At 61.0% G+C, this 48,212-nt stretch carries 43 protein-coding genes and 1 tRNA gene; 31 read left to right on the forward strand and 13 right to left on the reverse strand.

Features of this window, described 5'->3' with window-relative positions; translation table 11 throughout:
- Nucleotides 1-36: 36 nt before the first annotated feature.
- From CRO18_RS08980 to CRO18_RS18800, 5 genes are all read right to left on the reverse strand, one after another.
- Complete coding sequence (locus CRO18_RS08980) at nucleotides 37-402, reverse strand: hypothetical protein (RefSeq protein WP_097081869.1); 366 nt, start codon at nucleotides 400-402, stop codon at nucleotides 37-39.
- A gap of 403 nt (nucleotides 403-805) precedes the next feature.
- Nucleotides 806-2,188 carry a PucC family protein gene (locus tag CRO18_RS08990; RefSeq protein WP_076483012.1) on the reverse strand — a complete coding sequence of 461 codons (1,383 nt, stop codon included), beginning with the start codon at nucleotides 2,186-2,188 and terminating at the stop codon, nucleotides 806-808.
- Between the two features lie 91 nt (nucleotides 2,189-2,279).
- Nucleotides 2,280-2,468 carry a light-harvesting protein gene (locus CRO18_RS08995; RefSeq protein ID WP_076483013.1) on the reverse strand — a complete coding sequence of 63 codons (189 nt, stop codon included), beginning with the start codon at nucleotides 2,466-2,468 and terminating at the stop codon, nucleotides 2,280-2,282.
- 20 nt (nucleotides 2,469-2,488) lie between these two features.
- Nucleotides 2,489-2,638, reverse strand: a complete 150-nt coding sequence (locus tag CRO18_RS09000) for a light-harvesting protein (RefSeq protein ID WP_076483014.1) — start codon at nucleotides 2,636-2,638, stop codon at nucleotides 2,489-2,491.
- Nucleotides 2,639-2,877: 239 nt separating this feature from the next.
- A complete protein-coding gene (locus CRO18_RS18800) occupies nucleotides 2,878-3,234 on the reverse strand; it encodes a hypothetical protein (protein WP_170952613.1) in 357 nt (118 codons plus the stop codon).
- 321 nt (nucleotides 3,235-3,555) lie between these two features.
- On the opposite strand from CRO18_RS18800, the gene CRO18_RS09005 reads away from it, so the two are divergent.
- The 13 genes from CRO18_RS09005 to CRO18_RS09065 all read left to right on the forward strand — a co-directional run bounded on the left by CRO18_RS09005 (nucleotide 3,556) and on the right by CRO18_RS09065 (nucleotide 17,765).
- Nucleotides 3,556-4,887 (forward strand): NAD(P)-dependent oxidoreductase, encoded by a 1,332-nt coding sequence (locus CRO18_RS09005; RefSeq protein ID WP_097081871.1) that lies wholly within the window; start codon nucleotides 3,556-3,558, stop codon nucleotides 4,885-4,887.
- A gap of 1 nt (nucleotide 4,888) precedes the next feature.
- On the forward strand, nucleotides 4,889-6,208 hold the full coding sequence (gene preA, locus CRO18_RS09010) for an NAD-dependent dihydropyrimidine dehydrogenase subunit PreA (protein WP_076483016.1): 1,320 nt from the start codon (nucleotides 4,889-4,891) through the stop codon (nucleotides 6,206-6,208).
- 720 nt (nucleotides 6,209-6,928) lie between these two features.
- A complete protein-coding gene (mraZ, locus tag CRO18_RS09015) occupies nucleotides 6,929-7,417 on the forward strand; it encodes a division/cell wall cluster transcriptional repressor MraZ (RefSeq protein ID WP_076483017.1) in 489 nt (162 codons plus the stop codon).
- Nucleotide 7,418: 1 nt separating this feature from the next.
- On the forward strand, nucleotides 7,419-8,435 hold the full coding sequence (gene rsmH / locus CRO18_RS09020) for a 16S rRNA (cytosine(1402)-N(4))-methyltransferase RsmH (protein WP_097081872.1): 1,017 nt from the start codon (nucleotides 7,419-7,421) through the stop codon (nucleotides 8,433-8,435).
- The gene (locus CRO18_RS09025; protein ID WP_097081873.1) at nucleotides 8,432-8,803 is read left to right on the forward strand and encodes a cell division protein FtsL; all 372 of its coding nucleotides are present in this window, start codon (nucleotides 8,432-8,434) and stop codon (nucleotides 8,801-8,803) included. Before rsmH ends, CRO18_RS09025 begins: the two co-directional genes overlap by 4 nt.
- Nucleotides 8,800-10,596 carry a penicillin-binding protein 2 gene (locus tag CRO18_RS09030; protein WP_097081874.1) on the forward strand — a complete coding sequence of 599 codons (1,797 nt, stop codon included), beginning with the start codon at nucleotides 8,800-8,802 and terminating at the stop codon, nucleotides 10,594-10,596. Before CRO18_RS09025 ends, CRO18_RS09030 begins: the two co-directional genes overlap by 4 nt.
- Before the next feature lie 127 nt (nucleotides 10,597-10,723).
- Nucleotides 10,724-12,208: a UDP-N-acetylmuramoyl-L-alanyl-D-glutamate--2,6-diaminopimelate ligase gene (locus tag CRO18_RS09035; RefSeq protein WP_097081875.1), complete on the forward strand. Its 1,485-nt coding sequence runs from the start codon at nucleotides 10,724-10,726 to the stop codon at nucleotides 12,206-12,208.
- Between the two features lies 1 nt (nucleotide 12,209).
- Nucleotides 12,210-13,661, forward strand: a complete 1,452-nt coding sequence (murF, locus tag CRO18_RS09040; RefSeq protein WP_097081876.1) for a UDP-N-acetylmuramoyl-tripeptide--D-alanyl-D-alanine ligase — start codon at nucleotides 12,210-12,212, stop codon at nucleotides 13,659-13,661.
- Nucleotides 13,661-14,743 (forward strand): phospho-N-acetylmuramoyl-pentapeptide-transferase, encoded by a 1,083-nt coding sequence (gene mraY / locus CRO18_RS09045; protein WP_076483023.1) that lies wholly within the window; start codon nucleotides 13,661-13,663, stop codon nucleotides 14,741-14,743. The genes murF and mraY overlap by 1 nt, the downstream gene beginning before the upstream one ends.
- A 27-nt stretch (nucleotides 14,744-14,770) precedes the next feature.
- Entirely contained in the window at nucleotides 14,771-15,127 is a 357-nt protein-coding gene (locus tag CRO18_RS09050; protein ID WP_097081877.1) for a hypothetical protein, read from the forward strand.
- A 177-nt stretch (nucleotides 15,128-15,304) separates the two neighbouring features.
- Nucleotides 15,305-16,705, forward strand: coding sequence for a UDP-N-acetylmuramoyl-L-alanine--D-glutamate ligase (gene murD, locus CRO18_RS09055; protein ID WP_097081878.1), 1,401 nt, complete (start codon nucleotides 15,305-15,307; stop codon nucleotides 16,703-16,705).
- A gap of 19 nt (nucleotides 16,706-16,724) precedes the next feature.
- Nucleotides 16,725-17,183, forward strand: a complete 459-nt coding sequence (locus tag CRO18_RS09060) for a GFA family protein (RefSeq protein ID WP_097081879.1) — start codon at nucleotides 16,725-16,727, stop codon at nucleotides 17,181-17,183.
- Between the two features lie 102 nt (nucleotides 17,184-17,285).
- Complete coding sequence (locus CRO18_RS09065; protein WP_170952614.1) at nucleotides 17,286-17,765, forward strand: hypothetical protein; 480 nt, start codon at nucleotides 17,286-17,288, stop codon at nucleotides 17,763-17,765.
- Between the two features lie 67 nt (nucleotides 17,766-17,832).
- On the opposite strand, the gene chrA is transcribed toward CRO18_RS09065, so the two are convergent.
- Nucleotides 17,833-19,476: a chromate efflux transporter gene (gene chrA, locus CRO18_RS09070; RefSeq protein WP_249276023.1), complete on the reverse strand. Its 1,644-nt coding sequence runs from the start codon at nucleotides 19,474-19,476 to the stop codon at nucleotides 17,833-17,835.
- Entirely contained in the window at nucleotides 19,473-20,402 is a 930-nt protein-coding gene (locus tag CRO18_RS09075; protein ID WP_076483030.1) for an L-lactate dehydrogenase, read from the reverse strand. The genes chrA and CRO18_RS09075 overlap by 4 nt, the downstream gene beginning before the upstream one ends.
- A 238-nt stretch (nucleotides 20,403-20,640) precedes the next feature.
- Here CRO18_RS09075 and CRO18_RS09080 point away from each other — a divergent pair, with 238 nt between their 5' ends.
- The 4 genes from CRO18_RS09080 to CRO18_RS09095 are packed head-to-tail and all read left to right on the forward strand — an operon-like array spanning nucleotide 20,641 to nucleotide 24,593.
- Nucleotides 20,641-21,810, forward strand: coding sequence for a putative peptidoglycan glycosyltransferase FtsW (locus CRO18_RS09080; protein WP_076483031.1), 1,170 nt, complete (start codon nucleotides 20,641-20,643; stop codon nucleotides 21,808-21,810).
- 10 nt (nucleotides 21,811-21,820) lie between these two features.
- Nucleotides 21,821-22,930: a UDP-N-acetylglucosamine--N-acetylmuramyl-(pentapeptide) pyrophosphoryl-undecaprenol N-acetylglucosamine transferase gene (locus CRO18_RS09085; protein ID WP_097081925.1), complete on the forward strand. Its 1,110-nt coding sequence runs from the start codon at nucleotides 21,821-21,823 to the stop codon at nucleotides 22,928-22,930.
- On the forward strand, nucleotides 22,927-24,339 hold the full coding sequence (gene murC / locus CRO18_RS09090; protein WP_076483033.1) for a UDP-N-acetylmuramate--L-alanine ligase: 1,413 nt from the start codon (nucleotides 22,927-22,929) through the stop codon (nucleotides 24,337-24,339). Before CRO18_RS09085 ends, murC begins: the two co-directional genes overlap by 4 nt.
- Before the next feature lie 11 nt (nucleotides 24,340-24,350).
- Nucleotides 24,351-24,593, forward strand: coding sequence for a DUF2484 family protein (locus tag CRO18_RS09095; protein WP_076483034.1), 243 nt, complete (start codon nucleotides 24,351-24,353; stop codon nucleotides 24,591-24,593).
- Between the two features lie 8 nt (nucleotides 24,594-24,601).
- Here CRO18_RS09095 and CRO18_RS09100 read toward each other — a convergent pair whose 3' ends face one another.
- Entirely contained in the window at nucleotides 24,602-24,901 is a 300-nt protein-coding gene (locus CRO18_RS09100; RefSeq protein ID WP_097081882.1) for a hypothetical protein, read from the reverse strand.
- A gap of 240 nt (nucleotides 24,902-25,141) precedes the next feature.
- On the opposite strand from CRO18_RS09100, the gene murB reads away from it, so the two are divergent.
- From murB to recN, 8 genes are all read left to right on the forward strand, one after another.
- On the forward strand, nucleotides 25,142-26,062 hold the full coding sequence (murB, locus tag CRO18_RS09105; protein WP_097081883.1) for a UDP-N-acetylmuramate dehydrogenase: 921 nt from the start codon (nucleotides 25,142-25,144) through the stop codon (nucleotides 26,060-26,062).
- A gap of 149 nt (nucleotides 26,063-26,211) precedes the next feature.
- A complete protein-coding gene (locus CRO18_RS09110) occupies nucleotides 26,212-27,090 on the forward strand; it encodes a D-alanine--D-alanine ligase (protein ID WP_249276024.1) in 879 nt (292 codons plus the stop codon).
- Nucleotides 27,078-28,037, forward strand: a complete 960-nt coding sequence (locus tag CRO18_RS09115) for a cell division protein FtsQ/DivIB (RefSeq protein WP_097081885.1) — start codon at nucleotides 27,078-27,080, stop codon at nucleotides 28,035-28,037. Before CRO18_RS09110 ends, CRO18_RS09115 begins: the two co-directional genes overlap by 13 nt.
- The gene (ftsA, locus tag CRO18_RS09120; RefSeq protein WP_076483038.1) at nucleotides 28,030-29,358 is read left to right on the forward strand and encodes a cell division protein FtsA; all 1,329 of its coding nucleotides are present in this window, start codon (nucleotides 28,030-28,032) and stop codon (nucleotides 29,356-29,358) included. The genes CRO18_RS09115 and ftsA overlap by 8 nt, the downstream gene beginning before the upstream one ends.
- Nucleotides 29,359-29,562: 204 nt before the next feature.
- The gene (ftsZ, locus tag CRO18_RS09125) at nucleotides 29,563-31,275 is read left to right on the forward strand and encodes a cell division protein FtsZ (RefSeq protein WP_097081886.1); all 1,713 of its coding nucleotides are present in this window, start codon (nucleotides 29,563-29,565) and stop codon (nucleotides 31,273-31,275) included.
- 224 nt (nucleotides 31,276-31,499) lie between these two features.
- Nucleotides 31,500-32,420, forward strand: a complete 921-nt coding sequence (gene lpxC / locus CRO18_RS09130) for a UDP-3-O-acyl-N-acetylglucosamine deacetylase (protein WP_076483548.1) — start codon at nucleotides 31,500-31,502, stop codon at nucleotides 32,418-32,420.
- Nucleotides 32,421-32,637: 217 nt separating this feature from the next.
- Nucleotides 32,638-33,483 (forward strand): outer membrane protein assembly factor BamD, encoded by an 846-nt coding sequence (locus CRO18_RS09135; RefSeq protein ID WP_076483040.1) that lies wholly within the window; start codon nucleotides 32,638-32,640, stop codon nucleotides 33,481-33,483.
- 37 nt (nucleotides 33,484-33,520) lie between these two features.
- Entirely contained in the window at nucleotides 33,521-35,170 is a 1,650-nt protein-coding gene (recN, locus tag CRO18_RS09140; RefSeq protein ID WP_097081887.1) for a DNA repair protein RecN, read from the forward strand.
- A gap of 20 nt (nucleotides 35,171-35,190) precedes the next feature.
- Here recN and CRO18_RS09145 read toward each other — a convergent pair whose 3' ends face one another.
- From CRO18_RS09145 to CRO18_RS09160, 4 genes are all read right to left on the reverse strand, one after another.
- A complete protein-coding gene (locus tag CRO18_RS09145) occupies nucleotides 35,191-35,781 on the reverse strand; it encodes a DUF1190 domain-containing protein (RefSeq protein ID WP_097081888.1) in 591 nt (196 codons plus the stop codon).
- 14 nt (nucleotides 35,782-35,795) lie between these two features.
- A complete protein-coding gene (locus tag CRO18_RS09150) occupies nucleotides 35,796-37,022 on the reverse strand; it encodes a glutathionylspermidine synthase family protein (RefSeq protein WP_097081889.1) in 1,227 nt (408 codons plus the stop codon).
- 101 nt (nucleotides 37,023-37,123) lie between these two features.
- On the reverse strand, nucleotides 37,124-37,978 hold the full coding sequence (locus CRO18_RS09155; protein ID WP_076483044.1) for a universal stress protein: 855 nt from the start codon (nucleotides 37,976-37,978) through the stop codon (nucleotides 37,124-37,126).
- 16 nt (nucleotides 37,979-37,994) lie between these two features.
- Nucleotides 37,995-39,485 (reverse strand): SulP family inorganic anion transporter, encoded by a 1,491-nt coding sequence (locus tag CRO18_RS09160; RefSeq protein WP_076483045.1) that lies wholly within the window; start codon nucleotides 39,483-39,485, stop codon nucleotides 37,995-37,997.
- Nucleotides 39,486-39,916: 431 nt separating this feature from the next.
- Here CRO18_RS09160 and CRO18_RS09165 point away from each other — a divergent pair.
- A tRNA-Ser gene (locus tag CRO18_RS09165) sits at nucleotides 39,917-40,006 on the forward strand.
- A 238-nt stretch (nucleotides 40,007-40,244) separates the two neighbouring features.
- Here the strand turns inward: CRO18_RS09165 and CRO18_RS09170 are convergent.
- On the reverse strand, nucleotides 40,245-41,543 hold the full coding sequence (locus tag CRO18_RS09170) for a site-specific integrase (protein ID WP_143128619.1): 1,299 nt from the start codon (nucleotides 41,541-41,543) through the stop codon (nucleotides 40,245-40,247).
- Here CRO18_RS09170 and hsdR point away from each other — a divergent pair.
- The 5 genes from hsdR (at nucleotide 41,486) to CRO18_RS09190 (ending at nucleotide 47,992) form a co-directional block, all read left to right on the forward strand.
- The gene (gene hsdR, locus CRO18_RS18970) at nucleotides 41,486-43,225 is read left to right on the forward strand and encodes a type I restriction-modification system endonuclease (protein WP_249276025.1); all 1,740 of its coding nucleotides are present in this window, start codon (nucleotides 41,486-41,488) and stop codon (nucleotides 43,223-43,225) included. The two genes, CRO18_RS09170 and hsdR, sit on opposite strands and share 58 nt — an antisense overlap.
- A gap of 168 nt (nucleotides 43,226-43,393) precedes the next feature.
- The gene (locus CRO18_RS18975; protein WP_212710094.1) at nucleotides 43,394-44,305 is read left to right on the forward strand and encodes a type I restriction-modification enzyme R subunit C-terminal domain-containing protein; all 912 of its coding nucleotides are present in this window, start codon (nucleotides 43,394-43,396) and stop codon (nucleotides 44,303-44,305) included.
- On the forward strand, nucleotides 44,302-45,777 hold the full coding sequence (locus CRO18_RS09180; protein WP_097081891.1) for an N-6 DNA methylase: 1,476 nt from the start codon (nucleotides 44,302-44,304) through the stop codon (nucleotides 45,775-45,777). The genes CRO18_RS18975 and CRO18_RS09180 overlap by 4 nt, the downstream gene beginning before the upstream one ends.
- A complete protein-coding gene (locus CRO18_RS09185; RefSeq protein WP_097081892.1) occupies nucleotides 45,774-46,700 on the forward strand; it encodes a GIY-YIG nuclease family protein in 927 nt (308 codons plus the stop codon). The genes CRO18_RS09180 and CRO18_RS09185 overlap by 4 nt, the downstream gene beginning before the upstream one ends.
- The gene (locus CRO18_RS09190) at nucleotides 46,697-47,992 is read left to right on the forward strand and encodes a restriction endonuclease subunit S (protein ID WP_097081893.1); all 1,296 of its coding nucleotides are present in this window, start codon (nucleotides 46,697-46,699) and stop codon (nucleotides 47,990-47,992) included. The genes CRO18_RS09185 and CRO18_RS09190 overlap by 4 nt, the downstream gene beginning before the upstream one ends.
- Nucleotides 47,993-48,212 lie beyond the last annotated feature (220 nt).

A 48,212-nucleotide genomic window follows, 5' to 3' on the forward strand; every position in this document is an offset into this window, starting at 1 on the left:
AGGCAGGGGGCGGCCCTTAGGCCGCCCGATGCATGATTATTCGCCCGGACGACGCGAGATCGTGGCGAAGCCGAAGGTGTCCGAGAACGGCAGGAATTTGCCGGGGATCACGTTCGACTGACGCGGGCTGTCTTGCACCAGCGGCATTTTCCAGAACGCAGCCGATTTCGGGGCGGCGTCGCGCGGGCACAGGTTCGGCTTGCGCGGGGTGTCTTGCACCAGCGGGCGCGGCCAGAAGCCTTGCGACATGTATTTGGTGCCTTCGTACACGTTTTTGGTGCGCGGCGTATCTTTCAGCAGCGGCCAGCCGAAGCGGGCCGAGAACTCGCCCGCCGGCTCCGCTTTCACGGGGGCGTTCAGGAAGATGTGCCGATGGTCTTTCATGATGTTGTCGGTGTTCATTTGGTCTTTCCTCGCAGGTGAACTCTTCAGTGACGTATTCAGGCGCAACAGGTCCCGCATGGGCGGGAAGTGCTACGCAGAAGTTTCGCCGCGCCTAGCGGCTTGTGGCTGACTTTCGCGACGAGCGCGGCGGCACCGCCAGCGAGCCGCTCTGCAGAACCGACGACGGCACTTACGTGAACGTCGGCGGCTTTGAGTGCTTCGACAAGGGTAGCGCGCTTAGAACCGTCGGCCATGACGACAGAAATTGCGCCCGATAGTTTACCCTTCCTCGTGAGCTGGCTTGCGAGCCCGCAAGCCGTCGTATCATCGGCATATAGCCGCGTGTTTGCCGTCGTCATGCATCCTCCTCGGGTAAGGACAATCCAAAGTCTAAACCCCGTCGCGCGAAAGCGCTCTGCGGTCACTTGTCACGACTCAGCGCTAACGGCACGGCAAAGACGATAGCGATGAGCAACAAAAAGGCTTCCAGTGCGAACACGGCATTGTAAGGGCCAGCAACCCCGCTGCCGAAGGTGTTCGGCAAGGCAACCAGCCCGTCGCGCACGATCCCGGCCAAGGCGATGCCAAGCCCGGCAGCGGTGGCCTGCACGGCCCCCCAAGCGCCAAGGGCAAGGCCGATCCGGTCGGCGGGGGCGGCGCGCATTGTGGCGGTGAGCGTTGCATGGCCAAAGAGACCGATGCCGAACCCTACCACATAGGTGCCAAGCACGAAAAAGGCGAAAAGCGGCAAAAGCGATGAATAGATGATGGCGGCAAAGCCGGGCACGCCGATGATCGCGCCGATCAGGCCCAGATGCATCGGTTTCATTCCATTGCCGAGCACTTTTGAGGCGAGACCAAAGCCGGTGAGCGTGCCAAAGGCAAAAAGCGCTGAAAGCTTGGTGGTTTGCCCAACCGTCAGCCCCAAAGCTTGCCCACCATAGGGTTCGAGCAGCACATCACACATGCCATAGCCAAAGGTGCCAAGGGCGATCACGATCAAAAGCGGCAGCATCCCTTTACGCGCCATCAGCTCATTAAAGGCTTGGCGGAAGGTCGGATGCACAGCGGCTTCCATCTGTCGGGCTTTTTCGCGGTCAAAGGCTTCTTGGCGCCAGAGCGCAGCCATGTTGAGCGCAACTGAGACCACAGCGGTGCCTTGAATCACCTGAATCAGGCGCCCCGGCGTGTAGTTTGCCAAAAGGAAACCGTAGATCAGCGCTGCGGCAACTGACCCAAACAGCAGCATCACATACATCAGCCCCACGACCTTGGGATGGTCTTCTTCTTCCACAAGGTCGGTCGCGAGTGCGAGGCCCGCCGTTTGCACGATATGGGCGCCCGCCCCAACCAGAAGGAAGGCAAGGGCGGCAGCGGAAATGCCGATCCAGCGCGGCGCATCATAAGATTCGCCAAAGCCCGAGAGCACCAAAAGCGCGAAGGGCATCATCGCAAAGCCGCCGAATTGGTAGATCGTGCCTTTCCAGATCCACGGCACACGCTTGAGCCCGAGCGCGGATTTGTTGGTATCGGATTTAAAGCCGATCAATGTGCGGAATGGCGCGAAAAGCAGGGGCATTGCCAGCATGATCGAGACGATCGAGGCATGCACGCCCATTTCGACAATCATCACCCGGTTGAGCGTGCCGGCCAGCAGCACAAGCGTCATGCCAACGGTGACTTGGAATAGGGATAACCTAAGGAGCCGGGAAAGCGGAACCTCATCTGTCGCTACATCGGCGAATGGAAGATACCTGGGACCGAATCGCGCCAGATTTTTCAGAGCGAAGTCACGGTAGCCCATGGGTGCCACCCAAAGTAGGAAGGGTATTTAAGGGGGCGGGCCCCCGGAGAGAGAATGGGCCCATCGGTTTGCACCGATGGGCCCACGAAGATTATTGAGCCGGAGCGGCCACGACCACGGTCGGGGCGGTCATCGGCTGGCCGTTCCAGTAGGCGCCGAACCAGTCGGTGGTGGCCAGGAGGCCGCCGTGCACGATCAGCGCGGTCACGGCAACGGCGCCGAGCACCAGCGGAACACCGGTCGAGGGGGCGACAACGGTCCAAACTTTAGCGTTGTTCATGGTATATCTCCTCTACCCGATTAGCCGAGCCACGGCGTGGCGATCGCCGAGAGGATGTGCGCAACAAGCGCCATCGCCCCGAACACACGGGTGCCATCGATCAGATAGCTGTGAACTTCTTCAGCTTCTTTCAGCGTCAGGCCGCTCGGCCCAGCTTTGTCGTCAGTCATGTCCCGAATCCTCCAAAAAACTGGGATCTCTCGAAGGCTTTCCCCAAACTTCGCAACTTGCGATGCGAGCCTGAGCTTTTGCCTCCCCGCTACCACACCCGGACTGGCGTGGCATCGTGAGGTCACTATGCGAGGGGGGGGCGGCGCGATCAAGTGTAAATTGCGGCTTACACTGCGGCAAATTCGGCACTTAGGGAGGCAGAGTGCCAGTCGTAAAAAGTGCCTCTGAAAAGTGCCTTTTATCGTTGTTGACGGCTGTAAACGGGCGCCATCAGTGCCCTGTCGAACAGTGCCTGAATCGGGGCTTTTGCCCAATAGAAAAAGGCTTTTCTTGCTGCGGCTGCGAAGGCGATGGCGAGGGGGTGTGGGGGCAAGATTTGGGGTTGCTGCCTCAAGTGTAACGTCAGATATACATTTTTCTGCGTTGAGGTGTCGCAGCTTAGCGGGTTTGCGGGCGGCGCGGCAGCAATTGGGGCGGCGCGAAATTGGGTCGAATTGTCGCGTGAAAAAATCTTCAAAAAAAGTTCAGGGCGAGGGTTGAAAGGCCCGAAAGCGATCCCCAATTCGCATTCATAAGCTGTCGTCAGCTTTAACAAGCAGATTCAGTCACCGAATCCTCCAAAGATGCGCCCAGGTGACAGGATCAAGCGGCTCTCCTCGCCGGACACGGGGAGGGCCGCACCTAGCCCCAAAGATGAATCACCCCCCTCCTTGGGGCCACTTGGCCTCCCGATCTGCGTAATATGATGCACGATAGCTTGTGCGCATGAGGTCGCCGGGGGGATGCAGTCCTTCTGCCTTAAATTTGGGCAGATGCCGGGAATCACCGCTGATCGGGTGGGTTCAGTAATTTTACCCATTGATAAAAATTCTATCCATGGCAGCGTTGGGACAAATAACAAGCCAGGGAGGTCTTCGTGACCACACGCCAGTTCGAGCCCGGGATCGTGCCCGGGCGTCTTCCCGCAGAAGACTATTGTCACGCTTTTGCCGATACCGCGCCGCCGCTGACGGACCATGCCGCGCGCGTGGCCGCGGATCGGTGCTACTTCTGTTATGATGCGCCCTGCACCACGGCCTGTCCGTCCGATATTGATGTGCCGCTGTTCATTCGCCAGATCGCGACGGGCCAGCCCGAGGCGGCTGCGGTGACGATCCTGTCGCAAAACATCTTTGGTGGCATGTGCGCCCGCGTCTGCCCGACCGAGACCCTGTGCGAGGGCGCCTGCGTGCGCGAGGTGGCTGAGGGCAAGCCGGTCGAGATTGGCCTTTTGCAGCGCCATGCGACCGACAAACTGCAAGCGGCGGGCGTGCATCCCTTCACCCGCGCCGAACGGACCGAGTTCTCAGTCGCTGTGGTGGGGGCGGGGCCGGCGGGGCTTTCTTGCGCGCACCGGCTCGCGATGAAGGGCCATGAGGTCACCGTCTATGATGCGCGGCTCAAACCCGGTGGTCTTAATGAATATGGGATCGCCGCTTATAAAGCGCCGGGCGGCTTCGCGCATAAAGAAGTGGCGTGGCTTTTGCAGATCGGTGGCATCACCGTTTTGGAAAACTGGCAACTGGGCCGCAATGGCACGCTGGAAGACTTGCTGGAAGAACATGATGCAGTGTTCTTGGGCATGGGGCTTTCGGGCGTGAATGCGCTCTCTATTCCCGGCGCCGAATACGCCACCCCGGCAACCGATTATATTGCCGCGCTGCGTCAGGCCGAAGACCTGTCCACCTTGCCGGTGGGGCGGCGCGTTGTCGTGATTGGCGGCGGCATGACGGCGGTGGATGCGGCGGTGCAGGCCAAACTGCTTGGCGCGGAAACCTCCTCCATCGTCTATCGTCGCTCGCAGCCGGAAATGCCTGCCTCTTTGCACGAGCAAGATCACGCGCAAACGCATGGGGTGCAGATCGTGCCGAATGCGACGCCGGTGGCTATCTGTAAAGAAGAAGGCGGCTTGGTGGTCGAATTTGCCCGCACCGCGACGCGCGATGGCAAAATGACGGTGCTGGAAGACACGATCCGGATTGAGGCCGATCAGGTTTTCACGGCCATCGGCCAAACGCTGGGGGCGACGCCAGAGGGGCTTACCATTACTGGCGGCAAAATCGCCATTGATGCGCAGGGCCGCACCGGGCTTGCCAAGGTTTGGGCCGGGGGCGATTGCGCCACGGGTGGCGAAGACCTGACCGTGACGGCATCGGCCGAGGGCCGCGATGCCGCCGAAGACATCCACGCTTTTCTGATGGGGGCCTGAGATGGCGAACCTTGCTTCTGAATTCATTGGTATCAAGTCGCCGAACCCGTTTTGGCTGGCCTCGGCGCCGCCCACGGATAAAGAATATAACGTGCGCCGCGCCTATGAGGCGGGCTGGGGCGGTGTGGTTTGGAAAACGCTTGGTATGGATGGCCCGCCCGTCGTCAACGTTTCTGGCCCGCGCTATGGGGTGATCCATGGGCCGGACCGCACGCTTTTGGGGCTCAACAACATCGAACTCATCACCGACCGCCCGTTGGAGGTGAACCTGCGCGAGATCAAAACGGTCAAACGCGATTACCCGGATCGGGCCTTGGTGGTCTCGCTGATGGTGCCCTGCGATGAGGAAAGCTGGAAGTTCATTCTCAAACAGGTGGAAGACACCGGGGCTGATGGGGTGGAGCTTAACTTCGGCTGCCCGCATGGCATGGCGGAGCGTGGCATGGGCTCTGCCGTGGGGCAGGTGCCCGAATATATTGAAATGGTCACGCGCTGGGTGAAGCAGCATTCGCGCATGCCCTGCATTGTTAAGCTGACCCCCAATATCACCGACATTCGCAAACCCGCCGAGGCGGCTTTGCGCGGCGGTGCAGATGCGGTGAGCCTGATCAACACGATCAACTCAATCACCTCGGTCGATCTCGATATCTTCGCGCCTGAGCCGACGATTGACGGGATGGGGACGCATGGCGGCTATTGCGGTCCGGCAGTGAAGCCGATCGCGCTCAATATGGTGGCCGAGATTGCCCGCAACCCGGAAACCCGCAATTTGCCAATTTCCGGTATCGGCGGGGTGACCACTTGGCGCGATGCGGCGGAGTTCATGGCGCTTGGGGCCTCGAACGTGCAGGTCTGCACCGCGGTAATGACCTATGGCTTCCGTATTGTCGAAGAGATGATCGCGGGGCTGAGCGCCTTCATGGATCAAAAGGGCTTCACCTCCACCTCGGAACTGGTGGGGCTTGCTGTGCCCAAGGTGACCGATTGGCAATATCTCAACCTGAACTACACCACCAAAGCGGTGATCGAGCAGGCCGATTGTATCAAATGCGGCCGCTGCCACGTGGTGTGCGAAGATACCTCGCACCAAGCGATTGCGATGGCTGAGGACCGCACCGTGACGGTGAAGGAAGAGGAATGCGTTGCCTGTAACCTCTGCGTCGATGTCTGCCCCACCGCTTGCATCACGATGAAAGAGATTGCCGTGGGCGAGATGGACGCCCGCACCGGGCGCCCGGTTGGCACGCATCTCAACTGGACCGAGCACCCCAACAACCCGACCGGCTCTGGCGCGGCCTGCGCAAAGGCACCGGCCGAGTAAGGGCAGGGGCCACGGGGCCGAGACATCAAACCAACCGAAGGGGCGCGCTGCGCCCCTTTTCTTTTGCGTCATTTGCGCCGGGAGCGGCGCAAAACGGGCGCGCCATGGGAATTCATGGGCATGGGAAATCACGGGACGCGTTTCGGGAAATGGTGGGATCACGCCGAATCACTGCCGCGTGTTTGCCCGTGAACGCTGGGGTTTTCAGGGATTCTGCGGTGATTTTTGCAGGCCCCCTGCATTTTCTTGGGAAATTGCCCCACTTCATGGGCGGCAGATGCTGCATTTGCTCGCTTAACTATATCTTGTGTTTGACCGGCGTCATTTTGGCTTTTACTTCCATATCTTTGTTATTGGTGCCACAAGGTCTTGAGTTTGAACCCCTTCTAAAACAACATGCAGGGGCCAATTTTCCGTCCTGTCCCAAAATTTCCCTTGAAATCCCATGCGTGACCATGGCATGAATTGGGCATCGAGAAGACGGGCAAGGGGCAACAAGACCCCACGGCGCAAAGACCGGGTTTCATACAGGCACCCGCTTCACGAACGAGAGAGATCCGGCGCGCGAGCGAGCAGACATCCCCCAGGTGGCGCGCGCGAACGGACAGCCCAGAGATGGGACGAGGGCGGCGGATTGAGCAGTGGCAGCAGCTCAATCCGCCGTTTTCCATAAAAGGACCACAGCGGGGGAACGGGACAGGAGTTACCGCCTTGGCGGGAATGTTCATCGGCGAATACACCTTCAAGGTGGACAGCAAGGGGCGCGTGTCGATCCCCGCCCTGTTTCGTCGTGAACTCGAAGAAGGCGACCCGGAAGCCGCCATCAGCAAACGTCCCCGCCTTGTCATCGTTTATGGGGCTGATAGCCAAAAGATGTTGCAGGTGCATTCCTACAGCGGCTTTCAACGGCTCGCCCAAGCGATCAACGCGCGCCCTTACAACGACCCGAACCGCGCGCTTTTGCAGCGCTTCGTGTTGAACAAAGCCCACCCGACCGAGATCGACCCCGATGGCCGCTTGGTGCTGCCCGCAAACCTGCGCGAGCGCTTCAAGCTGGTGGGCGATGCCTATTTCGCGGGGATGGGGGAAACCTTTGAGATTTGGAACCCCGAGACCTTCGCCGAGGTGGATGCGGCGCGGCTCGAAAAACTGATGGCCGAGGTGGGCGAGGATTTCGACCCGCTCAGCCTCTTGGCCACCGGGGGATAAGATGGAACCCGAAGCCGCCCCCCATATTCCCGTTTTGCTGCGACCGCTCCTTGAGGCGGTCGCGCCTGTCTTTGGCACTTGGGTCGATGGCACCTTTGGTGCGGGCGGCTACACGCGCGGGCTTTTGGCCGCGGGAGCAGGCCGGGTGATCGGCATCGACCGCGACCCGATGGTGTTTGACATGGCCGCAAGCTGGCGCGGCGACTATGGTGAGCGGCTGACGCTCGTGGAAAGCACCTTTTCCGAGCTTGACAAAGTGGCCCGCGAGGACGCGTCCGAGGGCGTGGATGGCGTTGTGCTCGACCTTGGTGTGTCGTCGATGCAGCTTGACCAAGCCGAACGGGGCTTTTCTTTCTTGCGTGATGGCCCGCTGGATATGCGCATGTCGCAAGATGGGCCGACGGCGGCGGATCTGGTCAACACCGCTGACGAGGGCGAATTGGCCGATATCCTGTATCACTATGGCGAAGAACGTGCCTCGCGCCGGATCGCGCGGGCGATTTGCGAGACGCGCAAAACCGCGCCCTACGAAAGCACCAAACAACTGGTCGCCACGGTCGAGCGCTGCTTGCCGCGCCCCAAACCCGGTCAAAGCCACCCGGCGACCCGCAGCTTTCAGGCGCTCCGCATCGCGGTGAATGATGAATTTGGCCAGTTGATCGAAGGGTTGGAGGCCGCAGAACGCGCGCTGAAACCCGGTGGCAAGCTGGCGGTCGTCACCTTCCACTCGCTCGAAGATCGGGTTGTGAAGCGCTTCTTCCAAGCCCGCTCGGGCCGTGCGGGTACGGGCAACCGCTATGCCCCCGTCACCGAAGCCGAAGCGCCCGCCTTCACGCTGCTGACCCGCAAAGGCGTTGGCCCGGATGATCAAGAATTGGCCGAGAACCCGCGCGCGCGTTCGGCCATTTTGCGCGTCGGTGCGCGCACAGAAACCCCGGCAGGCACCGCTGATCGCGCCGCCCTTGGCCTGCCTGCTCCTGTTTTGATGGATGTGAAACATCGGGATCGCCGCAGATGAAGACCATCTCTTATCTCCTTGCTGCCCTTGTGGTTTTGAGCCTCGCTTTCTGGGCCTATCACGTCAATTACGCGACCAAAGATCGGTTGGCGGAGTTGCGCGGCATCCATAATGAGATTGCCGATCTGCAAGAGGGCTTGAGCGTTTTGAACGCGGAATGGGCCTATCTCAACCGCCCCGAGCGGCTGCGCGAACTGGTCAACCTGAACTTCACCGCGCTGGCGCTTTTGCCGATGGCGCCTGAGCAATTTGGCACCGCTGCGCAAGTCGCCTATCCGCAGCCCGCAGAGGAACTGCCCGCGCTGGCGGATCTTGCTCTGTCGGAAACCTTTGATGTTGCTGCGCGCAGCACGGAGGGCCAGCCATGAGCCCGCGTATCCCGCTGCGCCCGCTGGCGCGTATTCTGGAAGCCCGCGCCAAGGGCGAAAACCCCGACCGGATTGAACGTGAAAACATCCGCCTGCGTGGCGAGGCCGGGCGCGAGGAAGCCCGCGCCAAGGTCGAATGGCGGATGTGGCTGGTGGTCGGCATTTTCGTGATTTGCTTCTCGGCTGTGGCGGTGCGGATGGGCACGATTGCCGCCGCCACGCCCGAGGAACCGCAGCGCGGTGAAAGCGCGCCGGTGATCTTGGCGCAGCGCGCCGATATTACCGACCGGGCAGGGCGGGTGCTGGCGACAAACCTTGTGACGCATGCGCTTTACGCCCAGCCGCCGATGATGGTGGACCCGGAAGGTACGGTCGAAAAGCTGGTGGAAATTTTCCCCGATCTGGATGCGAAACGCTTGCGCGCCGACTTCACTGGCACGCGTAAGTTCGTTTGGATCAAAAAGAAAATCTCGCCTGAACAGATGCAGGCGGTGCATGATATTGGCGAGCCGGGGCTGCTGTTTGGCCCGCGCGAGATGCGGCTTTATCCCAATGGGCGGCTGGCGGCCCATGTGCTTGGCGGCGCGCGTTTCGGCAATGAAGGCGTGGCCTCGGCCGAGATCGTCGGCACCGCAGGCGTTGAAAAAGCCTTTGATGGTTGGTTGCGCGACCCGGAAAACAAAGGCGCGCCGCTGACGCTGTCGCTGGATCTGACCGTACAGCAGGCGCTCGAAGAGATTCTGGCGGGTGGCATGCGGCTGATGAATGCCAAAGGCGCGGCGGCCGTGGTGATGGAAGCGCATACAGGCGAGATTGTTGCGCTTGCCAGCCTGCCCGATTTTGACCCCAATGACCGCCCCGCGCCGCTGGTGAAGGGTGATGCCTCGGACAGCCCGCTTTTTAACCGCGCGGTGCAGGGTGTTTATGAGCTTGGCTCCACCTTCAAAATCTTTGCTGCAGCGCAGGCGCTGGAATTGGGCCTCGTGAACCCCACAACGATGGTGGATTCGAAATCCCCGATGGTTTGGGGCAAGTTCAAAATCCGCGATTTCCACAATTATGGTCCGCAGCTTTCGGTCACCGATGTGATTGTTGAAAGTTCGAACGTCGGCACGGCGCGGATTGTGCAGATGATCGGGCCGGACCGGCAGCAGCAATTCCTTGAAAAGCTCGGCTTCATGCAAGCGACCCCGGTGGAATTGTCGGAAGCGGCGGTGGGCCGCCCGATTTTGCCGCCGAAATGGTCGGAGCTTTCCTCGATGACGGTGGGCTATGGCCACGGCATCGCCGCCTCGCCCATGCATTTGGCGGCGGCTTATGCGACGATTGCGAATGGCGGGCGCCGGGTCACGCCGACACTGGTGCATTCGGACCAGCACGCCCCCGGCGAGCAGGTGATGCGCCCCGAAACCGCGCGCACCGCTGTTGCGATGATGCGTGCCGTTGTGACTCGTGGCACGGCCTCCTTCGGGGATGTCGACGGCTATGAGGTGGCGGGGAAAACCGGCACCGCCGATAAGGTGCGCCCCACGGGCGGCTATTATGATGATAAGGTGATCGCCACCTTTGCCTCGGTCTTCCCGGCCTCGAACCCGAAATATGTGCTGGTGTTGACGCTTGATGAGCCCTCGTCTTTTGCCGCCAATGCCAACCGCCGCACAGCGGGCTGGACCGCAGTGCCGGTTGCCGCCGAGGTAATCCGCCGGATTGCACCGATCTTGGGCTTGCGGCCAAACGACAACATGCCCGAAGTTCTTGAGGGCATCCAGCTTGTGAAAGCCTCGGCCCACTGATCGGGCTCGTCTGCGGGCATTGCGCGCTTTCGTGAACCGGTTTGGGCTGCAGTTACGGGGAGGGGCGCGTTGACGCATGCGCCCGCTTCCCGATAAATGGCACAAACGGGAAAGAAGGACACCAGATATGCCCCTCACAGCGAAGCCATTGAGCGCATTGGGGCTGACGGCCCGCTCGGGCGAGGATGTCTCGGTTTCGGGCGTTTCGGTCGACAGCCGCCTTGTGAAACCCGGTTATCTTTTCGCCGCGCTGCCCGGCACCAAAGCGCATGGCGCCAGCTTTTTGGAAGGGGTGATTGAACGCGGCGCGGTGGCGGTGCTGACCGACCGCGCGGGCGAAGAAATCGCCAAGCCGCTTTTGGCTGGGGCGCCCGTGGCGCTTGTGGTGGTGGAAGATGCGCGGCTCGCGCTTGCTTGTGCGGCGGCGCTGTTTTTTGGCGCGCAACCCGCGACGATGGTGGCGGTCACCGGCACCAATGGCAAAACCTCGGTCGCAAGCTTCACCCGGATGATTTGGCAAGCCTTGGGGCAAGAGGCGGCGAATATCGGCACCACCGGCGTGGAGGGGGCCTTTACCGCGCCCTCAAGCCACACCACGCCTGAACCCGTCACCCTGCATCGGCTCTTGGCCGATATGGCGGCGGCGGGCGTCACCCATGCGGCGATGGAGGCAAGTTCGCATGGGCTCGCGCAGCGCCGCCTAGATGGGGTGATGCTGCGCGCGGCGGCTTTCACAAACTTCACCCAAGACCACCTCGATTATCACGAAACCTTTGAGGAATACTTCGAAGCAAAGGCGGGGTTGTTCAGCCGCGTCTTGCCCGATGATGGCACGGCGGTCGTCAATATTGATGACCCGAAAGGGGCCGAGATCGCGCGCGAGGCAGTAGAGCGTGGGCAAAAGGTGCTGCGGGTGGGCCGCGCCGATGCGTGCGAGATCCAAATTCAAGCGCAGCGCTTTGATGCCTCGGGCCAAGATGTGCGGTTCCTTTATATGGGCGGGCCGCAACTCGTGCGTCTGCCACTGATTGGCGGCTTTCAGGCGATGAATGTGCTTACCGCTGCCGCGCTGGTGATTGCGTGCGGTGCCGAACCGGCAGAGGTGTTCGAAGCCCTGCCGAAGCTTTCGACCGTGCGGGGCCGGATGCAACTGGCGGCTACCCGCGCCAATGGGGCGACGGTCTTTGTCGACTATGCCCATACGCCCGATGCGGTGGAAACCGCGCTCAAGGCGCTGCGTCCACATGTGATTGGCCGCTTGGTGGCGATTGTGGGGGCTGGCGGCGATCGGGATCGCACCAAGCGCCCGCTGATGGGGGCGGCAGCGGCAGCCTATGCCGATATGGTCATTGTGACCGATGACAACCCCCGCACCGAAGATCCGGCCAGCATTCGCGCGGCGGTGATGGAGGGCGCGGGGGCAGAGGCGCTTGAAGTCGGTGACCGGGCCGAGGCGATCTTGCGCGGCGTCGATGCGCTTGGGCCGGGCGACGCGCTTTTGATCATGGGCAAGGGGCATGAGCGGGGGCAGGTGATCGGCACCGATGTCTTCCCCTTTGACGATGCAGAGCAGGCCTCGATTGCCGTGGCTGCGCTCGATGGGGTGATCTGACATGGCAGTTTTATGGACATCGCAGGACGCGGCCACCGCCACCGGAGGTCGCGCGACGCGGGCGTTTATGGCAACGGGGATTTCGATTGATACCCGCTCGATCCGGCCCGGCGATTTGTTTGTGGCGCTTAAAGATGTGCGCGATGGGCATGATTTTGTCGCCGATGCGCTGAAAAAGGGGGCCTGTGCCGCGCTGGTCAGCCGGGTACCCGAGGGCTGCACGGAGGATGATCCGCTGCTCATTGTGCCCGATGTGCTTGGCGCGCTTGAAGACCTCGGGCGGGCTGGCCGTGCGCGGGCGCGGGCACAGGTGATTGCGGTCACTGGTTCGGTTGGCAAAACCTCCACCAAAGAGATGTTGCGCGCGGTGCTTTCGGCCCAAGGCAGCGTTCATGCGGCGGAAGCGAGCTTCAACAATCATTGGGGTGTGCCGATCACGCTGGCCCGGATGCCGCAAGATGCCGATTTCGCGGTGATCGAGATCGGGATGAACCATCCCGGCGAGATTTCGCCACTTGTTGCCATGGCGCGACCCCATGCCGCAATGATCACAACCGTGGCTGCTGCGCATCTTGAAGCCTTCGAAAATCTCGAAGGGATCGCACGCGAAAAGGCCTGTGTGTTTGAGGGGCTGGAGCCCGGCGGCACCGCCGTTCTGCCGACCGGTTTGCCCGTCACGCCGATCTTGCTTGAAGCGGCCAAAGCCCATGCGGCCAAGGTCGTGACCTTTGGGCCAGAGCCCGGATCAGATTACCTTTTGCGCGCCGCCACGATCATGGGCGATGCCACAATCGTGCAGGCCGAAACCGCAGGCGCGCCGCTTTTGTTCAAAGTGATGACGCCCGGAAAGCATTTTGCAAACAATGCTTTGGGGGTCTTGGCTGTGGCGGCGGCGGTGGGGGCGGACCCCGCTGTGGCAGCCCTTGATATTGGCCAGTGGGCTCCGCCTGCCGGGCGCGGCGCGCGCGAGCGGATTTGGCTGGATATCATCGACGAAGCGCAGAGCTTTGATCTCTTCGATGACGCGTTTAACGCCAACCCCGCCTCGATGGCGGCGGGGCTTGAGGTGCTGGCCGGTCAGACCCCGCGTGATGGCGTGGGCCGGGTGCATCGGGGCCGCCGCGTCGCGATTTTGGGAGAGATGCTGGAGCTTGGCCCCGAGGAGGGGCGTCTCCATGCCGCAATTGCCGAACATCCAGCAATGGCAGTAATCGACATAATACATGCGGCTGGGTCAAGAATGCGTGACATGTTCGAGTCTTTGCCGCGTGACCAAAGGGGGGAGTGGTTTGAATCCGCAAAGGATTTGGCCGCACGTGCCCCTCACCTGGTAGATGCGGGAGATGTGGTTCTGGTGAAGGGCTCGAAAGGTTCGAAGGTCAGCCTCGTGGTTGACGCGCTGCGCAAACTCGGTCAACCGGGCGCGGCGGAAGCTTTCAAGGGAAAAGAGTAATGCTTTACTGGCTCGCCAATCTTTCGGATGGGGGGGACTTCTTCAACCTCTTCCGCTACATCACCTTCCGGGCCGGAGGGGCATTCTTCACCGCGCTGGTGTTTGGCTTCCTGTTCGGCCGCCCGCTGATCAATGCGTTGCGCCGTAAGCAGGGCAAGGGTCAGCCAATCCGCGACGATGGGCCAGAGGGCCACTTTGCCAAAGCAGGCACGCCGACGATGGGGGGCCTCCTGATCCTTTCGGCGCTCTTGGTCTCCACGCTTTTGTGGGCGCGGCTGGACGAAGCCTATGTCTGGATCGTGCTCGGCGTCACCTATGGCTATGCCGCGATTGGCTTTGCCGATGATTACGCCAAGGTCACGAAGCAAAACACCAAAGGCGTGAGCGGGCGCACCCGCATGGCCTTGGGGCTGGCGCTTGCCGCTGTGGCCTCGACCCTCGCCGCCCTCGTGCATCCTGATGATTTGGCTTGGCAATTGGCGCTGCCGGTCTTCAAAGACACGCTGATCAATCTTGGCTTCTTCTTCATTCCCTTCGGCATGTTTGTCATCGTGGGCGCCGCGAATGCGGTGAACCTGACCGATGGGTTGGATGGCCTTGCCATCATGCCGGTGATGATCGCGGCAGGCACTTTGGGCGCGATTGCCTATGTCGTGGGCCGCACCGACTTTACCCAATATCTGGGTGTGCATTTTGTGCCGGGCACGGGGGAGCTGTTTGTCTTTACCGCCGCGCTGATTGGCGGGGGCTTGGGCTTTCTTTGGTATAACGCACCGCCTGCGGCGGTGTTCATGGGTGACACTGGCTCGCTCGCGCTTGGCGGCGCTTTGGGCGCGATTGCCGTTTGCACCAAACACGAACTCGTTCTGGGCGTTGTCGGCGGGCTTTTCGTCGTCGAGGCGCTCAGCGTCATCATTCAGGTGGGCTACTTCAAGGCCACCGGAAAACGGGTGTTCCTGATGGCACCCATCCACCACCACTTCGAGAAGAAGGGCTGGGCCGAACCGCAAATCGTGATCCGCTTCTGGATCATCTCCCTCATCCTCGCGCTTATCGGTCTTGCCACGTTGAAGGTCAGGTAACCCTTTGAAAGGAAGGACGGACCCCGCATGATCAAGAACTTCACCGACCCGCTGAAAATCACGGCGCTGATGCTGCCGTTTCTTGTTCTCTTCGCCGATCTGTCGGGGATGAGCAATCTGACGCTGGGCTGGGGCCCGGTCATTGTGCTCACCATCGGCCTTTTGGCGCTTTGCCGTGTGCTTGACGTCATGGTGGGCGCCGATGACCGCAAAATGACGCCCGAGCGTGCGCGCATGGCGATCTGGGTCTTCCTTCTGGCGCTTGACCTTGTGGCGCTGATCTTTGCGATGATGCAGCCCGGCCTGACGCCCCTGGTGATCGGCTTGGCCGTTGTCTTCGGCTTTGTCGGCATCCTTGGCCCGAGCCTGAAAAAACGCGCCTGATCCGGTGCCAACCGACCTTCCGACCCCGCGCCCTGATCCGTCAGGGGCGGGGTTTTTCTTTGCCTGACCCATGTCTGTGCGAGGGCGGATGTATCGAAGGGCTTTCCCTTTTATCTTGGCTCAAATATCTCGGGGGCGGGGCCGGGCGCGGCCCAAATCCAACGGCGAGGGCATGAAATGATTCCGGTTCAGGGCTTTGAGGGCGCGAAGGTCGCGGTATTGGGGCTGGGCCGGTCTGGTCTTGCGGCGGCGGCGGCCCTTAAGGCGGGTGGCGCAGAGCCTGTTCTGTGGGACGACAGCCCCGAGGCGCGCGCCAAGGCCGAAGCGGCGGGGTTCACCTGTGCTGACCTTACCCGCCAAGGCGCGTTTGATGGGATTGCGTGCCTGATTACCTCGCCCGGTATTCCACATCTTTACCCGCGCCCCAATCCGGTGATTGCCGCCGCGATGGCGGCGGGTGTGCCGGTGGACAATGATATCGGCCTTTTCTTCCGCTCTTGGGCGACTGAGGCTTGGGATGATTTTGACATCGCCCCGCGCACGATTTGTGTGACGGGCTCAAACGGCAAATCCACCACCACGGCGCTGATCCACCATATTTTGCAGCACGCCGGGCGGCCCACGCAGATGGCGGGCAATATCGGGCGCGGGGTGCTTGATATCGACCCGGCGGTGGAGGGCGAGGTGGTGGTGCTGGAGTTGTCGAGCTACCAAACCGATCTGGCGCGCGCACTTACCCCCGATATCGCGGTTTTCACCAACCTCTCGCCCGATCATCTGGATCGGCACGCGGGCATGGGCGGCTATTTCGCGGCGAAGCGTCGGCTTTTTGCCGAAGGCGGGCCGGATCGCGCGGTGATCGGCGTGGATGAACCCGAGGGGGTGTATCTGGCCAATCAAATCGCGATGGGGCGGGAGGATGATCGCCTGATCCGCGTTTCTGCCGCGCGCAAGCTCGGGGATTATGGCTGGTCGGTTTTCGCGCGCAAAGGTTTCTTGGCGGAATGGCGCAAGGGGCGACAAGTGGCCTCGATTGATTTGCGCGCCATCACCGGGCTGCCCGGCGCACATAACCATCAAAACGCCTGCGCGGCCTATGCGGCGGTGCGTAGCCTTGGGTTGGCGCCGAAGCTGATTGAAGAGGCCTTTCACAGTTTTGGCGGGCTGCCGCATCGCAGCCAAACCGTGGCTGAAAAGCGCGGCGTGCGGTTTGTAAATGACAGCAAAGCCACCAATGTCGATAGCGCCGCCAAAGCGCTGGAGGCATTCACGAACATCCGCTGGATCGTCGGCGGAATGGGCAAAGAGGGCGGCGTTGCGGCGCTTAAATCCAGCCTCGGCGCGGTGAAGAAAGCCTATTTCATCGGCCATTCGGCGCGCGATTTTGCGCTGGAACTTGCCCCCCTAGAACACGAAATTTGCGAAACGATGGAGACCGCCGTGGCCCGCGCTTCGGCAGAGGCCGAGGCCGGCGATACCGTGCTTTTGGCCCCGGCCGCGGCGAGTTTCGACCAATATCCCAATTTTGAAAAACGGGGTGACCATTTCACGCAACTGGTGCAGGCTCTTCCCGATTAACATCTTTGGGGAGGGGATGATGGAAGGAAGCTGCACCTGCGGCGCGCTGCGCTATCGGCTGTTGGATGCGCCAATGATCGTGCATTGCTGCCATTGCACATGGTGCCAACGCGAAACCGGATCAGCCTTTGCGGTCAATGCCATGATCGAGACCGATCAGTTGGACGTGACCGGCCCGGTCGATTACATCCTCACCCCCTCGGCCTCGGGCAAGGGGCAAGAGGTGGCGCGCTGCCCAAGCTGTCAAGTTGCGGTCTTTAGCCATTACGGCGGGGCAGGGCGCAAGATTGCCTTTGTGCGCGTGGGCACGCTGGCCGAGCCCGCCGCTTGCCCGCCCGATGCGCATATTTTCACCTCCACCAAGCAGCCTTGGGTGGTGCTGGGGGAGGGCACACCTGCTTATGAGGGCTATTACCGCAGCGCGGATCTGTGGGCCGATGCGGCGCTGGCGCGGCGCAAAGCGGTGCTTGGCAAGTAAACCTTTGGGCCAAGGGCTTTTTCGCCGCGGGCGCGGCGCTTGACAGTGCCTGCGCCGAGGCAAAGAAAATCTGTGTCATACCAAAGAAATGAGTCTATGGACATGAAACAGATTTTGGGGGCCGCTGCGGCGGCGCTAGCGCTGGGCACCTGTGGTGCCGGGGCTGCGAGTTTTGACGAATACCCGGCAGAGCCGTTCACGGCGAAGCCGCAGTATTCAGATTTTCAAGGTGCGCCAGAGATTTACTCGGTCTTTCACACGCGGCTGAACGATGCCGCCCATAGCGCGGCCAATTTCGGCGGGCGTTGGGTGGTTGAAGAGCTTGGCTGCGGTTCAGGCTGCGTGATGGCCTTTGTGATCGACCATAAAACCGGGGCGATTGTGGATGCGCCGATCAGTGGCGAAAACAATCTGAACGCGCGCTACTATTACCGCGCCGATAGCAATCTGCTCAAAACCACGTGGATCGAGGGCGATTTCATGACCGGCGTGTGCATGATTGGCGAATGGGTGCTGGATGATCGCGGCTTTCACCTGATTTCCGCGACGCGGCATGTGCCGCTGGAAGATTGCCAGCAATGAGCTGTGATTGGGGCGGCCCGCGTTTGTCGCCCCCTCCTTTGCGCGCTTGACAGCTTTGCCCCCTGCTTCAGACTGGACGCAATATCCCGTATCGATTGTTGAGGCAGAGCTTATGAAACACCCGCTTTTCACCGCGCTGATGCTCGGCGCGCTCATGGCAGCGCCGGCTTTGGCCGAAAGCTTCTCCAACTTCCCCGCCGCGCCCTATCAAGGCACGTCGAAGATGCCCGATTTCAATGGCGCGCAAAAAGACTATGCGATGTTTCGCACGCGCCTTGGCAATGCCGCGCAGCGAGAGGCAGATTTTGCAGGCAGCTGGGTGGTGGAGCAATTTGGTTGCGGCACGGGCTGTTCGCTCGCCTTCGTGGTAGATCATAAAACCGGGCAGATTTTGGATCTGCCGGTAGGGGGCGAGAACAACCTCTACCTGCGCCTCTACCATCGTGCTGATAGCCGTTTGATGAAAACCACGTGGATCGACGGGTTTTGGGACAGTGGCAAATGCATGATCGGGGAATGGAGCCTTGAAAATGGCGCGTTCCAGCCCGTGGCGGTGACCGAACATTTCCCCTTGGAAGATTGTCAAAACTAGCGCCGCTCGCAGCAAAATCGCCCCAAGCCCTGCGCCAAGGGCCACCAGCGCCACGGGCGGCAGCTTGGTCAAAAAGACGAGCAGCAATAAGAGTATAGAGATCGCGCCTGCGGGCAGGCTTTCGACCCCATGCGGGGCAAGCTGGCTGACCCAAGCGGCCCCAAGTAGCCCGACCACAGCCGCATTCACCCCCGCCACCGCGCCACGCAAACGCGCGAACCGACGCAGCCGCGCCCAAAGCGGCAGCGCAAGGGTCAAAAGTGCAAAGCCGGGGGCGAAAATAGCAAGCGTGGCGACCACCGCGCCCCAAAGCCCCGACTGCGCCGCGCCAAGGTAAGTGGCAAAGGTGAAAAGCGGCCCCGGCATCGCCTGCGCAAGCCCGTATCCGGCGAAGAAGGCGGCGTCCCCCACCGTCGCGCCCAAGCTTTCATGCAAAAGCGGCAAGACCACATGCCCACCGCCAAAGACCAAAGCCCCCGCCGCGAGATAGGGCCGGGCGAGGGGGAGGAGGGCGAGCAACAGGCACAAAGCGCTCAGCCCAAACCCAAGCGCCAAGCTTTGCGGTGGGGTGGGCTCTGTTGCGCCGCCCGTCGTCGTGGCTTGGGGCAGGAGCGCCCCAGTCAGGGCGGCCCCCGCAATAACGGCCATCTGCACCGCAGTTTGGGGAAAAAGAACAAGCGCGACCAGCGCCAGCGCTGCCAAGATCCGGCGCGGGGTGTCGGGGCACAGGCTGCGCGCCATGCCCACCACGGCCTGCGCCACAATCGCCAAAGCCACCAAAATCAGCCCCGCGAGTGCCCCGGCCAAAGGGCCGCGCTCGGGCAGATGCAGCGCCAAGCCACCTGCCAGCCCCATGATCAGCGCCGAGGGCAGGGTGAAGCCCGCAAATGCCGCCAAAGCGCCGGGCACCCCGCCGCGTGACAGCCCAATGAACAGGCCCAGTTGCGACGAGGCGGGGCCCGGCAAAAACTGCGCCAGCCCCAAACCTTCGGCAAAGCGCGCCTCAGAAAGCCAGCCGCGCCCCGTAACAAAAGCGCGGTGAAAATAGCCAATATGTGCCGAGGGGCCGCCGAAACTCGTCAGCCCCAGCCGCGCAAAAGCGGTGAAAACCGCCCTCACCAGAGCCCTTTGGCGCTGTCTTTCACCAGCGCGGCAGAGCGGTGAAGCGCTTCCCATTCATCAGGGTCAAGCGAGGGGACAAGCGTGTTTATCACCCCCGCCGCGCCAACGACGCGCGGCAGGCTGACGGAGACATCCTCCACCCCGGCAATTTGCGGTGTGCGGATCGACAGCGACAGCACCGCGCGCTGGTCATCGCGAATGGCGAGCACCAACCGCGCTAGCCCCGCGCCGATGCCATACCACGTGGCCCCCTTGCCCTCGATAATCCGGTAAGCGGCGCGGCGCACGCCTTCGTCAATTTGCGCGCGCACGGTCTCGGTGATCTCCACGCCCAATTGCACCGCGATCCGGTCCAAGGGTTCCGCCCCAACGCGCGCGCTGGACCACGCCAGCACCTCACTATCACCATGCTCGCCCAGCACGAAACCATGCACCGAATGAGCGGCAATGCCCAAATGCCCCGCCAAAAGCGCGCGGAACCGGGCCGAATCCAAAAGCGTGCCGGTGCCAATCACCCGTTCCGGCGGCAGGCCAGAGGCGCGTTGGGCGACCTCGGTCATGATATCGACGGGGTTCGAGGCCACGATCAAGATCGCATCCGGCGCATATTGACGGACCTTTGAAATCACGTCGGAAAACACCTCGGCATTGCGCGACAAAAGGCTGAGCCGACTTTCACCGGGCTTTTGCGCCACGCCTGCGGCCAAGATCACAATCCCTGCGCCTTCCAAACAGTCATAATCACCCGAGCCAAGCTTGCAGCCCTGAGCAAAGGGCACCGCGTGATGGATGTCTTCTTGCTGGGCGCGCGCGAGCGCCATGTTGCGATCCACAAACACCACTTCGGAGGCCACGCCCCGCATCGCAATCGCAAAACCAGCCGCCGAGCCCACCATGCCCGCGCCGACGATGCCCACTTTCATTGCCCGACTCCTCTTGCCTGATGGCGCTAGCATGGCATCGCACCGGGCAAAGGAAAACCGCTTATGCAGGCGGAACGGGGCGGCGCGCGCGGTTTTCTTATTGTTCTTCATACCCTTTTGCGCGCGCCCTGCCTCGGGCCATCATGGGTGTTTTCCCTAGGCATCGCGGGCAACATGGTCTAAAGTTGCGTGAAGACCCGGACACCGGGCGAGCAGAGGCAGCAAGAGCAGTTCAGCCATGACAGAGATGGTTTTTGGCACCGTGCCCGTGCGGGCCACGGATGCGGTTTTGCCACGTTGGTGGCGCACGATCGACAAATGGGCCCTTGCGGCTGTGCTGGCGCTGTTTGGCGTTGGCATGCTTTTGGGGCTCGCGGCCTCGGTGCCGTTGGCCGAAAAGAACGGCCTGCCGCCGTTTTTCTATGTGAAAAAACAAGCGTTTTTCGGCGGGATCGGGCTTGTGACGATGCTTGGTTTGTCGCTTTTGAGCCCGCAACAAGTACGCCGGATCGGGGTGATTGGCTTCATTGGCGCCTTCATCACGCTGATGGCGCTGCCGGTGATTGGCACCGATTTTGGCAAAGGGGCGGTGCGCTGGATCTCGCTTGGCTTTGCCTCGCTGCAGCCCTCTGAATTTCTCAAGCCCGCTTTCGTGATTGTGGGCGCGTGGTTTATGGCCGCTGGCCAAGAGGTCGCGGGCCCGCCCGGTCGGCTTTATTCCTTCATTCTGACCGCAGTGATTGTTGTCACGCTGGCGCTGCAACCCGACTTTGGCCAAGCCTCGCTGATCCTGTTTTCGTGGATGGTGATGTATTTCGTTTCGGGGGCGCCGATCTTGCCTTTGGCGGCGGCGGCGGGGCTGAGCGCGGCGGGCGGCGTGTTCGCCTATAATATGTCCGAACACGTGGCGCGCCGGATCAATGGGTTCCTGAGCGCCGATATCGACCCGCGCACCCAGATTGGCTATGCGACCAACGCCATTCAAGAAGGCGGCTTCTTTGGCGTGGGGGTGGGCCAAGGCTCGGTGAAATGGTCGCTGCCCGATGCGCATACGGATTTTATCATTGCCGTGGCGGCAGAAGAATATGGCCTGATCCTCGTGCTATTGATCATCGCGCTTTATGCCACCGTGGTGCTGCGTTCGATCGGTCGGATGACACTGGAGCGTGACCCGTTTGCGCGCATTGCGGGGACCGGGCTGGCCTGTGCCTTTGGCGTGCAAGCCTTCATCAATATGGGGGTCGCGGTGCGTCTTTTGCCCGCCAAGGGGATGACGCTGCCGTTTGTGAGCTATGGTGGCTCGTCTGTTATTGCCAGCGGCATCGCGCTTGGTTTCTTGCTTGCGCTGACCCGCACGCGCCCGAAAAACGAGATTGCCCGCATCCTTGGCAATCGCGCCAAGGGCTGAGGGGGCTATGATGTCGGACAAAGCTGCCAAACCGCCCCTTTTGTTGATCGCCGCCGGGGGCACCGGTGGGCATATGTTTCCCGCGCAAGCGCTGGCCGAGGCGATGGTGCGCCGGGGCTGGCGGGTGAAGCTATCAACCGATGCGCGCGGTGCGCGTTATACGGGCGGCTTTCCGCATGTGGTGCAGGTGGATCAGGTGGCCTCTGCCACGTTCGCGCGGGGTGGCCCGCTTGCCAAATTGGCGGTGCCGTTTCGTATTGCGGGCGGCGTGGTTTCCGCAATTTGGCGCAATATGGTGGACCGCCCCCGCGTGGTGGTTGGCTTTGGGGGCTACCCGACAATTCCGGCGCTGACCTCCGCCACGGTGCTCGGCATCCCGCGCGCGATCCATGAACAAAACGGCGTCATGGGCAAGGTGAACCGGGTCTTTGCCAAACGCGTGCAGGCTTTTGCTTGCGGCACTTGGCCGACCGATTTGCCCAAAGGCGTGCAAGGCATTCACACCGGCAACCCGGTGCGCGCAGCGGTGGCCGAGCGTGCCGCCGCGCCTTACATCCAGCCCGGCGATTACCCAATGTCGGTTTTGGTGATTGGCGGCAGCCAAGGCGCGCGGATCTTATCGGATATTGTCCCCGCCGCGATTGCGAGCCTGCCCGAGAGCATTCGCCACCTTTTGCGCGTGGCGCATCAGGCGCGGCCCGAAGATGGCGCCCGCGTGGCGCGTGCCTATGCCGAAGCGGGCATCGATGCCGAGGTGGAGCCGTTTTTCTCCGATGTGCCGCGCCGTTTGGCGGAATGTCAGCTGGTGATCTCGCGCGCTGGGGCCTCGTCTGTGGCCGATATTTCGGTGATCGGGCGGCCTGCGATTTTGATCCCCTATGCTGTTGCCGCCGGCGATCACCAAACCGCCAACGCGCGCGGGCTGGTCGAAGCGGGCGGGGCGATCCGTATGCCCGAAAGCGCCGCGAGCGTCGAAAGCTTGCGTGAGCAGATCGCACTGGTGCTGGACAATCCCGAAGGGGCAGGGCAGATGGCGCGAGCGTCGCTGAGCTATGGCATCCCCGATGCCACCGCGCGCCTTGTTGCCCTTGTCGAACAGCTTGCAGGACCCGAGACATGAACGCCACCAAACTGCCCGGGGAACTTGGCCCCATCCATTTCGTCGGTATCGGCGGCATTGGCATGTCTGGCATTGCCGAAGTGCTGCTGACGCAGGGCTTTTCGGTGCAGGGTTCGGATGCGAAAGCCTCCAAAATTACCCAACGGCTCGAGGAATTGGGCGCGGTTGTCTATGAGGGCCAGCGCGCCGAGAATATTGGCGAGGCGGCGGTTGTCGTGATCTCTTCGGCGATCAAACCGGGCAACCCGGAATTGGAAGAGGCGCGCAGGCGCCAGCTTCCGGTGGTGCGCCGCGCGGAAATGCTGGCCGAACTGATGCGGCTCCGTTCCAACATTGCCGTTGCGGGCACGCATGGCAAAACCACCACCACGACGATGGTGGCCACGCTGCTTGATAAGGGCAATTTCGACCCGACCGTGATCAATGGCGGGATCATCCATGCCTATGGCTCCAACGCGCGTGCGGGCGCAGGCGAATGGATGGTGGTGGAGGCGGACGAGTCTGATGGCTCTTTCAACCGCTTGCCCGCGACCATTGCCATTGTGACCAATATCGACCCCGAGCATATGGAGCATTGGGGCACAATCGAGAACCTGCGCAAAGGCTTTTATGATTTTGTCTCGGGTATTCCGTTTTACGGGCTGGCGGTGTGCTGCACCGATCATCCCGAGGTGCAGGCGCTGGTGGGCAAGGTCAATGACCGCCGCGTGATGACCTTTGGCTTCAATGCCCAAGCCGATGTGCGCGCGGTCAACCTCAGCTTTGAAAAGGGCAATGCGCATTTCGACGTGTTGCTGCAATCCGAAGAAGACGGCGCGATGATCGAGGGGTGCACCCTGCCGATGCCGGGCGATCACAACGTCTCGAACGCTTTGGCCGCAATCGCGGTGGCGCGCCATCTGGGCATGAAGAAAGACGAAATCCGCGCAGCTTTGGCCGCCTTTGGCGGGGTGAACCGCCGCTTCACCAAAGTGGGCGAGGTTTTGGGCGGCGTCACGGTGATTGACGACTACGGCCACCACCCGGTGGAAATTGCCGCCGTGTTGAAAGCGGCGCGCCAAGCCGTTTCGGGCACACCCGGCGCGCGGGTGATTGCCGCGCACCAACCGCACCGCTATTCGCGCCTTTCTTCGCTTTTTGACGATTTCTGCACCTGTTTCAACGAAGCTGATGTGGTGGCGATTGCCGATGTCTATGCCGCTGGCGAAGACCCGATCCCGGGGGCGAGCCGCGATGATCTGGTCTCGGGTCTAATTCGCCACGGTCACCGACACGCCCGCGCGCTTTTCAACGAAGAAGACCTCGCGCGGCTCGTGAAAGAGCAGGCGCGTCCGGGTGATATTGTGGTTTGCCTTGGCGCGGGGACGATTTCGACTTGGGCACAGGCTCTGCCCGCAAAACTCGGATAGGAGGGGCCGCCATGACACTTTCGCTTGCCGTCGCCTGTCTTTGGGTGGTGGTGGCTTCGGTCATCGCGCTGGGGCCGCAACGCTATCATTGGCCCGCCGCTTGGGGGCTGATTGCTGTCGGCGTGCCGATTCTGGGCTGGGTCACTTGGACCAATGGCCCGATCTGGGGGCTTGTGGTGCTTGCTGGGGGCCTGAGCGTGTTGCGCTGGCCCGTGCGGCGGCTGTTTGCAAGCCTGAGCCGGGCCGAGCGCTAAGTCTTTCGTCAAGCAATGCTTTGTTGCGGTGCGGGCGGGTAAGCCACGCGCGATTGCGGACGCACGGCACGGCGCGCGGCCTCGGGGTCCATGCTCGGGCTTTCGGGGCGCAGCGGCGTTTGCGCTTCGCGCAGCCAGCGCGCGAAGATCAAGCCAAAAGCCCCGCCGACGACAAAGCCAAAAGCGGCGGCAACGGCAAAAAGCATCCAGTCGTGATAGCCAGCCGTGAGGCCAAGGACGATCACCGCTCCGGTGGTGACGGCCATGGAGACGGAAACCACGGTCAGGCGCATAAGCGGAAGGCGCATGATATTCTCCTGTGTTGGGCGCGTATTGAATGGGTGAAACGGTTGGCGCGCGCATTTAGTTGCACGCGATACGCAAATGTGAACCGGGGCAGGGGGCGCTTTCCCCGGCGATTTCCGCAAGTCGCATGGGAAAACGGCCTGCCTTCGACTTGCTCCAAATATCTAAGGGAGGAATGGGCCAAAGGCCCAGAGCGGCAGCGCCCCCTTGCCCCATTGGCCGCGCCGCGCTAGGGCAGGCTTATGGACAGCCTTTCTTATACCCCGCGTGGCGTGCTGACGCCGCAACGCTCGCTTGCCGATCTGACGTGGTTGCGCGTGGGCGGGCCTGCGGATTGGTTCTTTCAACCCGCCGATGAAGATGACCTTGCCGCGTTTTTGAAGGCACTGCCCGCAGATGTGGCGGTGTTCCCGATGGGCGTGGGGTCAAACCTGATCGTGCGCGATGGTGGCATTCGCGCGGTGGTGATCCGGTTGGGGCGGGGCTTCAACGGCATTGACGTTGCGGGCGAGACCGTCACCGCAGGCGCGGCGGCGCTTGATGCCCATGTGGCGCGCAAAGCCGCGCAGGCGGGGCGTGACCTCACCTTTTTGCGCACCATTCCGGGCAGCATTGGCGGCGCGGTAAAGATGAATGCGGGCTGTTATGGTTCCTATGTGGCCGATCACCTGATTTCGCTGCGCATCATCACCCGTGCGGGCGAGGTGCAAACGCTGCCCGCCGAGGCGCTCAATTTGGCCTATCGTTCCTCGCACTTGCCCGAGGGCGCGGTGATTGTTTCTGCCACCTTCCGCGCCGCGGAGGGGGAACCGGAGGCGTTGGAGGCGCGAATGGCGGATCAAATCGCCAAACGCGACGCGAGCCAGCCCACCAAGGAACGTTCCGCGGGCTCGACCTTCCGCAATCCGTCGGGCGCGTCTTCTACGGGCCGGGCCGATGACACGCATGAGTTGAAGGCTTGGGCGGTGATCGACAAAGCCGGAATGCGCGGTGCAACTTTGGGCGGCGCGCAAATGAGCGAAAAGCACTCCAATTTCTTGATCAACGCGGGCGGGGCCACGGCGCATGATCTTGAGCAATTGGGCGAAGAAGTCCGCAAAAAGGTTTTGCAGACGCAGGGAATTTCGTTAGAATGGGAAATCATGCGTATCGGCGAATATTGAGGCGCGACACGCAACTATAACAAGATGCATGGGGCAGCCCATGCGCAAACAAAAAGACCGGGATAGTCCCGGAACGCACGGGGACAACCCCGGCAGAGGCGAAAGTGGCGGGTATGTCGAGCAGGACAGCCCCCCTTGTGGCGGTACTAATGGGCGGACCCTCGGCTGAGCGCGAGGTGTCTTTGTCGTCCGGGCGCGAATGCGCCAAGGCGTTGCAAGCGGCGGGATACGACACAGTTGAGATTGATGCGGGGGCGGACCTCGCGGCGCGGTTGCAAAAGGCCGCGCCTGATGTCGTGTTCAATGCGCTCCATGGCCGCTTTGGTGAAGATGGCTGCGTGCAGGGTCTCTTGGAATGGCTGCGCTTGCCCTACACCCATTCGGGCGTTTTGGCTTCGGCCCTTGCGATGGACAAAATCCGCGCGAAAGAGGCGTATAAGGCAGCGGGTCTGCCGGTGGTCGAAAGCCGCTTGGCGACCAAAGCAGAAGTGGCTGCCGCGCATGTGTTGCCCGTGCCTTATGTGGTGAAACCGAATAACGAAGGCTCCTCGGTCGGCGTTTATCTGGTGATGGAAGGCGCGAATGCGCCGCCGGTGCTTGATGACGCCATGCCGGAAGTGGTGATGGTCGAAACCTACGCGCCGGGCCGCGAACTGACCTGTACTGTGCTGGGCGACCGCGCGCTTTGCGTCACTGAGATCATCACCACGGGTTGGTATGATTACGCCGCGAAATACACCGCAGGCGGGTCGCGCCACATCTGCCCGGCAGAGCTGCCCGATGATATTCGCGAAGCCTGCCGCGATTACGCTTTGCGCGCGCACAAGGCGCTTGGTTGCAAAGGCGTCAGCCGCACCGATTTTCGTTGGGACGAGACGCGCGGGCGCGACGGGCTGATTTTGCTTGAAACCAATACCCAGCCGGGGATGACGCCCACCTCACTCGTGCCCGAGCAGGCCGCCGCTGAGGGGATGGATTTTCCAGCACTCTGCCGCTGGATTGTGGAGGATGCCTCATGCGACCGCTGAGCGCTGATCCGCGATACCCGCGTGCGCCCGCTGTTGGGCCGCGCAGCCATGTGCAAATGGCGGCGCCGCAACAAAAGGCACCGAAAATGCGCCGTGCCGCGCCTTCGCGCCTCGCGTTCCGGCTGGAGCGGCTGTGGCTCACCCCGTTTGTGCGGCTTGTGACCCGGATCGGCGTGCCGGTTTTTTGTGTCACGCTGGGGTTGGGGCTTTGGCTTGGGGATTCCGGGCGCCGCGCCGATCTTGTGGAGCGCTATGAGATCGTGAAGGCGCAAATCCAAAACCGCCCCGAGTTTCGGATTTCTGAACTGACCGTCGATGGCGCATCGGCTGAGGTGGAAGACGCCGTGCGTGCGCTTTTGCCGGTGGGTCTGCCTGCCTCGCGCTTTGCGATTGATCTGGATGCTTATCGCGCTGCAATTCGCCGTCTAGATGCGGTGGAAAATGTGGCGCTTATGGTGCAATCGGGCGGCGCGCTGGAGGTGCGGGTGACCGAGCGGGTGCCGGTGATTTTGTGGCGCACCGCGACGGGAATTGAGATGCTGGATACCACCGGGCATCGCACCGCTTCCCTGACGCGCCGCGATGCGCGCCCCGATTTGCCGCTGATTGCGGGCTATGGCGCCGATAAAGCCGTGCCCGAAGCTTTGGCCATTTTGGCCGCTGCCAAGCCGATTTTGCCGCGTGCGCGCGGCCTTGTGCGGGTGGGCGAGCGGCGCTGGGACTTGGTGCTTGACCGTGATCAGCGCATCCTGTTGCCCGAAGAAAATCCCGTGCGCGCCGTGCAACGCACGCTGGCGCTCGATTCCGTTGAAGACCTGCTGAGCCGCGATTTTACCCGGCTTGATTTACGTAATGAAACCCGCCCGACGATCCGGCTGAGCGAAGCGGCTTTGACCGCGCTCCATGAGATCAAGGGCCTCACCCCAGCAAAGGCCTCCCATGACTGAGTTTCACCGGACTCAACGCGCCATGCGGACGATGCGCACCGCCGCCATGAGCCGCGGCGTGATCGCGCTTTTGGATATTGGCACTTCGAAAGTGTCTTGCTTGGTGCTGCGCTTCGATCCGCCAGAGCCCGCCAATGACACGGTGATCCCGCTTTATCGGCAATCTGCGATGCGGGTTGTGGGGGCGAAAACCATCTGCTCGCAGGGCGTCCGCTTTGGCGAGATCGACGCGATGGTCGAGACCGAACGCGCCATTCGTACCGTCGTGCAGGCGGCGCAGAAAATGGCCAATACCCGCGTGGACCATGTGATTGCCTGTTTTGCCGGGGGCGATCCGCGCTCATATGGGCTGGCGGGCGAGGTCGAGGTGGCAGGCAGCCATGTCGATGAACAAGATGTGGCGCGTGTGCTTGCTGCCTGTGACCTGCCCGATATTGGGATGGGGCGCGAGGTGTTGCATGCGCATCCGGTCAATTTCGCGCTCGATCACCGCTCGGGTTTAGGCGATCCGCGTGGCCATGTGGGCGGCGTGCTCGCGACCGATATGCATATGCTGACGGTTGATGCGGCGGCGGTGCAGAACATCATCTACTGTATCCGGCGTTGTGATCTGGAATTGGCGGGGATCGCCTCTTCGGCCTATGTCGCCGGGCTTTCGGCTTTGGTTGAGGATGAGCAAGAGCTGGGCGCGGCCTGCATTGATATGGGCGGCGGTGCCACGGGTGTGTCGATCTTCCTCAAGAAGCATATGATTTTTGCCGATGCGGTGCGGATGGGCGGCGATACCGTCACGCGTGACATCGCGGCGGGGCTACAAGTGCCGATGGCGATGGCGGAGCGGATCAAGACCTTCCACGGCGGGGTTTATGCCACCGGCATGGATGACCGCGAGATGATCGAGCTTTCCGCCAATTCCGGCGATTGGGAAAAAGACCGTCGCACCGTGAGCCGCACCGAGTTGATTGGCATCATGCGTCCGCGCGTAGAGGAAATTCTGGAAGAGGTGCGGGCGCGGCTTGATGCGGCAGGCTTCGACTATCTGCCGAGCCAGCAGATTGTGCTGACCGGGGGCGCGAGCCAAATTCCGGGCCTTGATATGCTGGCAGCGAAGATTTTGGGGCAGAACGTGCGCCTAGGCCGCCCCATGCGGGTGCAAGGCATGCCCGAGGCAGCGCGGGGTCCCGGTTTCTCGGCGATGGTTGGGCTCGCGCTTTTCGCCGCTTGCCCGCAAGACGAGTGGTGGGATTTCGAGATTCCCGTGGAACGAATGGGCGGGCGCTCTTTCCGGCGCGCGGTGCGTTGGTTCCGCGATAATTGGTAAGACAACCACAAGGGGAAGGCGGATTCGATTCCCCCAGATGATGGCGTATGCGCGAAATACCGCCAAGAGCGGCATTTAGACTGCCATATTTTGTGGAAAACTGATGTTTTTCGGGTGACGTAACCCGGAATCATCGGTAGTATTCTTCTAATTTCGGGGACAGTCGGCCGACACAAGGCCGTGCGAACACACAGGCGGACTCCTATGACCTTGAATCTGAGCATGTCAGAGCACGAAGACCTCAAGCCGCGGATCACCGTGTTCGGTGTTGGTGGGGCAGGCGGTAACGCCGTCAACAACATGATCGAGAAAGCGCTTGAGGGCGTTGAGTTCGTCGTGGCCAATACCGATGCGCAGGCCCTGCAACAATCGAAATCGCGTGCGCGCATCCAGATGGGCGTGAAAGCGACCGAAGGTCTTGGCGCTGGCGCCCGGCCGAGCGTTGGGGCGAGTGCTGCCGAAGAGACGATCGAAGAAATCGTCGATCACCTTGTGGGCGCGCATATGTGCTTCATCACCGCGGGTATGGGCGGCGGCACTGGCACGGGGGCGGCGCCGATCATCGCGCAAGCCGCGCGCGAGCTTGGTGTTCTGACCGTTGGCGTGGTGACGAAGCCGTTCCAATTCGAAGGCCCCAAACGCATGCGTCAGGCGGAAGCTGGCATCGAGGCGCTGCAAAAGGTCGTTGATACGCTGATCATCATTCCGAACCAGAACCTGTTCCGTCTGGCGAATGAAAAGACCACCTTCACCGAAGCTTTCGCGCTGGCCGATGACGTGCTTTACCAAGGCGTCAAAGGGGTCACCGACCTGATGGTCCGTCCCGGCCTGATCAACCTCGACTTCGCCGATGTTCGCGCGGTGATGGACGAGATGGGCAAAGCCATGATGGGCACGGGCGAGGGCACGGGCGACGACCGCGCCGTGGTTGCCGCTGAGAAGGCGATCTCGAACCCGCTCTTGGATGAAATCAGCCTCAAAGGCGCCAAAGGTGTGCTGATCAACATCACCGGCGGCTATGATCTGACGCTGTTTGAACTTGATGAAGCCGCGAACCGGATCCGCGAAGAAGTGGACCCGGATGCGAATATCATCGTCGGCTCGACGCTCGATCCCGATATGGAAGGCGGCATGCGTGTTTCGGTGGTGGCCACCGGGATCGACGCCGCGCCCGTGACGAACGAAATCCCGGTGCCGCGCCGTTCGATGGCCGAGCCGCTGAAACCGACGCCCGCGCCGGAACCGGCGAAGCCGACGCTGCAAGTGACCTCGGCGCAGCCGATTGCGAGCCAGCCCGCCGCGCAGCCCGAAGCCGCGCAGGGCTATGATCGCACGCTGTTCGAAGCGCCGACGGAAGCGCCCGCCGCCTACCAGCCGCCGGCGCAGCCGATGCAACCCGCGCAGCAACCGATGCGTCCGCAGCCCGCCGCGCAGGCGCCGCAGCCTGTGGCGCAACCGCGCCCCGCGCCGCAGCCTGCCGTCGAAGACGAGTTGCCGCCGCCGGCCTATCAATCGCGTCCGGCGCAACAATATGCGACCGAAGCCCCGGCCTATGATGAAGAAGCCAGCTTCGTGGCACCGCGTCCGCGCGCACCCGGCCAACCCTCGCCCGAGGCGCTGGCCCGGTTGCAAGCCGCTGTCAACAAAGTGCCCGCCGCTGGTGGCTATCAGCGCCCGGCGCAAGGTCAGCAGCCGATGGCAGCCAGCCGTGGTGCCGCGCCGCAGCAAGGCGCCGAGAAGGGCCGCTTTGGGATTAACTCCTTGATTAATCGCATGACGGGTCATGCGGGTGAGGGCGCGGCTGCGACTCAGCGCACCATGCCTGCCGCACCGCAGCACCAAGCTTACGAGGAAGAAGCCGAAACCGATCAAGATCGGATCGAAATTCCGGCTTTCCTGCGCCGTCAGGCAAATTGACGCATCACGAAATGTCGCATCAAGGCCGGGGAGACCCGGCCTTTTTCATTTTTAAATCATGCGCTTAGGGTGCTTTCGGCAGGGTTCTGCCAAACCGACCCGTCTATATTTCAGTTTGTTGCAAAAGGTGAATTGTTATGTGTGCGACCTGCTTTTAACTGAGCATGGGAACTCTGCTCCCTGTCGGAGGGTTCGGAGTGAAGGGAATGAAAGGTCGCATGATCGTGCAGACTACGCTTGCGAAATCCGTCGCCTTTGAGGGTGTTGGCCTGCATTCGGGGGAACCCGTGCGCATGGTGCTGCATCCGGCGACCGCTGATCACGGCATTATCTTCCGCCGCACCGATGTGCGCGGCGTGAACCCGCGTATCGACGCGCTGTGGAACCGTGTGACGCCGTCGAAACTGTGCACGCTGATCGAAAATGACGAGGGCGTCTCAGTTTCGACCATCGAACATATCATGGCGGCGTTGGCGGGGCTGGGCATCGCCAATGTTCTGATCGAGATTGACGGGCCGGAGGTGCCAATCGTTGATGGCTCTTCGGCGCCTTTCGTGGCGAAAATCCGCCGCGCTGGTTTGCGCACGCTGTCGGCACCGCTGACCGCGATCCGTGTGCTCAAGGCCGTGGAAGTGCGTGACGGGGAGGCCGTGGCGCGGTTGGAACCCGCGAATACACTGGAAATCGACTTCGCGATTGATTTCACCGATGCCGCGATTGGGCGTCAGGAAAAACGGCTCACCATGTCGAATGGCGCGTTCGTGCGCGAATTGATGGACAGCCGCACGTTCTGCCGTCAGGCGGATGTGGATTTCATGCGCGCCAATGGTCTGGCCCTTGGCGGCACCTATGAAAACGCCGTGGTTGTTGATGGCGAAAAAGTGCTGAGCCCCGGTGGCCTGCGCCACGCCGATGAAGCCGTGCGTCACAAGATGCTTGATGCGATGGGTGACCTTGCGCTCGCCGGTGCGCCTTTGATGGCGCGCTATGTTGGCTCGCGTGCGGGCCATGCGCTGACCAACAAGCTTTTGCGGGCGCTTTTTGCCGATCCGACGGCGTGGCGGCGGGAAACCTGCTCGTTGGAGCAGGTGCATCGTTTGCCCGGTGCGGGCGTTATGCGCCCGGCAGCGGTTGCGGCGCGCTGATCTTTCGATAATCTTGATCTTGCGGTGGGCCCTTCGGGGCCTTCTGCATTATGTGTGCCCCGTAGTGGTCACGGTTAAGAAAACCCGTCGTCTCAGGTGCGAAAGGCGTTTTGCGCAGCCGATTTTTCTGTGCTAGGACGAGCAGGACAGCGCCCCGTTTGGGGCCAAAAGCGATGTGCCGGAGCGAATCCGGCGGCAGAACGGGAAGAGGCAGGGCATGGCACTGGGCAGAACGGCGGCGCTTCGGGTCGGAAGTCTGGTGTTGGTTGCGACGCTGGCCGCGTGTGGCAGCTCGAATAAAGAACCACCGCTGGAGAACTTCACCGCAGAAGAGATTTACAAGCGCGGCGAATATGAGCTTGAGGTTGGCAACCCGCGCCGCCCGGTGGAAGCTTTGCGCTATTTCTCTGAGGTGGAACGGCTTTATCCCTATTCGGAATACGCCAAACGCGCGCTGATCATGCAGGCCTTTGCCCAGCATAAAGCCAAGAAATACGAAGATGCGCGCGCTTCGGCGCAGCGCTATTTGGACACATATCCGGGTTCGGAAGATGCCGCATATGCCAAATATTTGCTCGCGCTTTCGTATTATGACCAGATCGACGAGGTGGGCCGCGACCAAGGTCTGACCTTCCAAGCGCTGCAAGCTTTGCGCGCCGTGATCGAGGAATATCCCAATAGCGATTATGCCCGCTCGGCCGCGCTCAAGTTCGACCTTGCCTTCGACCATCTGGCCTCGAAGGAAATGGAAATCGGCCGCTTCTATCTGAAGAAGGGGCATTATACCGCCGCGATCAACCGCTTCCGCGTGGTGGTGGAGCAATATCAGACCACGACGCAAACGCCCGAGGCGCTGATGCGCCTGGTGGAGGCCTATCTTTCGCTTGGCCTGACCGATGAGGCGCAGACCGCCGGGGCGATTCTTGGCCATAACTTCCAATCCTCGCCCTTCTATGAAGACGCCTATAAGCGTCTGCAAAAGCAGGGTCTTGAGCCGGAAGCCAAGGGCACAAGCTGGCTGTCGACGATTTATCGTCAGGTCATCAAGGGCGAGTGGCTCTGACCGGGTAACCGGGGTCGGGGCGCATCCGGGGGCCAAGATGCTGCGCACGCTCGATATTCGAGACATGTTACTGATTGATCGGCTGGAGCTCGATTTCGCGCCGGGTCTCAATGTGCTGACCGGCGAGACCGGGGCCGGCAAGTCGATCTTGCTCGATTGCTTGGGCTTTGTGCTTGGCTGGCGCGGGCGCGCGGAACTGGTGCGCAAAGGCGCGTCGCAGGGCGAGGTGGTGGCGGTTTTTGATCTGCCCGCCGATCATCCTGCGCGCGGGGTTTTGGCCGCGGCGGGTTTGCCGGTGTCGGATGAGCTGATCTTGCGCCGGGTGAACAGCGCAGACGGGCGCAAAACCGCTTATATCAACGACCGTCGTGCCTCGGGCGATGTGTTGCGCAGCGTTTCGGCCACCTTGGTGGAATTGCACGGCCAGCAAGATGATGGTGGGCTGTTGAACGCACGCGGTCACCGCGCGGCGCTTGATCTATTTGCGGGGCATGACGGCCTTTTGGCGGCGACCCGGTCGGCTTGGGCGGCGCGCGCGGCAGCGGCCAAGCGGCTTTCGGCGGCGCAAGCGGCGCTCGCGGCGGTGAAGGGCGAAGAGGATTTTCTGCGCCATGCGGTGGCGGAGTTGGAAAAGCTCGCTCCCGAACCCGGTGAGGAAGATCGGCTTGATACGCAGCGCCGCGTCATGCAGGCGGCGGAAAAGATCCGTTCTGATGTGGCACGGGCAGCGCAAATGCTGGGCCTTGAAGGGGCCGAAGGCGCGATGCGCGACGCTGATCGCTGGCTGCAAGGAGCGGCAGATCGCGCGGAGGGGCAGTTGGATGCGCCTTTGGCGGCGCTTGAACGCGCTTTGATTGAACTGGGCGAGGCCTCGGCAGGGGTGGAGGCTGCGCTTGAGGCGATGTCTTTTGACCCGCGCGCGCTTGAAGCCTGTGAAGAGCGGCTGTTTGCCTTGCGGGCTGCGGCGCGCAAACATGGGGTGCAGCCCGATGAATTGGCCGATTTGACGCAGAAATTGTCAGACCGGCTTGCCGCACTTGATGCGGGCGAAGAGGGGATCGCCACGCTCGAGGCCGAGGTTGCGCAAGCGCAAGCGCGCTATCAGGCCGCCGCGGCGGAATTGTCAAAGGCGCGCCACGCGGCGGCCGGCAGGCTTGATGCGGCGATGGCGGCAGAGCTTGCACCGCTGAAACTGGAACGCGCGGTTTTCGCCACGCTGATCGGTGCGGGCGAGCCGGGGCCAGAGGGCAGCGATGCCGTGGCTTTTACCGTTGCGACGAACCCCGGCGCGCCTGCGGGGCCGCTTGATAAAATCGCCTCGGGCGGGGAGCTGTCGCGCTTCTTGCTGGCGCTGAAGGTGGTGCTCGCCAAAGGCGCGGATGCGCTGGTCTTGATCTTTGACGAGATTGACCGGGGCGTGGGCGGGGCCACGGCTGATGCCGTTGGGCGGCGTTTGGCAAAGCTATCGGAAGGCGCGCAGGTGCTTGTGGTCACTCATTCGCCGCAAGTGGCCGCACGCGGCGCGCAGCATTTCCAAGTGGCAAAATCTGTGGCCGATGGCATGACCACCTCGCGCGTGGTGCCACTTGCGCCCGAGGCGCGGGTGGATGAGATCGCCCGGATGATTTCCGGGGCCGAGGTGACCGACGCGGCGCGGGCCGCCGCGCAGTCGCTTTTGGCAAGCTAAGCGGTTTCGCCGCCCGTCGTTTACCCGCCCATCGAGCGCACGCCGCTTGTGGAGCGGGTGGCCGAAGACCCAAACCCACCGCGTTGCGCTGCCGTGGCTTTGGTCAGCGGCGGTTTGCCCACCGTGGTCGGCGCTTTGGTGAAGGCGCCCGCGCCGACTTTGCCTTTGCCGGTGTTATTGGCATAGGTGGTGCCTGCGGGGGTGGCGAAGCGGCCATCGGCGGTGCGATGCAGCGGTTGCGCGCCAAGACCACGCCCACCGCCCAGCATATTGCCCATCAGGTACCCCGCCAAAAGCGGCATGAAGATGCTGCCCATGCCGCTGCCGCCCGTCACCTGCTGCTCGCTGCCGCAATTGCCTTCGCCATATTGCGCCTCGCAGACCTCTAGGCTGTCATAGCGCGGCGCGGTTTCGGCATTGAGCGCCTGCGCCTCTTCAAAGCCTTGGCGGCAATCATCTGCAGAAAACAGGCTGCCCGACCCGGTGGCATCCAGGCAGCTTTGCAGGTCGGGGAAGGCTTGCGCATCAACGGTTTCTTCGCGGCAGCCCGCCAGCGCAAAGGCTGTGGCACCAACCAAAAACAGGGCGACAGAGGTGGAACGTTTGGACATTTGGGTCTCCGGGGTCAGTCGCGGATGAAATGGGGTTTGAAGCGGGACAGATCCTGCGTGATCCGGCTACGGTCTTCCCGAATACCAAGCGCGCAGCAGGTCTCGCCCACGATCCACGCGCCCAAAACGGGGCGGAAGCCACCCATTACCGGAAGCGGCTGATAGGCTTGCACGATCTTGGGGTGCTGGTCGTAGCTCGTATCGGCGGAAATTTCTGGCGCGTCCTCGCCGGGGTGAATGGCGATCGAGGCGCCTTCGCGCGAGAACAGCGGCTTTGTCACATGACCAACCTCAAGCGCCTTGGCCGCGCGGGCAAAGCGGGCGGCGAGTTTGGGCGGCAGGTTGCCGGTACCATCCAGCATCGGGGCGATGTCTTGCTCGAAAAACGCGGGCAGAAGGTTCTTATGCCCCTCGAACATTTCCCATAGCACCGGCAGGATGCCTTTGTTTGACAAGATCGCCTTCCACGGCGGCTCAATCATCAAACAGCCCGCGCTGGTGAGGTTTTGGGCAAACTCATCGCGCAGCAGGTCTTCCCATGGGTAAAGCTTGAAAAGCGTGCCAATCACCCGGTCTTGGTCATCCAAGAACTGGCCTTCGGTGCTGAGCGCGATCTTTTCCAGATCGGTGTAATGCGCGCCCATCCCCGCCTCGCGCGCGGCCCACCCCAGCGCCTCGACGGTGGCGTAATCCTCGGGCGCGCCGGAAATGGCGGTGAAATGGAGTTCGGTGCCGGGCTCAAACAGATCCGCAAAGCGGGCGACCAGAGCCTCATGCAGGCCGTTGAACTGATCATCGCCCTCTTGCAGCACGCCTGCGGCGATCTGATCTTCAAGCCATTGCCACTGGAAGGCCGCCGTTTCGTAAAGCGAAGTCGGCGTATCAGCGTTATATTCCAATAGCTTGGCCGGGCCTTCTCCGTCATAGGCAAGGTCAAACCGGCCATAAAGCGAGGGTTCTCCCGCGCGCCAGCTTTCGGCAATGTAATCGCGATGCGCTTCGGGGATGGCGAGCTTGTCGAGCAGTTCTTCGCTTTGCAGCACATGATCGACCGCTTGCAGGCACATGCCATGCAGTTCGGTCGCCGGATCTTCGATCTTGTCTTCGATCTCACGCAGGGTGAAGCAATAGGCGGAGCTTTCTTCCCAATAGGGCTCGCCATGCATATCGGCAAAGGTGAAGCCTTGTTCCTCGGCCTTGGCGCGCCAATCTGCGCGCTCGGGCAGGTCCATCTTCTGCACTGGGTTTCCTTTTTGTTAGCCCGTGGACACAGCGCCTATATGGGAAAATGCGCTTGCGGGTTCAAGCAAGAGGGGCAGGGCAGGGGCCCCGCCCGCACTCTTTAGCGCACCAAAAGCACCGGGCTGTGGCAGGTGCGGATCATCTCTGAGGTGGTGGAGCCCACAATCATCGTGCGGATGCGCGAATGGCCATATGCGCCCATCACCAAAAGATCGAAGCCCTCTTCCTCCTCGATCCGGCCGAGCACGGCAGCGGGTTGGCCGGGGATCACCTCTGCCGTGGCCTTGATGCTGGCCGCGCCCAAAAGGGCGGCGGCATCGTCAAGGCTGCGGCGCGCTTCGGGGGTGTTGTTGCCAATGGTGACAAGCCGCACCGAAAGCCCGGCAAAGAGCGGGCTGCGCGCCATAAAATCCACGGCCCGCATCGCCGAGGGGCCGCCATCCCACGCGACCAGCACGCGCTCGACGGGTTTGAAGGCCCGCGCGGCCACAAACACCGGGCGGTGGCTCGCGCGCACGATCCGCTCAAGGTTTTGGCCCAAAGCACGGTCGGGCTTTTCGGCGGTTTCGCCGCGCTTGCCGATCAGCACCATCGTGGCGGCCAGATCTTGTTCGCCCACGGTTTCGGCAATCTCGCCATGGCGCAAATGCGGCGTCACGGCCTCAACGCCTGCTTCGCGGATCACGGTGGTGGCGTCATCCAAAATGGCGCGGCCTCGATGCGCCACCAGCTTGGCGCGTTGCTCATCAAGGCTGGCAAGCTCTTCCATCAGCGCGGTGCGCGCGCCCAGCTTGATCGATCCGGAATAGTCTGAAGGCGCAGAAGCCTCACGCGGGCCCAGCACATGCACAAGGTCAATGGCGGTGCCGGTGCGCTTGGCGATCCAGGCGGCGTATTCACACAGGCTATGCGAATAGATCGAGCCGTCGACGAAGGCGATGATCGTGTCGGTCATGGGTCTTTCCTCCGCCTCAATGCGCATTCAGCTTATCAAGCGCATCCGGTTTGTCATGCAGCGCCAGTTTGTCCACGATGGTCTCGGACGCTTCGTTCATACCGACGATCTCAACCGTGGCGCCATCGCGGCGGAACTTCAACACGGCCATGTCGAGCGCGGCAACGGACGAAATGTCCCAGATATGGGCGTGGCTCACGTCGATGGTGACGTGTTCAAGCGCTTCCCGGAAGTCGAAGGCGCGCATGAAATCTTCGACACTGGCGAAGAAAAGCTGCCCCTCAATGCGGTAGGTGCGCGCGCGGCCATCGGCGGAAAGCGTCGATGTGACGCGGAAGAGTTGGGCGATTTTGGCGGCAAAGAAAATGCCTGAAAGCAGCACGCCCAGCACCACACCAATGGCAAGGTTATGGGTCCAAACCACTGCCGCAACGGTGGCGAGCATCACGATGGAGCTTGAGGTCGGGTGGCTGCGCAATGCCTTCATTGACGACCAAGAGAACGTCCCGATCGAGACCATGATCATAATGGCCACCAGCGCCGGCATCGGGATACGCCCGACCCAATCGCCCAAAACCACGCAGAAGAACAAAAGCATCACCCCGGCGGTAAAGGTCGAAAGCCGCCCCCGCCCGCCCGATTTCACGTTGATCATTGACTGGCCGATCATCGCACAGCCCGCCATGCCGCCAATAAAGCCGGTGGCCGCATTGGCCAGACCTTGGCCGATGCATTCTTGGTTCCGGTCCGAATTGGTGTCGGTCAGGTCATCAACGATTTGCTGCGTCATCAGGCTTTCCAAAAGCCCCACCACGGCCACGGCGACCGAATAGGGGAAGATGATTTGTAGCGTCTCAAAAGTGAGCGGAATGTCCGGGATCAAGAAGACCGGCAGCGTATCGGGCAGCGCGCCCATGTCGGACACCGTGCGCACATCCCAGCCAAAGAAGATGGTGAGCGCGGTCAGCACGATGATCGTCACAAGCGGCGAGGGGACCGCGCGGGTGATGAGCGGGAAAAGATAAATGATCCCAAGCCCTGCCGCGACCAGCGCATAGGTCATCCAGGTCACCTGACGCGGGTCCAGTTCAGGCAATTGCGCCATGAAGATCAAAATAGCGAGCGCATTCACAAAGCCCGTCATCACCGAGCGCGAGACAAAGCGCATCACCCGGCCGAGTTTGATCACCCCGGCGCCAATCTGGATCAGCCCCGCTAGCACCGTGGCAGCCAGCAAATATTGCAGCCCGTAATCGCGCACCAGCGTCACCATCAAGACCGCCGTTGCGGCTGTTGCCGCCGAAATCATCCCCGGCCGCCCGCCGGTGATCGCCGTGATCACCGCAATCGAGAAGCTGGCGTAAAGGCCCACCTTCGGGTCAACGCCTGCGATGATGGAAAAGGCGATGGCTTCCGGGATCAGGGCTAGCGCCACAACAAGGCCGGAAAGCACATCGCCGCGGATATTGCCCAGCCATTGGGCGCGATAGGCAGAAAGGGACAGCATGGAAAACCTCTTCGACGACCGGAGGGCGCGGATCGGGCGCGGGCCGGTGGGGTGGGGTTTGCGTTCGGTGGTCAGTTGGCGGGCATCCGGCGCAGGGGCGCAGGCGCCCCGCCGGGACGGTTCGGCCCTCCCTAGCCAGCCAAGCCGCCCTTGCCAACCCCGCAAGGCGCGAAATCCTGCGCAGCGGCGGGGATGGTGGCTTTTTGAGCAAGACGGGCAGGGGATGCCATGCCATTGAGCGCGCCCCAATGGGGGCGGATCGCTTTGCGCGCCGGGGCAGGGGGTGTTGGTTACCAAGGTCAGGGCGTGCGAAGCGTCTCGCCTTTGTCGCGCGCAAGATAGAGCGCGGAAAACGCATCCTTTTCGCTGCGGCCTCCAGCCACAGAAAAAGGCTCTTGTTCTACCCGCCCGAGCCGCATATACGGGGCGACGGAGACGTGGCCGAGTGGTCGAAGGCACACCCCTGCTAAGGGTGCAGGCGGGAAACCGTCTCGAGGGTTCGAATCCCTTCGTCTCCGCCATCCTCCACTCATGAAAATTATACCTTATTCGTCAATGGGTTAGCGAGCCTCCATTTCGTAGATCACCACACGTTATCACCACACGTTTTCAGGTTATCGCCCATCACTTATAGCCGCTTGCCAAGCTAGTTCGCGACGAGAGCGGTTCGAGTAATGAGAGGGCCACCGTCGCATCACTCAGCCCAAAATACCCGCAGTACCGAGTCGATCATTAGGATTGGCGCGACATAGGCAGAGATCACGCCCCGAGGGCGGGGAACGTCGATCTCGCAAGGGACACCTCCCCGAGCGCAACGACTGTTTTCTGCACGATCCGATGGAAAATATGCTGACGATTTGCGGAGTCATAACCTCCCAAAGCGGAGATTGGGTTGCCGAACTTGTCCTTAGTTAGCCCGCCAAGCACATAGCCATCCTGACTTTCTGCACAAAGCCGGGTGATGAGCGGATAGAGTGCCGGGTGGATCGGCACCTCACGCTCCCCCGCTTCGGTTTTGTCGTTCACTTTGAGAGATCGATCAGTCACATCCTCGACGCGCAGCGAGCAAAGACTTTCGATTCTGCATCCTGTCCACATTCCCAGTTGGATCAAGTTGGCAAGCTGCTCATCTCGCCTCTCTTCAGCGGCGCGCAACAGCCTTACGACGTCCGATGTCTCGAAAGGCCGATAGTGCTTCGCCTTTCCGGGTCGATTTCGTCCCCGTTCAGACACACGCAGCACGCCCGCGAAAGGATCCTCGCTCGCGCGCATTATGCCCTCGTCCTGAAGATAACGCCAATATCCTCGCACAGCGGAAAACATGCGCTGCAAGGTGTTGTCGGCAACGTTCTCTTCCCGCAGCATCTGAACCCAGCGCCGTACGAAGTCGATGGTCACATCCGAGGAGGTTTCGAAGAAGTCGGCAAATCGCTGCAAACTGGTTCGATACAGTTCAATCGTTTTCGGCTTTGCTGACTTTGCCTTTTCTCTCAGGAAGGCCTCAATGTGATCGTGCAGCGGGATATACTCGCCCATCGCGATATCAACGAAGAGCTCACCAAGGCGGATCCCCTCGGGGTCGTCAAGATCGTAGGGGTTGCGCTCTTCGCTCGCCTCCTCCTTCATCTGTGCAATAACGATCTCACGCGAAGTGGGCACGGCATTACGGATCCGTTCTCGCCAGAATTCAGCCCTGCGTCGCACTCGGGCCTCCCGCTCCTCGCGTGACGGATTTCTCCCTGGGCCTCTCCTCGCGTTTTCGATCCTCTCAAGCCAAACGAGATCGAAACCCGCCGCAATCCGCTTGGCTTGTTCAAGATCACCAGCGCCCGTGCTCTTTAGAAAACGCCGCTGGCCAAATTTCTTCTGAAGGTCTTTTGGGATGTCCCTTATGGCATAGTAGAGCTGACCGCCTGCGCTCCGATGAGCGACTACGCCGCGAGAGAGACGATGCGCTGACAGTTGCCCAAAAGGCACAAGAACAAAGGAAACAAGCTCTTTTGGATGCTGAAAGCGCCGAGGCGAGGCACCAACGTGAGCTTTCTGAACGACAGACATGGGAGGCCTTGGCACAGGAAGCAGACAAAGAGCTGCAAGAGCTGGCGGCACGGGTTCAGGTGCAGACTGCTGCGCAAAAGATGGAGTTCGTACAGGCTTCAAACGCAGCCGTTGGGGCCATCGACCTCGATGAACAATCAACGCGAGAACTGATTGATCAGCAACTCCGGGATCGCGGGTGGGAGGCCGACAGTTCGGAACTGCGATACGGCAAGGGCGTACGCCCCGCCAAAGGAAAAAATTTGGCAATCGCTGAGTGGCCAACTCAATCCGGTCCAGCCGACTATGCCCTTTTTGTCGGCGAAAACTGCGTCGGAATTGTTGAGGCGAAGCGGTACCGCAAAAACGTCTCTGCCGCGATTGATCAGGCTGAAAGGTACTCAAGAGGAATTCAGGGTGTCGGGAATAATGAAAAGTGGAATGATGAATTTATTGTTCCATTTGTTTTCGCCACGAATGGACGCCCATACCTTAAACAGGTCGAAACCGAGAGTGGTATTTGGTTTCGAGATGTCAGATTGCCGCAGAACCTTCGGCGCGCGCTCATGGGGTGGTTCTCGCCCGATGAACTGGTTTCCATGTTGGAAGTGGAAAAAGACAAAGCTCAGGCTGCCTTGGAAGCCCGATCCTTTGATTTTGGTTTTCAGCTTCGCCCCTATCAGAAAGCCGCGATCCAAGAGGTCGAGAAGACGCTTGGCACAGAGAAGCGCGAAATGCTGGTGGCAATGGCAACGGGGACCGGGAAGACCAAGCTGGCCATTGCAATGCTGTACCGTCTGTTGGCCACGAAGCGGTTCCGTCGCATCTGCTTCGTCGTGGATAGGTCAGCGCTTGGCACGCAGACAAGTGACGAATTTATGAGCACTGCCATTGAGGGACCGAAGACCTTCGGGCAGCTGTTCGGTATGAAAGGGCTTGAGGACATCAAGCCGGACCCGGAAACACGGGTGCACATTTGCACTATTCAAGGGTTGGTGAAGCGCGTTCTTTACAACAATGATCCCGCAGATATTCCGCCGATTGGTCAATATGACCTGATGGTGATTGACGAGTGCCACCGTGGCTATTTGCTGGACCGGGAAATGTCGGATGCAGAACTGAGCTTCCGAAGTCAGGATGACTACGTCTCGAAGTATCGTCGGGTATTGGAGTATTTCGATGCGGTGAAGATCGGGCTAACGGCCACGCCAGCACTGCACACCGCGCAGATTTTTGGTGATCCAATTTATACCTATACCTACCGAGAGGCCGTCGTTGACGGGTGGTTGATCGACCATGAACCGCCAGTTCGTTTTCAGACAGCGCTAAGCAAGGCCGGCATCACTTTTGAGGCCGGAGAAGATGTGGAAGTCATCGACAGTCAGACGGGAGAAATCGACAATGTCACGACCCCGGACGAGCTGAACTTTCAAGTTGAAGCCTTCAACAAACGGGTGATCACGCAGCCGTTCAATCAGGTGGTAGCAGAGGAGCTGGCAAAGCATATCGACCCTAGTCTGGACGGAAAAACGCTGGTGTTTGCAGCCACGGACGCCCATGCGGATATTGTGGTGAATGAGTTGAAGAAGGCATTTGCGGCGCAGTATGGGGCAATCGAAGACGCAGCCATCCGAAAGATTACGGGCAGCGTAGACAAGGTTGGGGCGTTGATCCGGTCGTTCCGAAATGATGCCTTCCCGTAGATCGCCGTTACCGTTGATCTGCTGACCACTGGTATCGACGTTCCGAAGATCACCAATCTCGTTTTCATCCGGCGGGTGAATAGCCGCATTCTCTATGAACAGATGCTGGGGAGGGCTACGCGTCGGTGTGACGATATCGGGAAGGAGGTCTTTCGCATCTTTGACGCCGTGGATCTCTACGCGTCTTTGCAGGACCTGACGCAGATGAAACCGGTTGCCAGCAATCCCAAGCTAACATTTGAGCAGCTTTTTGATGAGCTTGCATCGGTTGATGAAGATGATCAGCGGGAGCTTGTGCGCGATCAGGTACTGGCCAAGCTACATCGCAAACTCAGAAAACTGCCAAGCAAGGTGGCAGAGGCCATAAGGGAGCTTACGGGAGAAACCGCAGAGGAATTGCGGGACCGATTAAAGAACCACACACCCGAGCAGGCCGCTGCATATGCCAAACGGTTCGCTGGTTTGGGCAAAATACTTGATTGGGACCCGGATGGATCAGGTCCGAACCTCGTCCCGATCTCACACCATGAAGATAGAATGGAAGCCGTCACCACCGGCTACGGTGAGTACGAAAAACCCGAGGATTTCTTGGACACCTTCACCTCATTCGTGAAGAACAATCAGAACAAGATCGCGGCGCTTTCAGTCGTGGTCCAGCGGCCAAGAGAGCTTACGCGTACAGAATTGCGGAACCTGCGGCTTGAGCTGGACAAGATGGGTTTTTCAGAAACGAGCCTGCGCCGCGCGTGGAACGATGCCTCAAACGAAGATATCGCCGCTTCGATCATTGGTTTCGTCCGACAGGCGGCCTTGGGCGACCCCTTGATCCCGTTTGAAACTCGCGTGCAATCCGCTACAAAGGCGATCCTAGCCAAGGCCAAGTGGACTGACCCACAGAAGACTTGGTTGCGGCGTATCGCCGAGCAAATCACAAAAGAAATCGTCGTGGACCGCGACAGCATCGACCAAGGCACCTTTGCCGCACAGGGGGGCTTCAACCGCCTCAACCGGGTGTTCAACGGTCAGCTGGAAACCATCCTCCACGACTTTAACGAAGAACTCTGGAAAGTGAGCGCATGAACCCGAACACCGCTGAAATCGTCGCCAAGCTCTGGCGCGAATGCAAAACCCTACAGTCGGCGGGCGTGTCCTATTCGAACTACGTCAACGAACTGACCTACCTGCTGTTTCTCAAAATGCTGGAGGAAACCGGGCAAGAAACCCGCCTGCCGAACGGGCATTCTTGGCGCAAACTGGCCTCGATTGAGGGCGGGGACCAGCTCGAATACTACAAGGCGATGTTGCTAGAGCTGGGCAACCCGAAGAAGACGACAGACCCGGTAACGCTGGCGATCTTCACCGATGCCATGACCCATATCCGCCTGCCCAAGGACCTCAAGACGCTGACAACGAATATCGACAAGCTCGACTGGTTCACGGCTCGTGAAGATGGTTTGGGCGATCTCTACGAAGGGCTTCTGGAGAAAACGACCTCTGCCACCAAGTCCAAGGCTGGCCAATACTTCACGCCCCGTGCCCTGATCGACAGCATCATTCGCTTGGTCAAACCGCAACCCGGCGAGATTGTCCAAGACCCCGCTGCTGGCACGGGCGGGTTCCTGATCGCCGCAGATCGCGCGATCAAGGATACCACCGACGACCTGTTTACGCTGTCCGAAGAGCAGGGTAATTTCCAGCGCCGCCTTGCCTTCCGGGGGCACGAATGGGTGCCCGATACCCACCGCCTGTGCGTCATGAACATGCTTCTGCACGGGATCGAAAGCCTCGTGGGCTGCGAAGACAGCTGCGCGCCACAGGGCGAAACGCTCGGCAAGGCCGATGTGATCCTGACCAACCCGCCGTTCAACAAGATGTCGGGCAATGTGAACCGCCCGGATTTCACCCTGACAGCGGGCGAACGCGTCGGCCCCATGCCTTTCCTCGAACATGCCGTGCGCAACCTCAACAAGGGCGGGCGCTGCGCCATTGTCATGCCCGACAACATCCTGTTTGGCGACGGCACGGGCACCGAGCTGCGCCGCTTCTTGATGGTGAACTGCGATCTGCACACCATCCTGCGCCTACCCACGGGCATATTCTATGCCCAAGGCGTCAAGACCAACGTGCTGTTCTTCACCCGGGTGACGGACAAGGTCTATCCGGCTAACCACGGGCAACAGGCCACCAGCGATGTTTGGTTCTACGACCTGCGAACCAACATGCCGTCCTTCGGCAAGACCAATCCGCTGACGCCACAACACTTCGATGAGTTTGAAAGCCTCTTCGGCCCCGATCCCCTCGGCGGGTCTGACCGCGAAGAGCAAGGCGAAGACAGCCGCTGGCGCAAGTTGACCCGAGAACAGATCACCGAGCGCGGCGACAACCTCGATTGGACATGGCTGCGTGATGAAAGCGGCGATCCCGAGGATGACATGACCGAGCCGGACGAAATCGCCGCCACGATCATGGGCCACCTGCGTGCCGCGCTGGACGAGATCGAAGCGCTAAGCGAAGAACTGGAAGACAGCCCCGTCGTCGAGGCCGTAGAATGAGCACGGGAGAGACCTTCGGGCGCACCATCCAGCTCTTCCTTGTCGATGGCAAACCTACCGGCCTGCGCAAGGCGACGATCCACGGCTGGACGGGCGTGGTACTTGTCTCCAGCCAATCGACATTCGCCAGCCTCACCAGCCGCGAAGAGGTGGACCGTACCGGCGTCTATGTCCTCACCGGCCCCGACCCAGACAAGCAGGGCATGACCCGCGTCTATATCGGCTCGGCCAATTCCGTGCGCGAGCGGATCAAGCAAAGCGCCGAAGAGCGCGAGTTCTGGGAAACCGCCATCGCCGTAACTACCAGCGATGATGACCTGTCCAAGGGCCACGCCGAATACCTTGAAGCGCGGCTGATCGAACTGACGGCGCAGGCGGGCCGCGTGACGCTCGACAATGGCACTCAGCCCGATACTAGCCGCCGCAGGCTGCCCGAGGCGGACGTGGAGAATATGGAGCAATTTCTGGCGAACTTGAGGATCGTCCTACCGGTGATCGGGCTGGACATGCTCAAACCACAGCCCCGCGCCGTGACACAAACCGCCAAACCGGTGGAGGAACGCACCACGGGAGATGTCCAGTTTGAAATTCGTCACAAGACCGGGGTGCAGGCCACGGCGGTAGAAGAAGACAGTGAATTCATCGTATTGGAAGGCTCAGAGGCACTCTCGAACGCGGGTTATGCCTATCTGGCAAGCCGCGCGCTTAAAGACCAGCTGATACAGGAAGGTGTTTTAATACCGCTCTCTGAAGGTAAATTGACCTTTACAAAACCTTGGTCATTCTCAAGCCCCTCAAGGGCTGCTGGGATCGTCTTAGACCGGCAAGCGAACGGTCGCACTGAGTGGAAGGTGAAAGGCTCCAAGCAGACCTATCACGACTGGCAACAGGCGCAGGCCGCACAGCAGGAGGCGGCCGAATGAGCGAGCTGCCTACGGGATGGACCGAAGCCGAGATCGGCGAACTTTGTGATCTGATCAATGGGCGCGCTTTCAAGCCAACCGACTGGACCGAAAGCGGGCTGCCAATTGTCCGTATTCAGAACCTCAACAATCCGGACAAGCCATTCAACAGGTTTGATGGCGAGGTCCGCGAGCGGTTCCTGATTGACAGCGGTGATCTGCTTTTCGCGTGGTCAGGGACGCCGGGCACTTCTTTTGGTGCTCACGTTTGGACAGGTGGTCCCGCCGTTCTCAATCAGCACATTTTCAACGTGAAGTTCGACCGTGAGAGCTTGGACAGAGAGTTCTTTCGCCACGCAATCAATCAGAAGCTCAATGAGCTGATTGATAAAGCGCATGGTGGGGTTGGGCTGCGCCATGTGACAAAGGGAAAGTTTGAAGAAACGAAGGTATCACTCCCCCCACTCCCCGAACAACGGCGGATTGTGAGGAAACTCGACACCCTCGGTGCCCGCACCACCACCGCCCGCACCCACCTTACCGCCATCGCAAAGCTGGTTGAGCGATATCGTCAGTCTGTAATCGACGCTGCGTTTGCTCAATTCGAACTGACTGTTCCGCTACTCGACTTGGTGGATCGTGACACAGGCATTCCTTACGGGATTGTCCAGACTGGGGAACATCAGGTAGGAGGAATTCCCACTGTTCGCGCCGGTGACATCAAAGGTTTCCGACTTATGGAAGAGGGTCTGAAGCTGGTTGACCCAACAATTGCAGAGCAATACGAACGCACTCGGTTGGAGGGTGGAGAAGTTCTAATCGCAATTCGAGGGTCGGTTGGCGAAACCTGTGTTGTTCCTAATTCGATGCGTAGCAACAACATCAGCCGTGAGGTTGCACTCATACCTGTTGATGACAATACAGATGCTAATTTCATCATGTATTTTCTGCGCTCAGGGCAAGCGGCGCAGTTTATTAAGGCGAATATCAAAGGTGTCGCCCAGACCGGAATAAATCTGAGAGATTTGAAACGGTTGCCATGTCCTGACTTGGAGCAACCAGAACAACGCGAAATCGTCCGACGGATCGAAACCGCCTTCGCCAAGATCGACCGCCTCGCCGCCGAGGCCGAGAAGGCCCTGAAACTCACCGACCGGCTGGATCAACGCATCCTCGCCAAAGCCTTCGCAGGTGAGCTTGTCCCCCAAGACCCCACGGATGAACCCGCCGCCGAACTCCTCGCCCGCATCCGCGAAACCCGCGCCACCGCCCCCAAACCCAAACGGGGCCGCAGGAAGAAAGCAGAGGCGTAAGCAATGGCACGCCGTATACCCGGACAGAGAATTGAGGGTGCACCAGAGATCACGGTGAAACCGGGCAATGTGCCGGGTAGCTGGGATGTGTATCTGAAGCCTTCAGAAGAACGCATCAAGGACGGGGTCGTCGCATCGAAGGCAAAGGTGAGAAGATCGGCGACTTTCTCTACAAGAACAGCGTCAACAACAACGCTGCTCTTATCGAGATCAAAAAGCC

It is taken from the genome of Rhodobacter sp. JA431, from assembly GCF_900217725.1.
GTDB lineage: Bacteria > Pseudomonadota > Alphaproteobacteria > Rhodobacterales > Rhodobacteraceae > Rhodobacter > Rhodobacter aestuarii.

Excerpts from the sequence above, each read along its gene's own strand:
- CRO18_RS08980 (WP_097081869.1), bottom strand. The coding sequence starts at position 402 with ATGAACACCGACAACATCATGAAAGACCATCGGCACATCTTCCTGAAC.
- CRO18_RS08990 (WP_076483012.1), bottom strand. The coding sequence starts at position 2,188 with ATGGGCTACCGTGACTTCGCTCTGAAAAATCTGGCGCGATTCGGTCCC.
- CRO18_RS08995 (WP_076483013.1), bottom strand. The coding sequence starts at position 2,468 with ATGAACAACGCTAAAGTTTGGACCGTTGTCGCCCCCTCGACCGGTGTT.
- CRO18_RS09000 (WP_076483014.1), bottom strand. The coding sequence starts at position 2,638 with ATGACTGACGACAAAGCTGGGCCGAGCGGCCTGACGCTGAAAGAAGCT.
- preA (WP_076483016.1), top strand. The coding sequence starts at position 4,889 with ATGGCGAACCTTGCTTCTGAATTCATTGGTATCAAGTCGCCGAACCCG.
- mraZ (WP_076483017.1), top strand. The coding sequence starts at position 6,929 with ATGTTCATCGGCGAATACACCTTCAAGGTGGACAGCAAGGGGCGCGTG.
- rsmH (WP_097081872.1), top strand. The coding sequence starts at position 7,419 with ATGGAACCCGAAGCCGCCCCCCATATTCCCGTTTTGCTGCGACCGCTC.
- CRO18_RS09025 (WP_097081873.1), top strand. The coding sequence starts at position 8,432 with ATGAAGACCATCTCTTATCTCCTTGCTGCCCTTGTGGTTTTGAGCCTC.
- CRO18_RS09030 (WP_097081874.1), top strand. The coding sequence starts at position 8,800 with ATGAGCCCGCGTATCCCGCTGCGCCCGCTGGCGCGTATTCTGGAAGCC.
- CRO18_RS09035 (WP_097081875.1), top strand. The coding sequence starts at position 10,724 with ATGCCCCTCACAGCGAAGCCATTGAGCGCATTGGGGCTGACGGCCCGC.
- murF (WP_097081876.1), top strand. The coding sequence starts at position 12,210 with ATGGCAGTTTTATGGACATCGCAGGACGCGGCCACCGCCACCGGAGGT.
- mraY (WP_076483023.1), top strand. The coding sequence starts at position 13,661 with ATGCTTTACTGGCTCGCCAATCTTTCGGATGGGGGGGACTTCTTCAAC.
- CRO18_RS09050 (WP_097081877.1), top strand. The coding sequence starts at position 14,771 with ATGATCAAGAACTTCACCGACCCGCTGAAAATCACGGCGCTGATGCTG.
- murD (WP_097081878.1), top strand. The coding sequence starts at position 15,305 with ATGATTCCGGTTCAGGGCTTTGAGGGCGCGAAGGTCGCGGTATTGGGG.
- CRO18_RS09060 (WP_097081879.1), top strand. The coding sequence starts at position 16,725 with ATGGAAGGAAGCTGCACCTGCGGCGCGCTGCGCTATCGGCTGTTGGAT.
- CRO18_RS09065 (WP_170952614.1), top strand. The coding sequence starts at position 17,286 with ATGAAACAGATTTTGGGGGCCGCTGCGGCGGCGCTAGCGCTGGGCACC.
- CRO18_RS09075 (WP_076483030.1), bottom strand. The coding sequence starts at position 20,402 with ATGAAAGTGGGCATCGTCGGCGCGGGCATGGTGGGCTCGGCGGCTGGT.
- CRO18_RS09080 (WP_076483031.1), top strand. The coding sequence starts at position 20,641 with ATGACAGAGATGGTTTTTGGCACCGTGCCCGTGCGGGCCACGGATGCG.
- CRO18_RS09085 (WP_097081925.1), top strand. The coding sequence starts at position 21,821 with ATGTCGGACAAAGCTGCCAAACCGCCCCTTTTGTTGATCGCCGCCGGG.
- murC (WP_076483033.1), top strand. The coding sequence starts at position 22,927 with ATGAACGCCACCAAACTGCCCGGGGAACTTGGCCCCATCCATTTCGTC.
- CRO18_RS09095 (WP_076483034.1), top strand. The coding sequence starts at position 24,351 with ATGACACTTTCGCTTGCCGTCGCCTGTCTTTGGGTGGTGGTGGCTTCG.
- CRO18_RS09100 (WP_097081882.1), bottom strand. The coding sequence starts at position 24,901 with ATGCGCCTTCCGCTTATGCGCCTGACCGTGGTTTCCGTCTCCATGGCC.
- murB (WP_097081883.1), top strand. The coding sequence starts at position 25,142 with ATGGACAGCCTTTCTTATACCCCGCGTGGCGTGCTGACGCCGCAACGC.
- CRO18_RS09110 (WP_249276024.1), top strand. The coding sequence starts at position 26,212 with ATGGGCGGACCCTCGGCTGAGCGCGAGGTGTCTTTGTCGTCCGGGCGC.
- CRO18_RS09115 (WP_097081885.1), top strand. The coding sequence starts at position 27,078 with ATGCGACCGCTGAGCGCTGATCCGCGATACCCGCGTGCGCCCGCTGTT.
- ftsA (WP_076483038.1), top strand. The coding sequence starts at position 28,030 with ATGACTGAGTTTCACCGGACTCAACGCGCCATGCGGACGATGCGCACC.
- ftsZ (WP_097081886.1), top strand. The coding sequence starts at position 29,563 with ATGACCTTGAATCTGAGCATGTCAGAGCACGAAGACCTCAAGCCGCGG.
- CRO18_RS09135 (WP_076483040.1), top strand. The coding sequence starts at position 32,638 with ATGGCACTGGGCAGAACGGCGGCGCTTCGGGTCGGAAGTCTGGTGTTG.
- recN (WP_097081887.1), top strand. The coding sequence starts at position 33,521 with ATGCTGCGCACGCTCGATATTCGAGACATGTTACTGATTGATCGGCTG.
- CRO18_RS09145 (WP_097081888.1), bottom strand. The coding sequence starts at position 35,781 with ATGTCCAAACGTTCCACCTCTGTCGCCCTGTTTTTGGTTGGTGCCACA.
- CRO18_RS09155 (WP_076483044.1), bottom strand. The coding sequence starts at position 37,978 with ATGACCGACACGATCATCGCCTTCGTCGACGGCTCGATCTATTCGCAT.
- CRO18_RS09160 (WP_076483045.1), bottom strand. The coding sequence starts at position 39,485 with ATGCTGTCCCTTTCTGCCTATCGCGCCCAATGGCTGGGCAATATCCGC.
- CRO18_RS09170 (WP_143128619.1), bottom strand. The coding sequence starts at position 41,543 with ATGTCTGTCGTTCAGAAAGCTCACGTTGGTGCCTCGCCTCGGCGCTTT.
- CRO18_RS09180 (WP_097081891.1), top strand. The coding sequence starts at position 44,302 with ATGAACCCGAACACCGCTGAAATCGTCGCCAAGCTCTGGCGCGAATGC.
- CRO18_RS09185 (WP_097081892.1), top strand. The coding sequence starts at position 45,774 with ATGAGCACGGGAGAGACCTTCGGGCGCACCATCCAGCTCTTCCTTGTC.
- CRO18_RS09190 (WP_097081893.1), top strand. The coding sequence starts at position 46,697 with ATGAGCGAGCTGCCTACGGGATGGACCGAAGCCGAGATCGGCGAACTT.